This window comes from Erwinia sp. HR93 (assembly GCF_034555055.1).
Lineage (GTDB): Bacteria > Pseudomonadota > Gammaproteobacteria > Enterobacterales > Enterobacteriaceae > Apirhabdus > Apirhabdus apintestini.
In genome coordinates this window covers 571,949-625,752 of sequence record NZ_JAXUDP010000001.1, presented here as the reverse complement: position 1 = coordinate 625,752, position 53,804 = coordinate 571,949, and the positions used below count along the sequence as shown (strand labels likewise).

The following is a 53,804-nucleotide window of genomic DNA, read 5'->3' as shown; positions in this document are numbered from 1 at the left end:
TTTCTGGAGCCATGCGATCTATTTTAGATTATTAGCTTTTGATTATCTTAGTAACATTTTAGGGAAAGTATTATATGTAGATGCTGATATCGTCTGTAAGGGGAGCCTTTCATCTCTGTTAAAAATCTCTCTGGAAGAAAAATTCTCGGCGGTAGTACCCGATCTGGAAAAGACCAGAGAAAATAGCGCCAAGCGATTGGGAGTTGAAGAATTCAATGAAACATATTTTAATTCAGGATTAATTTACGCTAATTTAAATAAATGGGAAGAAAATAATTTATCAGAGTATATATTTTTATTATTAAAAGGTAATACTAAATTTGGTAATTTAAAGTATTTTGATCAAGATGCTTTAAATATTGCCTTTGGTAATAATAATATTTATCTCTCTCGAGATTTTAATTGTATATATTCAATTAAAAATGAACTTAAGGCAAGAAATAACTCCGATTATAAAAATACAATAAAAGAATCAACTGTTTTTATTCATTATACTGGTGTCACAAAACCATGGCACAAATGGGCCAGTTATGAGTCAACATCATTTTTTCATCAGGCACTTCTGCGCTCTCCCTGGAAGGACAGCCCTTTAAAAGATGCAAGTACCAGAAGTGAATATCAGAAGCGTTATAAGCATGAATTAAGGCAAAGGAAATATATTTATGCATTAATGCATCTAATTAATTATAAATTAAAACATTGAAGCGGCTTGAATATGATAACGTATAGAAAGATTTTAGGTTATAAAGTCTACTTGAAAGATGATAATCATAAATATATTGATATCTTTCTGAATGCAATAAAGTATAAGGTTGAATGTGTAAAGGTCCTAAGAAATATTGATGACACCAAAGTTTCTCTAATCAGAACCGAGCATGGTCTCTATATTTTTAAAGTTTTTGCACCTAAATCTAAAAAGCTAGAACGTTTTTTGAAGTCCTTTGTAAAAGGAGATTATTATAAAAACCTTATCATTCAGACAGATAGGGTTAGGGAGAAGGGTAACGAATTCCCGAATGATTTTTATCTTCTTGCTGAAAGGAAAATACTTAATTACGCCAGTGTATTTATTATGCTAATTGAGTATATAAATGGCATTGAATTGGATGATATGGAATGTATTAGTGAAGAGATAAAAACTGAAATAAAACAGAAGATGGATAAACTTCATTCAGATAAAATGTTATCAGGTGATCCGCATCGTGGGAATTTTATTGTTGAAAAGAGCGGTGTTAGGATAATAGATCTCTCGGGTAAGTATTGTAATTCCCAACGAATGGCAAAAGATAGGCTAGCAATGGAACGCCATTTAGGCATAAAGAATGATAAAAAAGATGTTGGTTATTATCTGGTCGTTTATAAATTAAAGTTACGTAATTTTCTTAAAAAAATAAAAGGAAAGAAATGAGTGGCTTTATCTCTGGGAGATGGTAAATGTTAAAAATAATGAAAGATAGCATACAAAAAACCTATATGTTTGGTACCGATCTAGCTAATACGGACTCAGTATTAAACATTGCCTATGGCGTCGACAAGAATTTTATGTTCGGTGCTGCAATTTCAATGCAATCAATATGTGATTATAATAGTACTTTGAACTTAAAATTTCACATATTTACCGACTATATAGATGATGAATATTTAGCTCGTGCTGAGTTATTTTCTAAAAAGAGTAATGTTCATCTTTCTATTTATGTTGTATCCCAAGATTTTGTAAAAATATTTCCAAGCGTTAAACAATGGTCTCATGCCACTTTTTTTCGATTTCTTGCTTTTGAAAAGCTTAGTTATATTTGTGATAGAGTTTTGTATATAGATGCTGATGTGATTTGTAAAGACGATATATTATCGCTTAATGAATTAAATTTTGATTCAGAAAAATACGTTGCAGTTGTTAAAGACAATGCCTATATGCAAGGTAAACCGGCAGAAAGGCTCAATGTTCCTGGCTTGGCAGGTAACTATTTCAATGCGGGTGTAATATACCTTAATCTCTCTGAATGGAAACGAAGAGGGTTTATACATAAAGCCATTAGTATGCTAAATGATGATCCTAACCATATGAAATATAAATGTCTTGATCAAGATATACTTAACATTCTTTTCTTTGGAGGATGTATTTACCTTAATAATGCATTTAATCAACTTTATGGAATAGATTATGAGCTACGTAATAAAAGTGGTTCCGAATACCTGAAAAGTATAAAAAGTGATACAAAGTTGATCCATTATGTTGGCATCACTAAACCATGGCATACATGGGCTACTTACCCTAGCGGGAAATTCTTTCGTGATGCTTATAATCATTCTGCATGGTTTGATATTCCCTTATTGGATGCTAGTGGTGAAAAGCAATATAAAGTGAGATTCCGACATTCCTTTAAAAAAAGCCTTATTTCTCAATCAATTATCTATTATATAAAATATCAAACTGTAAAGGTTTTGAATAAATTAGGTTCTAAGTAATAACGGAAAATTTGGAGCGTATGATGGCGGTTCCTATTTATGTCGTTTCTTTATTAAAAGATAAAGAACGTCGAAAAAAAATCTCAGATGATTTCAAGAAAATAGATATCGATTTTTCCTTTTACGATGCCATTGATGCTAAATGTTCTGAAAATAAAACTCTTATAGAAGAAGTTCGTTTGAGCGGTGGGGATGCAGCTGAAATGAGTGATGGCGAGATTGCTTGTGCATTAAGTCATCGTAGCGTTTACCATGATTTTCTAATTAAAAATCATAATTGGGCTATTATACTTGAAGATGATGTCATTATTGATGATCAGCTAGGTTATTTCTTCGATTTGTTGAATTCAGAAAAAATAAATAAACTGAATAATGACGATCTTTATATTCTTGGTGGGCAGAAAGGATTGCATGACTATCCCGTAATTGCCACGAGTTTATTCACTTTTGTTGATTTTGGGAAGATAAAATTAAGAAGAGTGACCTATAATCAACATAAAATTAGACGAACTTGCAGTTATCTAATTAGTCAAGAAATGTGTGGGAAAATACTAAACTTAGCGAAGAAAGATGGTATATTTCGTGCCGATGACTGGAAGAGAATGAAGAGAAATGGAGTTATAAATAACTTTTTCCTGTCTGAAATAATAGAACATCCAATTGTATGTGAATTAAATAGTCACCTTGAGGCAGAACGTAATTTAAGAACAATCAATAAAAAGTCTCCAAGAAGTAAAGTTAATTTGTTTCTGAAAAAATCTAGAGCTTGGCTTCGGACTTTCTTTTTCTCTTTTTCAGCCTAATATGTTTATTATATCCCGAGAAAACTAATATGATTGAACTCCTTCTAAGAAGGTATATCCCAATAATAATTTTTATTTTTCTTTCGCTTGGATTTATTTCACTTTCAATTGATCCGCATATCGCAAATAAAGCAATTACTATCGCTGGCTTACTGTCGTTAGCTCTTGTTTCTTTTAATGTAAGATATTATCTACTGCTGTCAAAGGGAATGAAGTGTTTTTTCTTGTCATTATTATTCCTTGGGTGTCTTAACCTGCTTTGGTATGGCTACTTCAAAACACCTGAAGCAATATATAAGAATGCATATCGTGGGTATCTTGAAGCGGGAAAAATGTTATTTTTTAGCGCATTTATACTTCTGGTAATAACCAAAAGAGAGATATTCTCTAGCTATAACTATTTTCTGATACCTGCTTTAACAGGGCATATTATTTTGTTAATAAGGGCATTCTATCAAGGCGCCTACTTGAATATTGATCGCATCCCTCTGTCTGCAATGGATGCTGTCCCTGGAACTATGGGGGCCGCTACTATTGCTGCATATATGATCACTTTCTCATCACTTTATGCGTTACTGACTTTACTTAAATCTAATTTAAAATATAGATTACCTCTTTTTTTCATTATTTTTATACTGAGTTTTTCTGCAGTGACGATGACTGGAACAAGATCTGCAATTTTTACTTTACCGTTAATAACTGCTATTGCGCTTATATTTTCTTATAAAGATAAGCGAAAGGTAATTAAGATTATCCCTGTATTTGTTATATTGGTTTTGGCATGCGGATTATTGTTTAATAAAGCAATCACTTCCAGAGTAAATTTAGCCTATAAAGATGTTGAGCTTTATAAAAAAGGTAAAGCATCTACATCTATAGGTGCACGTTTTGCGATGCTAGAAGGTGGGTTTTTAGTTACTGAGAAAGACTTAACGTGGCAATCATTGGAAGATAGGGGAAGAAAAATCAAACAATTATCTCAGGAAAATAAAATATTCAATAGTGTTTCTGCTTATTTGGACGTACACATGCATAATGAGTGGATTGAAGCTTTATCGACAAAAGGAATTATTGGAATAATCATCCTCGTATTTTTCTATATATCACTAGCATATTACTCTTTTTCAGAGAAAGAGCCGTTAATTTTAACATTTCTTATAGCAATGCTACTATTTGGTATAAGTGATGTAATTATGCATGCTAAGCCTATTCCTTCATCATGGTTGACTACGTTGCTATTATTTTGCTCCCTTATATCGGAAAGAAGAAATAGAACTATTTAGCCTCTGAGGCCAACACATTAATGTTGGCCTTATTGTTAATATAATTGGATATTTATAATAATCTCAAGAGAGAAAGTTTTTTATTGCTTGACTAAGTAAAGTTACTGATAGTTTTTTAAGCTCCCCGCCTTGCGCACGACATGCGATTTGATGCTTTCCATACCCACCAATTAGCCCAGGATCTGTAGGGCCATATAAAGTGATATTTGGGCAATCCAGCGCGGCGGCCAGATGGCTTAACCCCGTATCTACAGAAACAACGAATTTTGCGCCTGCAAGTATTCTCGCGATGGATTCGAGATCCAGCTTGGGCAACACTTCAGCATATTTGAACCCTTCCGCTAAACGCCTGGCGCGTTCTTCCTCATGCGGTGCACCCCAGGGGAGTTTAATCTTTAACCCCGTTGGCCCCATCAGCGCGATAAGTTCCCGCCAGTGCTCTTCTGGCCAGTGTTTATCCTCTCGAGTAGTTGCATGTAAGAAAACGGCGTATTTTTTTTCGTCCGTTAAATTTAAACCCGCAAAATGGCTTGAAATGGCGTAATCACCCTGTTCTGCGGGTTTTTGATAGCCCAGGCTTTTGGCGAAGAGCTCCCGGGTACGCTCAACGGCATGTTGGTTTTTCGGTACTGAGTGGCGGCGCTGATAGAACAGTGTCGCTAATGGCTCTCGGGCACTGCGCCAGTCAAAACCGTGGCGAACGCCTTTTGCATGATGAGTGACCAGAGCCGCGCTTTTTACTAACCCCTGCGCATCAATGACGGCATCATAGCGTTCTGAGCGGAGCCTGCGACGAAATGCGGCACGCTCAGCGCGAACTGCTGATGAAAACCAGGATTTACGCCAGCGGCGTATAGCTACGGGGATAACATTGCTAACCGCCGGATGCCAGCCCGGTATTTGCGCGAAATTTTCTTCAACCACCCAGTCAAAATGAATTCCGGGAATTGCCTTTGCAGCATCGGTTAGGGCTGGAAGAGTGTGCAGAACATCGCCCATAGACGATGTTTTTACGATCAACACGCGCATAAACTACACCTCTTTGTTATTTAATAGACCGTGCAGTTCATTTAAAACACGCTTAGGGGAAATATCTATCAGGCTTTGGTGATAGCCTTCATCCGCAGCTCCTTTGCGAATTTTATGATAGCCACTGATTAGGCGGATTACCCGCGCCTTGTTTGATAGCGGTGGCGTGAAGTCCGGGCTGCTAGGGCCATATACCGCTACCAGTGGGCGGCCTAGCGCGGCCGCAACATGCATCAAGCCTGAATCATTAGTGACTATAGCCTGGCAGGCGGCAATTAACCCCACGGCTTGATCCAGCTCGGTTTCGCCAGCCAGATTTCGGCACCATGGCTGCTGCTCGGCGGGAAGGGCCGCGATAATCTGTTCACCGGCGGTTTTATCCTTTGCGGAGCCAAATAGCGTAATTTGGTAGCCATCCTCTATGAGGGACTGAGCCAGAGATGCATAATGGTAATGTGGCCAGCGTTTGGCTGGCCCGAACTCAGCGCCCGGACAAAATCCGATTAATGGGCGAGCGTCGTCGATAGAGAACTGAGCGCAGACTTTACCTTTTTCCCCTTCGCTAACCTGTAATTGTGGCCAGAGCAGAGGGTGAGGCAGTTCTTTTGCCGATTGCATTGTCCCTTTGTCGTAGGCCAGTGCGATATAGCGCTCAACCATAAGCGGCCATGCTGATTTATCCAGCTTGCGAACATCATTTAACAGACCGTAGCGCATTTCTCCCCGCCAGCCGGTCCGAATTGGGATGTGAGCAAAAAAAGGAATTAACGCTGATTTAAATGAGTTAGGTAGTACAAAAGCGCGATCGTAGCGTTTTTCTCTCAGAGCTAAACCCAGACGGCGGCGTTCACTCAGTGCAAAAGCCCCATGCCCCAGAGGCATGGAAATGGCTTCGTTCACTTCCGGCATGCGGGCGAGTAAAGGACGGCACCATGCAGGTGCCATTACATCGATAATTGCCTGAGGATAGCGGGCTCGAAGCGTGCGATAAAGACTTTGCGACATCATCATGTCGCCTACCCACGAAGGGCCAATCACCAATATTTTCATGAGCAAGGCAACCGTTATACGCTGCGATTCAGCCAGGCCATATATTCCGCAACGCCTTCTGCCACTGTTTTAAACGGCTGGCTGTATCCTGCGGCGCGCAGATTTGTCAGATCGGCCTGAGTATAAGCCTGATAGCGGCCTTTCAGCTTTTCCGGGAAGGGAATGTATTCAATGCTGCCTTTCTGATGATACGCGAGCGCAGCGTCGGCGACGGCCTGGAAAGATTCGGCGCGACCGGTGCCGCAGTTAAATATGCCGGATTTACCGTGTTGCCAGAACCACAGGTTAACAGCAGCGACATCGCCCACATAGATAAAATCTCGCTTAAAGCCGTCGCTTCCTTCGAATAATTTGGGGTTCTCCCCGTTGTTAAGCTGAGTATTTAAATGGAAAGCAACGCTTGCCATACTGCCTTTATGGCCTTCACGCGGACCATACACATTAAAATAGCGGAAACCGACAATTTGAGATGATGCTTGTGGAAGTATTTGGCGCACGTATTCATCGAATAAAAATTTGGAATAGCCGTAAACGTTGAGCGGCTGTTCGTATTCGCGGGATTCAATAAAATCGCTGCTGCGGCCGCCATAAGTGGCGGCAGAAGAGGCATACAGGAAAGGAATTTCATGTTCAAGGCAATAATGAAGCAGCTCTTTTGAGTACTGATAGTTGTTATCCATCATGTACTTACCATCCCACTCCGTAGTGGATGAGCAGGCGCCCTCATGAAAGATGGCGTCAATGTCACCGAGATCTTCACCGGCCATGATTTGAATCAGGAAGTCTTCTTTATCCATGTAATCGGCGATATTCAGATCCACCAGATTAATAAACTTGGTACCGTCTTTCAGGTTATCCACAACCAGAATATCGTTACGTCCAATTTCGTTCAAAGCTTTGATAATGTTGCTGCCGATGAAGCCAGCGCCGCCGGTGACAATAATCATAAGTGTTAACCTTTAAACAGTGGAGCCGGGCGACAGGCGCCCGGGCGCTTAATGCCTTTTATCATACCATCTCATTGATGACCGGGCAGCCCGGGAGCAATATCGATCCTGAAACTTTTACCGGTGGTCGTGATTTATGCTGCAAAATGGGTAATCCCTGAAGCGTCATCTCGTATCAGACCGTACCTTTAGGTAATATGGGCCAAATTTCGTCATGCCTGGAGAATTGCAATGCGAAGAGATTTTTATCAACAGTTAACGGCCAGTCTGGATGCGGCACGCGCTGAAGGGCTGTTCAAGGAGGAACGCATTATTACCTCCGCGCAGCAGGCGGATATTACGGTCGCGGGCGGCGGCAGTGTCATTAATTTCTGCGCTAATAACTATTTAGGATTGGCCAATCACCCGGCGCTGATTGCGGCGGCGAAACAGGGAATGGACAGTCACGGTTTTGGTATGGCGTCGGTACGCTTCATCTGCGGTACTCAGGATAGCCACAAACAGCTTGAGCAAAAGCTCGCAGATTTCCTGGGGATGGAAGATGCGATTTTGTACTCATCGTGTTATGACGCTAACGGTGGGTTATTTGAAACGCTGCTGGGGCCGGAAGATGCGATTATCTCTGATGCGCTAAACCATGCGTCGATTATCGACGGCGTGCGTCTGTGTAAAGCGAAGCGCTACCGCTATGCCAACAATAATATGGAAGAGCTGGACCAGCGCCTGAGAGAAGCACGCGAGGCTGGTGCGCGTCATATCATGATAGCGACCGATGGCGTGTTCTCAATGGATGGCGTTATTGCAAATCTGCAGGGCGTCTGCGATCTGGCGGATAAATATGATGCGCTGGTAATGGTAGATGATTCCCATGCTGTCGGATTCGTGGGCGAAAATGGGCGTGGAACGCATGAATATTGCGGTGTGATGGACCGCGTTGACATTATTACCGGCACACTGGGTAAGGCGCTGGGCGGCGCATCCGGTGGTTATACTGCAGCCCGAAAAGAGGTGGTGGAGTGGCTGCGTCAACGTTCCAGGCCCTATTTATTCTCTAACTCTCTGGCTCCGGCGATTGTTTCCGCGTCAATTCAGGTGCTGGAGATGCTGGCCAGCGGCAGTGAGCTGCGTGAGCGACTGTGGGCCAATGCTCGTTTGTTCAGGGAACGGATGAGTGCTGCCGGCTTTACGCTGGCTGGAGCCGACCATGCGATTATCCCAGTCATGCTGGGCGATGCCGTCGTGGCTCAGAATTTTGCCCGTGAGCTGCAGCAGGAAGGCATTTACGTTACCGGATTTTTCTATCCTGTGGTACCAAAAGGCCAGGCGCGCATTCGTACGCAGATGTCCGCGGCGCACTCCACCGAGCAAATTGAGCGTGCCATTGACGCGTTTACGCGCATTGGCCGGAAGCTGAACGTTATTGCCTGAGGACACGTTATGAAAGCGTTAGCGAAACTGAAAGCCGAAGAAGGTATCTGGATGACCGATGTCCCTCAACCTGAGGTGGGGCATAACGATTTACTGATTAAGATTCGTAAAACCGCTATTTGCGGCACAGACGTACATATTTACAACTGGGATGAGTGGTCGCAAAAAACGATTCCGGTGCCGATGGTCGTAGGCCATGAATATGTTGGAGAAGTCGTTGGAATGGGGCAGGAGGTGCGCGGTTTTCGCATCGGCGATCGCGTATCTGGCGAAGGCCATATTACCTGCGGGCACTGCCGTAATTGTCGGGCGGGGCGCACGCACCTGTGTCGCAACACCATTGGCGTTGGCGTCAACCGGCCCGGCTGTTTTGCGCAATATCTGGTTATCCCGGCCTTTAACGCCTTCAAAATCCCGGACAATATTTCTGACGATTTGGCCTCTATTTTCGATCCATTTGGTAATGAGGTACATACCGCGCTGTCGTTTGATTTGGTCGGCGAGGATGTCCTGGTTTCCGGCGCCGGACCTATCGGCATTATGGCTGCCGCAGTGGCAAAGCACGTGGGAGCCCGGAATGTTGTGATAACCGATGTAAATGAATATCGCCTGGGGCTGGCGCGCAAAATGGGTGTAACCAGGGCGGTAAATGTGGCGCAGGAAAATTTGCCCGACGTCATGCATGAGCTAGGTATGAGCGAGGGGTTTGACGTTGGTCTGGAAATGTCCGGTGCGCCACCCGCGTTTCGAACTATGCTGGATACCATGAATCACGGTGGGCGTATTGCGATGCTAGGCATTCCTCCATCAGATATGGCCGTTGACTGGACGAAAGTCATATTTAAGGGGCTGTTCATTAAGGGGATCTATGGCCGCGAAATGTTCGAGACCTGGTACAAAATGGCGGCCCTCATTCAGTCTGGCCTTGATTTAGAACCCATCATTACACATCGTTTTTCTATTGATGATTTTCAGAAAGGCTTCGACGCTATGCGCTCCGGCCAGTCTGGAAAAGTTATTTTAGACTGGGGTGCCTAAACGCGCTTATTCACCCGGAAGAAGGGCCGCTAAAAGCGGCCCTTCTCTTAGTAAAAATGCGAGTGGATCCTCACAAAGGCATTCGCAATACGCCTTTTCAGCACGCAATCAACGTCGCTTTCTATGCGAAGAGTTTTACGGAAAGTCTACCTGGTTTTCGTATTAGCTGCGCGGCTGGTTCCAGCCTTGCCACTGAAGTTGAAGATATTTAACCAGCGTACTTTGCGCCATGCTCTCTTGTAAGACGCTAAAGAAGCGATCTGCATTCACCGGCGCTGGTCGCCGCCTCAGCTTACAAATATGCAGGTTTTGCGCCGTGGGTGAAAGAGGCTTATGCGCGGGCGGTGCGGCGTCAGCGTAGCCCGGCGTAGAGGCTGCCGCATGCTGTGGTTCATTCAACAGGCTCGATGGGCGTACCAGTGTGATATCTGAGGGTAGTCTGCGTAACTCTTGCTGAAGCACTCGCACCGTAGTGGGGTGCGGATGGCCGATAGCAATCGCCGAGCCATTACGTCGCGCCAACGCTATCGCACGGTCATATTGCTGGCGAACAGCGGCTTCATTCTGGTTATCATCCAGAAAAACCTTACGTTTAATTACTTTAACGCCAGTGCCTGCGGCGGCGCGCGTTGCCTGGCTATTACCGATGGTGACACTATCAAGGAAATAAAGGCGATAATTCTTGAGCGCCTGCATGACCTTTTGCATACCGAACAGGCTGGAGGTCATGGCGCTACCCATGTGATTATTCAAACCCGTAGCGTGCGGGACTTTCTGCACGGCGTCGTGGATAATTCGCTCGATTTCAGCGCTGCTCATTTCTGGGCGCAGGGTGTCTTTTTCCAGCGGCTGTTTACTTAACGGGGCCATCGGTAAGTGAATAAGCACTTCGTGCCCGGCACCCCACGCTTTATTGGCCATGTCCCGGGCATGCGGTGCGTTAGGCAGTACGGCGATAGAAATGGGGGCTGGAAAAGCGATAACCTGATTTTCCTGATGCGGACGATAGCCAAAATCATCAATCACAATCGCCAGCTTTCCCGCAACCGCGTTAGCATTTAGCATCAGCGATACGGTTACCGCAAAAATTGTACTTCGGAATCGCAGCAAAACTTATTTTCCCAACCACGGTAGTGGATTGACGGCCTGCCCCTGGCGACGAATCTCAAAATAGAGCGATGGCCGCCCCTGGCCCCCGCTGTTGCCAACCAGCGCAACGGGTTGTCCTGCTCTAACCTGCGCGCCGACATTTACCAGCGCACTTTGATTATAACCATAAAGACTCATATCGCCTTTTCCGTGCTCGATGACCACCACCAGTCCGTATCCCTGAAGCCAGTCGGCCAGAATTACGCGCCCATCGGCAATGGCTTTTACTTCGGCCCCTTCGGATGCGCCAACCACAATGCCTTTCCATCGTAGTTCGCCCTGCAGCGCTTCGCCAAAGCGATGTAACAGCGGCCCTCGGGCAGGCCAAAGCGCCTGGCCGCGCGGAGAGCCAAGGCCGCCGGTTCGCGCCATGAGCGAACGCTCACTCTCCGTTGGCCTGTAGGTGGTGCCTTTACGTGACGCTTCCTTTTGGCGATCGCGTACACGCTGCGCTTCTTTGGCTTCACGCTCGGCGCGTGCTTTTGCCGCCGCGGTGGCTTGGGCGATGCGATCGCGCAGGCGCGACTCGTTCTGCCGCATCTCATTCAACTGCTGCTGGTTTTCATGAATAGAGACTTCAAGGCGACTAAGCGTATTTTTACGCTCGCGACGAGCCGCTTCCAGTTTTCCTTGCTCAGCGCGCTGGTTATAGAGCAATGTTTGCTGTTGTGATTGTTTTTCTTCCAGCTCTGCTTTTTGCTGCGATACCACCGCCCGCGTTTTTTGCAAATCGTGAATAGTGTTTCTACGCGCCTGATTCAGATAGCCAAAATAAGCCTGCAGACGCTGCCCGCGCTGGCCTTCCTCACCGCTTAAAATCAGCTGTAGACCCGTGTGAGGCCCCTGACGGAATGCTGCGTCGAGCTGGGCCGCAAGCGCGCGCGTTTGGGCTATACGCTGTTTTTCAAGGCGGCTGATAGAGGCGTTTAAAGTAGTGATTTGTTGGTTGAGGGTGGTGAGAACGTTTTGTGTTTCGCGCAGCTTACGGGCGGCGGTGGCTATCGCTTTTTCCTGGGCCTGTAACGTATTGAGGAGCGCAGTGCGCTGCTGCTGCTTTTGCCGGACGGCCTGCTCTTTGGCGGCGATGTCCTGTTGAATAGATTTAAGGCGTGCCTTATCGTCGGCCTGAGCGGATGTCAGGCATAACAATACGCCAGCGCTGAACGCGCTGGCGTAAACGAAAGGCTTTAACGGGAATCGTCCCGATATATTGCCCCATGTTCTCGCAAAAATCGTCTTTCCCCACATGGGGAAAGATTATTCCACGATGAACAGCGGCTTACCAGTCATCTCTTGCGGGATTTCTATTCCCATGAGAGTCAGCATGGTTGGCGCTATATCTGAGAGCCGGCCACCGTCGATTGCTTTCACTGATTTTTCACCCACATAAATCAGCGGGACCGGCAGGTTGGTATGCGCCGTATGCGCCTGGCCGGTGGCCGGATCGCGCATTTGCTCTGCATTGCCGTGATCGGCGGTAATCAGCAGTTGGCCGCCAGCAGTTTCCACTGCCTGCGTTACTTTATCGATGCAGGCATCCAGCGTTTCTACGGCTTTAACCGCGGCTTCAAAAACGCCGGTATGCCCAACCATATCGCCGTTCGGATAGTTACAAATAATCGCGTCGTATTTGCCGCTCTGTATGGCGCCAACCAGCTTCTCTGTAAGTTCTTCAGAACTCATCTCAGGCTGTAAATCGTAGGTTGCCACCTGCGGAGAGTTAATCAGGATGCGATCTTCGCCTTCAAATGGCGTCTCGACGCCACCGTTAAAGAAGAAGGTAACGTGTGCATATTTTTCAGTTTCGGAAATGCGCAATTGGGTTTTATCCTGCTTCGCCATCCACTCACCAAAAGTATTTAGTAACGAGGCCGGCGGGTAGGCGCAGGTTGTATTAATATCAGCAGCATATTCTGTCAGCATGACAAAATCGCTGAAGTTAACCACTTTTTTGCGCGCGAAGCCGGTAAAGTCTGGATTTACGAATGCGCGGGTGATTTGGCGGGCGCGATCGGCTCGGAAATTCATAAAGATGAGCGCATCGCCATCTTCCATCGCGGCATCCGGTTCACCGTTTGCGCGAATTACCGTTGGTTTTACAAACTCATCATTTTCATCGCGCGCATAAGCCGCCTGCAGCCCTGCTACAGCGCTATCAGTCAGGTATTCTCCTGAAGCCTGCGTCAATAAATCATAGGCTAGCTCAACGCGATCCCAGCGATTATCGCGATCCATTGCGTAGTAACGGCCAATGAGAGAAGCCACGCGGCCTTTACCTAGCGCGTTAAACTTTTCACTGAAGCGGCGGAGGGATGGCTCTGCGCTACGCGGCGGCGTATCGCGTCCATCCAGAAATGCGTGCAGATAAATCTTCTGTGCACCGCGCTCTGCGGCTAGTTCAATCATTGCCATTATATGGTCTTCATGGCTGTGAACGCCGCCCGCGGAGAGCAGGCCCATAATATGTACAGCTTTGTCGGCGGAGACTGCTTTATCGACAGCGGCGGATAGCGCAGGATTTTTGAAGAATGAGCGCTCTTTGATTTCAACGTCCAGCCTGGTGAGGTCCTGATAAACGACGCGCCCCGCGCCTAGGTTTACGTGTCCAACTTCTGAGTTACCCATTTGGCGATCGGGAAGGCCAACTTCTAGCCCTGATGCATCAATTAGCGTATGAGGGCGCTTTGCCCATAGGGCGTCCATTACCGGCGTTTTTGCGCGAGTAATAGCATTATCCTGCTGATCTTCGCGATAACCGTAGCCATCCAGGATGACCAGAACCATTGGTTTTTTAGATACTGACATTGCAAACAACCTCGTGCATCAAAGTCAAAGTTGAATCGATTCTACTACAGGCGTGCGGGATTTATAGCCTCGAAAGATCAAAGAATCTGAGCCTGCCGCTGGGTAAGTAGATGAAGCACAGGCGCGATAATTTTTTCGTAATAGAGCGCAAAACGTGATTCCATTATTTTAACCGGCTGTATTTGCCACGGCGCGCAGGTATACTCCTGTCTTGGTTTTTTTATCTTTATTTAGTCGGGAGCTGTACCCCCCATGCAAGAGATTATGCAATTCGTTGGCCGTCACCCCATACTCAGTATTGCGTGGCTGGCGTTACTGGCAGCCGTGCTCTATACCACATTCAAGGGCCTGACCTCTAAAGTTAAGGTCGTGACGCGCGGTGAGGCTACAAGTCTAATTAATAAAGAAGATGCGCTGGTGGTTGATTTACGTCAGCGGGATGAATTCCGCAAAGGCCATATTTCAGGCGCTGTAAATGTGCAGGCTGGCGACATTAAACGCGGTAATTTAGCGGAAATCGAAAAACATAAAGGCAGGCCTGTCATTGTTGTAGATGCTAATGGCATGACGGCACAGGAGTCGGGCGAGCGATTGATGAAAGCCGGTTTTGAACGTGTCGTTGTACTTAAAGACGGTGTGGCTGGCTGGAGCGGCGAAAACCTTCCGCTAGTGAGTGGGAAATCATAAAGCCGGGAGGCAAATGTTATGGCAAAGATCGATATTTATACTAAAGCTACCTGCCCATACTGCCATCGCGCAAAAGCCTTGCTGGAAGGTAAAGGCGTGGCGTTCAACGAATTGCCAATTGATGGCGATGCGCAAAAGCGTGAAGAGATGATTACGCGCAGTGGGCGCACTACGGTGCCACAGATTTTTATTGATGAGCGGCATATTGGTGGTTGCGACGATTTGATGGCATTGGAAGCGCAGGGCGGATTAGATCCGCTGCTGTAATTGCACACATTGAGTTAATTAGATGAGTTTACCGGCCATTGAGGCAGGGTTGGGCTCTGTTAAGAGCCGATGGCTGCCGCAGTGCCGTAGGCGAATAGTTTTCTGCGCAATGTGTCAGGAAATATCGCTAGCCGGGCGGTAATCGATTATCGCGCGTAATATTAAGGATAGGACTTTACAAAGGGTTTATTTATGTCAGAACAAAATACCACCGAAATGGTTTTTCAGATTCAGCGCATCTACACCAAAGACATCTCTTTTGAGGCGCCAAATGCGCCGCAGATTTTTCAAAAAGAGTGGCAGCCCGAAGTTAAGCTGGACCTGGATACCGCTTCCAGTCAGCTTGCGGATGACATATATGAAGTGGTTCTGCGCGTGACGGTCACTGCGACACTGAATGATGAGACGGCTTTTCTGTGTGAAGTACAGCAGGCTGGTATCTTTAGCGTTGGCGGTATTGAAGGCACGCAGTTGGCACACTGCCTGGGTGCGTATTGCCCGAACATCCTGTTCCCGTACGCGCGCGAAAGTATCACAAGCCTGGTTTCTCGCGGTACCTTCCCGCAGCTCAACCTTGCCCCGGTCAATTTTGATGCGCTGTTTATGAACTATTTACAGCAGCAGGCTGGTGAAGGCGAGCAAGAACATCAGGATGCCTGATGAAGACTCAGCGTGCGTCTATGACTGTGATCGGTGCCGGCTCGTACGGCACCGCTCTTGCGATTACATTAGCGCGAAATGGGCATCCCGTTGTTTTGTGGGGGCATAACCCGCAAAATATCGCGCAATTACAGCGTGAGCGTTGTAACACGGCCTTTCTTCCTGATGTTCCGTTTCCGGATACACTCTATCTTGAGTCTTCCTTAAGTGATGCGCTAGCCGCCAGCCGTGATATTTTGATTGTGGTACCAAGCCATGTATTTGGTGAAGTGCTAACCCAAATTAAGCCACTTCTACGACCAGATGCTCGTTTAGTATGGGCGACTAAAGGGCTGGAAGCTGAAACCGGGCGTTTGTTGCAGGACGTCGCGCGGGAGATTCTGGGAGACAACATTCCTTTAGCCGTAATCTCAGGCCCGACGTTTGCTAAAGAGCTGGCGGCAGGTTTACCAACCGCGATAGCCGTTGCGGCGACTGATGATGATTTTGCCCAGGATCTGCAGCAACTTTTGCATTGTGGCAAAAGCTTCCGGGTCTATCGCAATCATGATTTTATTGGCGTACAGCTTGGCGGGGCGGTGAAAAACGTCATTGCTATTGGCGCTGGAATGTCAGATGGCATTGGGTTTGGTGCGAATGCACGAACTGCGCTAATTACCCGCGGACTGGCAGAAATGTCCCGGCTGGGAAGCGCCTTAGGTGCGGATCCTGCTACGTTTATGGGGATGGCGGGGTTAGGTGATTTAGTATTGACCTGTACGGATAACCAATCGCGTAATCGCCGCTTTGGAATGATGCTAGGGCAAGGGCTGGATGTAGATAGCGCGCAGCATCAAATCGGCCAGGTTGTTGAGGGCTATCGTAATACCCGCGAGGTGCGCGAATTGGCTGCCGGTGTTGGCGTGGAAATGCCGATAACCGAGGAAATTTACCAGGTCTTGTATTGCCATAAAAATGCGCGCGAAGCGGCGTTAACCTTATTAGGACGCTCGCAAAAAAACGAGCATTGATAAGCGTTATAAATAGAGCTAACGTCGTTCGGTGGCGTTATCCACCTAGTTTTAGCGATCGGCTCTATTTCAGGAGAGAGAGATGTTGTGTGAAGAGGTTGGACTAGTCTGGAATAATATTAAGGCAGAAGCTCGCGCATTAGCGGACTGTGAGCCAATGCTAGCCAGCTTCTATCATGCGACACTGCTAAAACACGATAGCCTGGGCAATGCGCTGAGTTACATGCTGGCTAACAAGCTGGCGTCGCCCATTATGCCAGCGATCGCAATTCGCGAAATGGTTGAAGAGGCCTATGCAGCCAATCCCCAAATGATAGCCTCCGCGGCGTGTGATATTCAGGCCGTGCGAACCCGCGATCCGGCCGTTGATAAGTACTCGACCCCTTTGCTTTATCTGAAGGGTTTTCATGCGCTTCAGGCCTACCGTATCGGCCACTGGCTATGGAATGAAGGACGTCGTGCTCTGGCTATTTTTTTACAAAATCAGGTCTCGGTGACGTTTCAGGTTGATATTCATCCCGCTGCACATATTGGGCGCGGAATCATGTTAGACCATGCAACCGGTATTGTGGTCGGGGAAACAGCGATTGTGGAAAATGACGTTTCTATTCTGCAATCGGTGACGCTAGGAGGCACCGGGAAAACCAGCGGCGATCGCCATCCCAAAATTCGTGAAGGTGTGATGATAGGCGCCGGGGCAAAAATTTTGGGAAATATTGAAGTAGGGCGAGGCGCGAAAATCGGAGCGGGGTCCGTTGTACTGCAGGCTGTGCCGGCTCATACGACCGTGGCCGGTGTGCCGGCGCGTATTGTAGGTAAGCCTGGCACTGAAAAACCCGCTATGGATATGGATCAACACTTCAATGGAACTGTGCCCGGTTTTGAATTTGGTGATGGCATTTAAATTAATAAAGGGTTGATGCAATGTTTTTATTGGCTATTAGATGAGAAGTTAGTTATGGGTTTTTTCTTATAACGGAATTATTCAGCAGAACTCTTTTTCATTATTACCAGGATAATATTTAAAGGCTATTAAGCGATAACAAAAATTTGTTTTTGTTATCCAAGTGGTTAGTTTATTTTTCTCAGAACTACCTATTTATAAATTTTTTGTTTGTACTATTCTGTTTGCCTGTTAATAAATAAAAGAAGGCTTAATATGATTTGCCGTAAAGCTAAAATGCACTAATGAAAATTTTTTATTACTATGAGCTTATAATCTTTATATGCAAGCATTCTTATAAGGAAAATACCTCACAAGAAATTGAAAATCCTGGCATCAGCTTTAGTTAGATATATTTAAATAATCATGTTTTTTACTGAGGGTGTCTTCATTATCCCTTCAGTAGCGCGCCGGCGTAACCCAATTGCCGCCAGGCCTCGTAAACTACAACGGACACTGCATTCGAAAGATTCATGCTCCGGCTATCTGGCGTCATGGGAATACGGATTTTTTGTTGCTCTGGCAGAGCGTGTAAAATTTCAGCGGGAAGGCCGCGCGTTTCTGGTCCAAACATCAGATAATCCCCGGCAATATAGTGAACGGCGCTATGGGCAGGAGTCCCTTTTGTGGTGAGGGCAAATAAGCGCTGGGGCGCTTCTTGTTCCAGAAAGGCAGTATAATTTTTATGGCGTATGACTGCAGCAAATTCATGATAATCAAGCCCAGCCCTGCGCAACCGTTTGTCATCCCATGTGAATCCCATAGGTTCGATAATATGCAAGCGGAAGCCAGTATTAGCACACAGGCGAATGATGTTACCGGTGTTTGGGGGAATTTCTGGTTCAAATAGTACAATATTGAGCATTGTTAATTCCTTATAGGCGGATGCAGCATAGCAAATTTTTATTATGCCTGGATCATCTCTCCGCAGAGAGATGATCTGCCTTAGGAGCGCTGATAGAGTGGAAGCCAGAGGGTTAAGCGCAACCCGCCTAACGGGCTGTCGTCCGCTCTTACCCAACCTCGATGTTGTTGAATGGCGGTCTCAACAATGGCGAGCCCTAAACCGGTGCCGCCGGACTCCCTATCGCGAGCTTCATCCGTGCGGAAAAAAGGACGGAAAATCTGTTCCCGATCTTCTGCGCTGACGCCTGGGCCATCGTCATCTACTGTAACCATAATCCCTTGATTATCAACAGAAAAATTCACCGAAATCTGTGAGTGAGAATAGCGTAATGCGTTGCGCACGATATTTTCCAGCGCACTTTCCAGTGCGCTACGATTTCCGTATAGAAGCCAGGGGCCTGGGGGATAGGTAATTTCCAGCTTTTTCCCACGCTGTTCGGCTTCAAACGCAGCGTTATCCAGCATTTCACTCCATAACTGATTGGCTTTAAGCGTTTCACTCACCAGCGCATTCTTTTGCTGATTGCGTGACATAACCAGTAAGTCATTGATCATGCTGTCAAGGCGCTGGGCTTCCGTTTCAATACGCGCAAGCTCTTTGCTTTCGCCACTGCGGCGGCGCAGTAATGCTGTTCCAAGCTGTAACCGCGTCAAAGGCGTTCTTAACTCATGAGAGATATCGGATAGCAGACGCTGCTGGCTGGTCATCATTCGTTCTAGGGCGGTTACCATTTGGTTAAAACTTGCTCCTGCAGCCAGGAATTCCTGAGGGCCGGCTTCCAGCTCGGGATGCTGTCGCAGGTTGCCTTGGGCCACTTCATCGGCGGCATTTTTAAGCTTACGCGCAGGTTTTGCCAGGCTCCATGCCAGCCACAGCAGTAGCGGAGCGCTAACTAACATGGTGACAATAAGTAACAATAATGGCCTATCAAACAAAAGATTAATAAAATCCGATTGAGAATTGCTGGCTGGACGAATCAAATAGAGTTGATAATTATCTTCGCCATCGCGCACAGAGAACGGGCCAACAAGTTCGACGCGGCCATATTTCTTCTTTTGAGGCTGGTCTGCGTTATCTGACTGGCCGATAAAGTTACGGATTATTTGCATTTCGTTGCGCTGAGCACCGATAACGCGCCCTTCGCTGGTGACGAGTAACAACCGTTGTCCTGGAGGGGCCCATTTATCTATAGCGCGGAACAGGCGTCGCCACCACATTAAATCATTGGGAGGGTCGTTACTCAGCTCCACTTCGACATGCTGTTCAATCATAATTCCCTGGCGCTGCTCGCTTTCCATTAGACGGGTCATCTGGCGCGAATCAAGCTTTGGGAGCATTAATACCAGCATCAATACCAGCGCCAGTGTAAGCCAAAAAATAGCGAAAATGCGCGCGGTAAGACTGCCTATCATGAAGCCGACACCATTAGATAACCGCGACCACGGAGGGTTTTAAACCACGGATGCCCGTCTTTACGGTCCGGTAGTTTCCGGCGTAGATTGGATATGTGCATATCAATTGCGCGATCAAAAGGTGTTAGCCGCTTACCTAAAACCTCTTGGCTAAGATGTTCTCGCGAGACCACCTGGCCAAGATGCTGAGCCAGCAAGTACAGCAGGGTAAACTCTGTACCTGTTAACTCAAGCGCAGTCCCCTCAAAGCTTGCTTCCTGGCGTCCTGGATTAAGTTTGAGTGCATCAACTTCAAGAGTTGGGGACGTATTTTCGCTGGTTTGTTGCTGTTCACTCCAGTTAGAGCGGCGTAAAATTGCCCTAATCCGAGCCACGAGTTCGCGATCGTTAAATGGTTTAGGTAAGTAATCGTCAGCGCCTAGCTCTAGTCCTAAAACACGATCCAGTTCGCTGCCACGCGCCGTAAGCATAATGACGGGCGTTTGGTATGTTTGACGTATTTCTTTTAGCGTATCGATACCGTTCTTCTTCGGCATCATGACATCCAGCAATAGCAGATCGATGCTATCATCAAGAAGCCCCAAAGCCGGCTCGCCATCATTAGCGACGATGACATTAAAACCTTCCATATCAAGAAGTTCTTTTAACAGCGATGTTAACTCTCGGTCATCGTCGACCAATAAAATTTTATTCATTTTTAATTCCTCCGGGGCAGAAATTACGACATCCGAAACTGCTAATCCATGACTTTACGTTGTTTTACACCCCCTGACGCTAGTTTGCAGCGAGAATCGTAGACTGGCTCTCGTTGAATCGCACCACATAAGATTTCGGGAGCAAGTGATGCGCAATGTGATCGTCGCCGTCATGATTTCAATCCTGGCGTTGGCAGCAGTACAGGCGAGCCAGGCTGCAGAGGATGACATCACTTCCGGTGATAACTGGCCTCATTCCCAAAGTGCTATTCAGCGAAGCAATAGTTTGCAAAATCGGATGTTCGAAGGAATTAATCTTACCGAACACCAGCGTCAGCAAATGCGCGATCTTATGCAGTTGGTTAGGTATGATAATCCTTCCGTTCGTATTAGCGAGCTGGAGTCCATGCATAATTTGATTACCGCTGAAAAATTTGATGAAAAAGCCGTGCGTGCTCAGGCAGAAAAAATGGCACAGGAACAGATTACGCGCCAGGTAGAAATGGCTAAAGTGCGCAATCAAATGTTCCGGTTGTTAACGCCCGAGCAGCAGGCGGTTTTAAATGACAAGCATCGTCAACGCATGCAGGAACTGCGTGAGCTGACAGCAACTCAATCTAATACTGAATTGCAGTTGAGTAGTAGCCGTAAGTAGTAACCAGTAACAACCCTGTTTTCCTTGCCATAGACACCATCCCTGTCTTCCCCCACATGATGTGGGGGTCTTTTTTTTCAACGACTTACAAACTTTTCAGGCCAGTTTTTCCGTCCACACTGTCCACACTTCCGTTTCAGGCGGTTTCAGGCAGTCCCGAAACGGAAAAATGCGTCCACATGTGGACGGAATCATCAGACTCCCAGCCCCCCTTTCAGCGGATTCAGTGCGATCGCGTTCTGGAGATAATCCGGTGCCAGATGTGCATACGCCATCGTCTGCTGAATGCTGGCATGGCCAAGTATCTGCTGAAGCGCAATGATATTTCCGCCGTTCATCATAAAGTGGCTGGCGAACGTGTGGCGCAGAATATGGGTGGCCTGACCGCGCGGCAGGTCTGGTTTGACCTTCCGTAGCTTCCGGCAGAAGTTTTCATAGTCCACCCGGAACAGCCCCGCGCTGGCGTTGGCCATGACTTCGTCTTCCAGTTCGGCAGAGATGGGAACCACGCGCTTTTTGCCGTTCTTCGTTTCCAGGAAGACGACACGGCCGTGCATAATCTGCGCTTCCGTCAGCGTGCTGACTTCTCCCCAGCGTCCGCCTGTGCTGAGGCACAGCAGCGCAATCAACCGGTAATCGCCTGTCAGTGCGTCCAGCAGGCGGCTTATTTCCGGTTTTGTGAGGAAGGTCATGCCGGGATTTTTCTCTTTCAGGGGAGGCAGGCCACGCAGCGGGTTTTCCCCCTCAAACTCATCCAGCTTAATCAGGGCGCTGAACATGCCGGACAGCCGGTAAATATCGCGGTTGATCGTGGATGCGCTTATCCCCTGTGCCAGCCTGCGGCTGCGGTGGACTATCAGCATTCGTTTGTTTACCTCGCCTACCTGCGGATTATCCAGCGCGGTGATGGTTTTGATGAGATGCCTGTTTTCAATCTCGCCATTCTTCTGCGTCTGGCCGTGATAGAGCCACCACAGTTCCCTGATATCGTCCAGCGTGCGCCTGTCAATTTGTGCGCTCGGATCCCATTCCTTACGCTGAAACTTACCCAGCATGTAGCGTTCATACGCAACAGCATCAGCCCGTCTGTTGAATATTTTGCGGACTCGCTTACTGGTGCGTCCGCCCGTTCTTGTGTCCAGTTCATAACGTCCATCATCGAGCTTCTTAATCGCCATAGCGAAGCCCTCCGATGTAGCTTCCGGCCTGCGACCACAGGCAGTCAGCAAATTCAAAATACAGGTCTAACCAATTTTCAGCTTTTAACGGTGTGATTTTGCTGCATTGGGGGTTAAGTCCGGAACATCCTCCTGTTGCTCTGACCCATCAAGAGAGAGAGCCGGGGATATTTGACCTACCTCCGGCATGGTTTCGTCCGTTGAAAGCCAGTAAGCGTATTTTTTAAACCTGGGGTTTTTGGTTATTTTCATTAGCGCACCTTCTGTTACCTGAAAGCCCTTCGTTTCGTAGTTAGTTAGCGTTCCGTAAGGTAGACCCACCGCATCTGCAAATTCTTGCCGTGTCATTCCCTCAGCCTTACGAATCAAACGAAACTTCTCACCCATACTTGACATATGTGCCATGTAAGGAATATCCTCCATTTGTAATGTGTCACATGTGGAACGTTCTCAAATGTTCTGGAACGGTCTGCAAAGGTTTGCAAAACGGAGGATAACACATGAACCTTGATGATTTGCTTATCAAGTACCCGCTCGAAGGGGTGACAACTGAGAAGTTCGCGGAGTTGTTGGGTAAGTCTAAAAACGCCGTGGACATGATGGTTAAAGCAGACAAAATTCCTTTTATTGAGATTCAGGATCCAGAGAAGCCTGGGGCGCGTACGGAAAAACTGATTTGCATTGAAGAGTTCAATAAAGGAATTCGTCTTGCATTTTCTAAAAAACCAAAAGCACAGCGTGATGCGTGGTTAATGTGGTTAGGGCTTTAATTATGAAAACTAAATACGCCACGCTGATTCGTAGCCTGCTGCAAAATTATCATGCTCAGGCAAACGCTATTGAAAAAGAAACATTCTCTGTCCATAGCGATGGTTTGCAGTTAATGGAATTAAATATCCAGCTGGCAAAATGTCTTGAGGGAATAACCTCTACTGCTCGTTTTAATAACGATAGCGATGATTTTGAAGAGCTGCATAAAATCACGCTTATGGTATTTGGTGGGAATATACCAACTGAAAATAATATATCTGGTCTTATGTCGCTGGCTACTACCGCATTAAAAAGCAATAACTCTCATCTTAAACCTGTTGCAGCTTCCCAACGTTGAGGAACCGATATGAAACATTTAATGATTGACCTTGAAACAATGGATAATAAACCAACTTCTGCGATTGCTTCTATTGGTGCTGTATTCTTTAACCCTGAAACTGGCGAAATGGGTGAGCAGTTTTATCAACGCGTCAGCCTGGGTAGCTGTGCGGGCCACGGTCTCACTATGGGGTCAGAAACCGTATTATGGTGGATGCGTCAGGATGCAGAAGTGCGTAGTGAGTTGCTTAATGATGATTGCCTGGACTTGCCTCTTGCTTTAGCGAATCTGGAAGCCTTTATTACTGAGCATTCTGACCCATCTAAAGTGCAGGTATGGGGGAATGGTGCGGCGTTCGACAATGTTATTTTACGTAATGCATCAGATAAATGCGGGTTTGCCGATCCACTTTGGTACTACTGGAATGACCGTGATGTAAGAACGGTTGTTGAATTGTCTAAAACACTTGGGCTGAATGTTCGTAATATTATCCAGTTTGAAGGTGTTAAACATCACGCCTTATATGACGCCATTCATCAGTCAAAAATTGTTTCTTACGTCTGGATGTATCTCATTAAAATAGCCAGTGTGAAATAACGATGCTGACAGTGACCTCTCATACAAGTGAAAGTGTCATATGTAAGGCCTTTTCTGTGCTGACGGAATATTACAGCGGCAAAAAAGTATATCAGGTTATAAAACCGCATCATTATTTTTCTGTGCATGTCTCTTATCGCTGGCGGTTACTGAGTAAAGATAAGGGCAGGCATTGGGAATTAATGACGCATGAGCGATATAACAAACAATACCGAATATAGTTTTTTGCCTTTCACACCTTTCTACATCTGGATTAATTATGAATGCCACAATACAGCAGGACGTTGTGCGCCGGCTCGTTCAGGATTTTGAATTCAAGGAACGGGATAAATATTTGCAGCAGGGCGTTTGCCCTAAATGCCATAAACGCGAATTATTCACCAGCATAGATAAGCCCTGGATCCTGAAGTGTGGCCGCGAAAACAACTGCGGTCATCAGGTCGTTGTCAAAGAGCAGTACCCTGAAATCTTTGAGGACTGGTCTAAGCGATACCAGGACACCCCTGAAACCCCACACGCTGCCGCTGAAGCGTATCTGCGTGAGGCGCGGGGGCTGGATACCGAACCGCTGAAAGGTTGCTTTACCCAGGGCGCGTTCGCCAAAGATGGCATGGGATCGGCAACCGTCAGATTTAAGCTGGCCTGTGGTGCGACGTGGGAGCGCATCATTGACCAGCCGCAGCGTTTCGGTAAACAGAAAGCGAACATCAAAGGAAGCTACGTTGGTCACTGGTGGGTTCCGCCGTCCGTGAACCTGCTGGAAGTGAATGATATCTGGATCACTGAGGGCATCTTCAATGCGCTGAGCCTGTGCCAGGCGGGTTTACCCGCGGTGGCCACGCTGAGCAGCAACAATTACCCACTGGCGGCGCTGGATACCCTGGCTAAAGAGCTGGGCGAGAAACCCCGCCCACGCCTGATATGGGCGTTTGATGGCGACAAAGCCGGCACAAAGCATACGCTGGCCTTTGCTGCACGTAGCGAGGAAGCCGGCTGGAAGGTTCGCGCGGCGCAGCCGGTGAAAACATCCTCCAGCCTGGACTGGAATGACCTGCTGTTACGTGGCCGGCTTGGTAAATCGGACATCAAAAATTATCGCTACTATGGCGATATCCTGCTGGCGAAAAGCCCGACTGAAAAAGCGCTGCTCATGCATCAGCATAACGAGTGGCACTCGTTCTATTTTGAGCATAACTCCCGCATGTACTGGTTTGAGTTGGATCTGGACAGGTACATGCGAGCCTATGAGCGCATCGCCAATACTGGATCCGAAGTGGTGATGGAGTGGGAAGCCAAAGAACGGGCGGTTAAAGAGTCTGGCGGCGTGACCGAAATCGCCAACTGCTGGCTGACGCCGCTCTATTTCCAGCGGTCTGAACCCACAGACGAATCCTGGTATTACGTGAAGGTCAACATGCCGAACCGGCCAGCGGTGAAAGATACCTTCACGGCTAACCAGCTCACCAGCTCCGCCGAATTTAAAAAGCGGCTGCTGCACATCGCCAAAGGGGCGGTGTACACCGGCAGCACTAAACAGCTGGATAAGTTCATCCAGATGCGCCTGCCTGAAATCAAAGAGGTCAAGACACAGAATTTCATCGGCTATAACAAGGATTATGCCGCCTGGCTGTATAACCGTGTGGCTGTTTGCGATGGCCGGTTGTACGAAATGAACGATGAAGACTACTTCGAAATCAACAGTGCCAGCGTTAAGAGCCTGAGCCTCACGCCGTCGCTGGATCTGAATCCGAAGCTGAACGAATTTACCACGGGCTGGGTGGACGATATCTGGACGGCTTTTGGTGAAAAAGGGTATGTGGCGCTGGCGTTCTGGCTGGGGTCGCTGTTTGCTGAGCAAATCCGCGAGCGTGACAAGTCTTTCCCGTTCCTTGAAATCGTGGGGGAGCCGGGAACGGGTAAATCGACGCTGATTGAATTTCTGTGGAAGCTCGCTGGCCGTGAAGAGTATGAAGGTTTTGACCCTTCGAAATCTACCGCTGCCGCGCGTGGCCGCAACTTTGCCCAGGTCGGTAACTTGCCGGTGGTCTTAATCGAAGGCGATCGCACCACCGATAACGCCAAACAACGCGCTTTTGACTGGGACGAGCTGAAATCACTGTACAACGGCCGCGCATCCCGCGCCGTGGGTATCAAATCGAACAATAACGAGACTTACGAGCCGCCATTCAGGGGCAGCATAGTGATAGCGCAGAACGCCGACACAGACGGCAGCAAGGCGTTTCTGGAGCGTATCATCCACATCTATACCGACAAGCGCGGCCAGTCCATTCAGACCCGCTACGCCGCCGAACGCCTTGAACAAATTCCGGTCAGTCAGGTATCCGGGTTCACACTGCTGGCCACCATGCGCGAAAAAGAAATTATGAAGGTGTTCGGCCAGGGCTACGAACGCGCCCGTAGTGAGCTGGAATCCAATACTAACATTCGCCATATTCGTATCGCCAAAAACCACGCGCAGCTTGTCGGATTGCTGGAAGCGCTGGCGCTGGTTGTGCCGGTACCGGTGGAGCGCATTGAGAAGACCCGCGAGGCCATCACCGCGCTGGCCGTAGAACGTTGCCAGGCGCTTAAAAAGGATCACCCTCTGGTGCAGGAGTTTTGGGAACTGTTTGATTATCTCGACGAGCTGGCACCGTACGGCATCAACCATTCATCGGATGAAGGGGAAATTGCGGTCAACTTTAACCATCTGGAAGAAGTCGCCGCCGCCCACCGGCAGCGCATTCCGTTCACGTTAACCGAGATTAAAAAGCTGCTTAAAAACGGCAACGAGCGCCGTTTTATCGACACAAAAACCACGCGTAGCGCGGTAAGCGAACGCCACAACCGTGGCAAAGGTGAAATGCAAAGAATGCCGGATACCTTCCGGTGCTGGATATTCCGACGAGAAAAGTAAGGTGGAAAGATGAAACAGGATTATTCTTCGTATGAAGAATTGCTGATGGGGATATTTAATATCAGCGATGAACTGTATGAAACGACTGATTTTGATGAACTGACAATGGAGCATTTTGATATCAGTTTTGAACAATTTGCTAACGTTGTCGATATTTTGCTGCCATTTACTGCTGTGGTTCATTCTGCTTTAAGTGGAAAAAACTATCACGCATTCCTTAAAGATGGCATTGCCTTTGTTAAGACTGAGGCCTGCACGTAAAAAGTAAGGCACCGGTTGGTGCCTTTTTCTATGCAGCCAGTCCGGCTTTCAATAAATCCAGCGTCATTTGCTTCTGTTCAGGCGAGAAAGAATTGAGGATCGTCTGCACCATCAAGTCCCCGGTCTTGGCGCTGGGGCTTAGAGTGTGGGAGAACGTCAGGTTTAGCACGAAGGTATGGCCGCACTCCACGTCTGAACAGGCGCAGTAAATATCTGAAATATGGCGGTGCTTGGGGTTGGTCTTTCTGATGATCGCCTTTGCCCCGCATTCCGGACATTTTACTTTTAGTACCCGCATATTCCGCGCTCCATGAACCTGAAAACGCCTATATTTTAGCCTTTTTGCTGGCATTAATCACCTTCCAGCTCGCTGTCTTTCATGTAATTCAGGTACAAATGTTGTGGAATATCGGGCTGATTTGCCACCGCAGCCGCAAACATGCGCTGGATAGGCAGAATTTCGGCTTTGCGGTAGGTTTTAGCCGCTTTCTCAATATCTCCCATTACTGCGCCGTTCGTCGGGATAATCCCCGCCAGCCCGGCCGGGAAGCGATGCGCGGTCAGTACGTCCTGGGCGCTGATGCTCTTGATGTTCTGAAACTCATCTTTGGCGCTGATATCGCCAATCGGGATAAATTTGATGCCATCCGGATCGCCTTTTGGGATGTTCACGAACATGGTGCTGAAGTTTCCGATCCCCTTCGATTGTTCCAGCTTGCTGATAATCTCTTCTTCCACTTCGTCGGTCATGTTCGGGTCATTGGAATAGATAATGCCCCCGGTGTGAGCGCCATTGTGGTAGTAGCGGCGGCGGAAGATTGTCGCCTCACCGTTCAGCAGTGCGGAGTGAATGCCGCTGATGTAGTCCGGCAGGCCGTAAACCGCCTGTTGTGGGTCGTACTGCTTCAGGAAAATGATATCCTCAGGCGGGTAAATCATCGGTTCAGCCTGTTGCAGTACGACAAATTCGCCCGTTTTTCGCTGGCGGGTATACAGTGCCGGCAGCGGATACAGCGCCACCACATCCCCCCAGCCGTTACGCACCTTCAGAATGGCCACATCACCAAACGTCAGCCAGTCGAATACCGCCGCGCCCAGCTGTTCATGCGTCAGCCCGCCATTTTCGTAGTTTGCCGTCACCATGTTGCGGCGGGCATACAGCACACCGCCGTGCTGTGCATTGAGGTTAACCAGCTGCGCCAACGCCAGCCGGTCAATCGGCAGCGTCCAGTGCTCTGCCTCGTTGTCGTACCACACATCTGTATAGTTGGTGCCGGTGGTCAGAATGGGTTCAGGCTTACCCAGGCTGATAAGGCTCATATGACGTGGTTTTGGGGCGCTGCGGCGTTCCCTGAATTTGCGTTTCTTCATGCTGCTTTCCCTAAGTTACCCCAGCGGGATTTGCGCTGGTTTCCGTAATTGAGTGGTTCATTGTCGATAGCGTGAGCGATAGCCCAGAAACTGTCTGCGTGTCCTGTTTCTGCGGTGCGATCGGCTACAAATGTCATGGCGTTGCCGCTGGCCGTGGAGGTGCGGCGGATAGTCATAAAGCTGGCGGCGATTTCGGTTTTCTCCTTATCCCACTGCACGCGGCCGTCTTCGATAACGTCGATCATCTTCATGACCAGGCGGTTTTTCGTCTCGACGCCGTAGCGGATCGCGACAGCCTGGCGCATGGCAAAGTGCTGAACATCTTCAAAGACACCGCTTCCCAGCCCGGTGATATCAATGCCGATGTAGGTCATGTTGTACTGGCCAAACAGCTTCTTGATTTGTGCGGCCTGCCACTTCCAGTTCATTCCCTGCCAGTGGAAAACGCGCAGCACGCGAAATTTTTCGACGACCAGTATCGGCGGCGCGATAATCACAAAGGTGGACGTATCGCCGCTACGGGCCGGGTCGTAGCCGGCCCACACCTCGCGGTTGCCGAACGGCCGGGGCAGGTTTTCGTCATGGTCTTCCCATGCGGTAGGATCCACACAGCAGCGTTCCACATGAGAGAACGAAAATACGCTGTCCTTGCTGTCCACGAATACGCACATATAGAGCATGTTGAACGTGTCGCGGTTGTAGCGGTTGCGTAGCTTCTCGATGCTGGCCAGGTTGTAGCCACCCGCGATAGCGTCTTCCATCGTGATGATGTAACGCCACTGGCCGTCAGGGCAAAGCCGCCCGCCGTCGCGCAGCTCTTTATCGGTCGGGAATACGGTTCGTGCGCGCTTTTTGTCGCCGCGCTTCCATTCCTCGCCCGTCCAGAACGGGTACGCCTGGTGGGTCTTGCTGCTGGGCGTGGAAAAGTAGGTGGTGCGCCATTTATCAATCGTGGCCATTGCGCTGGCCACTTCATTCAGTTTGGCGAAGTTCGGAACCCAGAAATATTCATCGCAGTACAGATGGCCGTTGTAGGACTGGGCGGTGTTTTTGTTGGTGGACAGGAAGCGCAGCTCCGCGCCGTTGGACAGGCGGATGGGGTTGCCGGTGAGTTCCACGCCGAAATACTGCTCTGCGATGTTGACGATGTAGCTGCGGAAGACTTCAGCCTGGGCCTTGGATGCCGAGAGAAAAATTTGCGGATCGCCGGTCATCACGGCACTTTCAAAGGCTTCTATCGAAAAGTACCAGGTTGCGCCAATCTGGCGGCTTTTGAGTATATTTCTGACCTGCTGGCCAAGATTGGCTCGCAGATGCTTTTGATAGCCGAAGAAATGCTCTGCGGCGAACGCGTCAAAATCCTCCTGAGTGAGTTTGCTGATATCGTTCTTTTTGTATTTTCCTCGTTTACCCGATTTCTCCCTGTCATCAGACTGGCGCGGTGCAGCTGCATCTTCGCCGCCACGGTGATTAATTTCAGCCAGCTTTTCCTGATGCTTGTTGTGCTGCGCCCGTAGCTTCACCAGATGGGCTACCAGACTGTCTATTTCGCGCAGCTCCAGCTCTGATTTTCCATCGCGTAGTGTCAATGTCTGCACGCGGCGGTTCAGCGCGTCTTCTGTGGATTCGTGGCTGAGTAGTTCGCTCCAGTGATATTTCTCCGCCCAGTAATAGACGATACGCCGGTTGGGTAAATTAAGTTCACTGGCTATTTCCTGCGGGGTATAGCGCTTCAGGTAAAGCGCCCGTGCTACCCCTTTTAATTCTTCGCTGTATTTCGCCATTGGCTTCCGTGCCTTTATGTCTGTTTTATTTAACAAGCGAATTATTCAGCAATTTGGCCGTGATTTTTGAAAATAAAATCTGACGTATTCGGTAATGAATTTATAACCGAATTTATCCGGGATAATTGAAGTGCGCGGATGATATTTATTGGTGATACTGAAACTCGCAGAATGAACGGAGGCAATATGTCAGGTTCACAACTGGCAACAAACTGGATTTGTATCGCCACTGCGGGTGAAACGGTGGACAAGCGCACCATTGAAGAACAATGGTTACTTGATGCCGCTGAATTATATGACCCCAATTTATATACCGCGCTGTTATGGCCGGAACATACCCGTAATTTCGGGAATATGGGGGAGGTGCTGGAAGTAAAAGCCGAGCGTGATGATGAAGATATTCTTCGTTTATATGCTCGCCTTTGCCCTGCGATTTCATTGCTACAGGCAAACGCGAAAGGGCAGCTTTTATTTTTATCACCGGAGTTTACACCGGACGGTAATTTCAGAAATACCGGGAAAACCTATCTTGAAGGCCTAGCTATTACTGACAGTCCGGCCGGGGTAAGCACCACACGGCTACGTTTCAGCCGCACAAAGGGAAAGCGCATCGGCCCATATAAGCCGCTCGCGTTTGATGAAGTCAGGGAATTTAAAAAGGAAAAGGGAATGTCAAAAACAGCGAAAAAAGGCTGGCGTCATTTTTTCAGCATTGAAGAGCCGGAAGAAACGCCACCAGAGGAAACCGTACCGTCTGATGCCATGCAGGCGCTGGCCGATGCGCTGGCCTCGCTGGAAGACCGTGTGAGCGCGATTGAATCCGCTATGACCGATGTGCAGGACGATGTGGATACCGTGAAAGAGGTGGTGGATACCGAAGATTTCGCGCGTCTGGTTGGCAACCTGCCGGAGCTGGTGAAGGGCTTCAGCAAGCTGAACGAGAAGGTCACTAAGCTGCCGAACAAGCAGTTCAGTAAGGGCAAAAAAGGCTTCAACTTCCTGTAAGGAATGATGCTGATTTTCTTTAAGGAAAATGAATATGCAATTGAATGCAAAAGCCCGTCAGTTTCTGCGCCAGTACCACACCGGGCTGCGTGAATCCTACGGTGCCAGCGAAGATGATCGCTGGTTTGCGCTGACCGACCCGAAAGAAACCCAGCTGCGCAATGCGCTGATGGAGCAGTCTGATTTTCTGAATCTGATCACCGTTGCTGATGTTGACCAGTTACAGGGGCAGGTGGTGCCGGTCGGGAGTTCTGGCCTGTATACCGGGCGTGTGCTGGATGGCCGCTTCCGTAAGAAAGTGGGCGTGACCGGCAATGACTACAAGCTGGTCGAAACAGACTCCTGCGCCGCACTGACCTGGCAACTGCTTTCTGTCTGGGCGAACGCCGGCGACGAAGGTGAGTTTTTCCAGCGCGTGCAGGAATTTACTAACGAGTCATTTGCGCTGGATATGCTGCGCATTGGCTTTAACGGTAAGTCTGTCGCGGAAACCACAAATGCCGAGGAAAACCCGAACGGCGAAGATGTGAACAAGGGCTGGCATCAAATCGTCAAAGAGTGGAAGGATGGCCAGCAGATCATCACTGATGCGGTTGTGCTCGATGGCGACGGTAAAGGCGATTATGTGTCACTCGATGCTATGGCATCCGACCTTATCAATACCAAAATTCCGGCGCAGTTCCGTAATGACCCGCGTCTGGTGGTGTTGGTTGGCGCCGACCTTGTGGCGGCTGAATCTTTCCGCCTGTACCAGAAAGCGGATAAGCCGACCGAGAAGATCGCCGCGCAGCTGCTGTCTGACAGTATCGCTGGCCGCACTGCTTACGTCCCGCCGTTTATGCCGGGTAAACGCATGATTGTCACCACGCTGCCGAACCTGCACATCTACACCCAGCGCGGCACCCGCCAGCGTAAGGCTGAATTTGTGGAAGACCGTAAGCAGTACGAGAACAAATACCTGCGTAACGAAGGTTATGCGGTTGAGTATCCGGAGCTGTACGCCGCGTTTGATGAAAGTGCGGTAACTATCGGGGCACCTGTCGTGCCACCGGATGGGGAATAAGGGGGATTGATGCAACTGTCACCAGCACAGCGTCACAGCGCACGTATTGAAGCAGAGCGGTTACTGCGACAGCAGCAGTCTCTGGATACGGAAACCAGCCTGCATATTCAGATCGTCGCGCTGGAAAAGGATGTGGCAGCGGCCGCAGCGATTGAGAGCCGCGCAGAGCGCATGGAGTTTAAGCGTGATGTGCTGTTACCGCGCTGGATGCCTACCGCTCAGACCTGGCTGGAAGGTGACAGTGTGCAGCAAAATCCTGTTTTTGCCTGGTGCGTCGTCTGGCTGTTTGATACAGGCCAGTTTGACCAGGCGCTGGACTGGGCGGATGTGGCAATCACACGGGGGCAGGAAACCCCGGCCGCGTTCGGCAGTACGTTCCCGGTGTTTGTGGCGGATACGGTGTTGTCCTGGGCGGAAGTGGAAGCCGTGCAGGGGAACGATTTAGAGCCGTATTTCAGCCGCACGCTGGAAAACGTGATGCAGCACTGGAATGTGTATGAGGTCATTAAGGCCAAATACCTGAAGTTCGCCGGTCTGCACCTGCTACGCGATGAAAACGGAGAGCCACGCGCAGCGGCAACGGAAGACAGGGAAGTATTGCTCCGGGCTAAGGAACTGCTGGAGCAGGCGAAGGGATTCGACCCTAAATGTGGTGTCGGCACGATGTTGCAGCGTATCGCTGCACGTCTGCGGGTACTGGATAAATAAAAGGCTACCGACCCGAAAGCGGGCGCGGTGGAGGGGATCGCATAAGCGTATCGCCCGTGGAAACCGGCCAGCCCGCTTTTTTCCGGAGAAACAGGATGTTCAGCGGAACCTCTATTGATTTTGATGATGCCACTCTGACGAATGATGGCTTCTGGCCAGACCTGAACGTGAAGGATTTTCAGTCCCAGCGCACTATTCCGGCCGATATCGACGCGGCCACCATTCGCCAGGCGCTGCTGACCGCAGCGGGCGAAATCAATGATGATCTCGTTAAGGTAGCCGCGAAATATCAGGGCGATGGCCACACCAGCGCGGAGTCTGTGCCGGGGGTGGAAATCGACGGCGAAAACCTGCTGTGCGCCCGCTACCGCAAGGCGGTGTATGCCCGTGCCAAAGCTGACCTGATGGGGGAGTTTGCGTCCATTGGGCGGCGTGAGAGCCATCCGGGGCAGGAGAGCGACGAAACCCGCTCCAGCCTGATTGCCGAATCCACGTTGACGGTACGGCGTATCAAGGGGCTTAAACGTATTACGGTGGCCATGATATGAGCCAGCTGAAGCAACTGACCGATTTCCTCATTGCGAACATGCCGAAGCGGGCAATGCAGGGTTTTGACAGCCAGATGGATGAAATCACGTTCATTCCGGCGCAGCGGGATAACGGGCTGGGGCAGTATCGTCTTGCCATCATCCGCTATAACGCCGTCCTGACGTGGGAGCGTTACCCCTACCGTGAGTACGATCCCAAAATCCTGATGGCGCTGTTTATGTCCTGGCTAACGCTGGATGAGCGGGGGCTGCTGGAGGAAACCGGCATTGACAGCGAGCTGCCGGAATTCGATATCGAAACCATCGACCAGGAGACGGCCATCATGGTGGTGACGCTGCCGATGGCGGAAGAACTGAATATGGTTCCCGATCCCAAAGGTGAAATCCCCTTTGATGGCCAGCGCTGGCGACTGGATGAGCCGGATATCTGGACGGCGGAGGAAGTGACCATTATCCCGCTTACTGAGGGGCAGCAATGATTCAGGGAGAGCTGAATCAGGAGCAGTTCCGCCAGCTTCAGGCGGCGCTGACCAGCCTTGAATTGCCCCCGGCCAAACGTCGCCGTCTGTTGTGGCGTATGGCCAAATATGGGGTGGAGGCGGCGTCTAAGCGTAATGTGCGTAACCAGCAGGCACCGGACGGAGCGAAATGGCAGGGCAGGCAGACGCGGCGTAAGGGCAAGATGCTGCGCAACATGCCAAAACTGATTCGCATCCGGGAGATGCCGGAAACCGAGTCCGTCAGGCTGTATCTTGCCGGTGGTCATTACCGCAACGCAAAGGGGAAACTCTCTGCCGGCGTCGTGGGATATGTCCAGCAAAACGGGATGAGTGTCACCGTCAACCGTAAGCAGGTGGCAGGCCGTGAACAGGGGGATAAACCTGCCTCACTGCGACAGGCGAAGCGCCTGCGCAAAGCCGGGTACAAAGTCAGGCGTGGCAAGCGCTGGCGTAAACCCGGCTATAAGGAAATACAGGAAAAAATGACCGCCCGCCAGGCTGGTTTGCTTATCCGGATACTGGAAGATAAGCCGGTCAAAACGTCCTGGCAGATTGATTTGCCCGCTAGGGCGTTTCTGGGGATTGGTCAGGAAGATTTTAACAAAGCGCTGGCGCGACAGCTTCAGGCTGTCGGGTTCGGTCTGGATGTTAACGCGCAGGATATCAGGGGGAGAGCATGACCTGGCCAAACGTAACCGTGAATCAGGTGAACCAGCTGCTGGGCGAAACCAATGAGGTGGAGCGCACGCTGCTGTTTATCGGTACCGGTTCAACCAATGTAGGAAAGACGCTGGCCGTCAACGCACAGAGCGATTTTGACGCGCTGCTGGGTGACGGTGACAGCCCGTTAAAAAATGATGTTCTGGCCGCGCAGGCAAACGCCGGCCAGAACTGGTGGGGATTTGTCCATGTGCTGGCCGCAGACAGCGAAGCAGATGCGTGGGTGGAGGCGGTCAAGGCTGCGCAGGTAGTCTGTTCGGTGGAAGGCGTGGTGCTGTCGGATGATGTGTCCGCTAAAGCCATTGTTAACCAGGCGGCAACGCTGCGATCGGAACTGACGGCGAAGTATGGCCGCTGGGTCTGGTTCATTCTGGCGGTGCAGGGGATGCAGGCAGAGGAAGCGCAGGCCGATTATCTTACCCGCCTGTCCACGCTTCAGGATGGTATTGCCGAGAAAGCTGTACAGCTGGTTCCCCGCCTCTGGGGGAATGAACCGGGTGTGCTTGCCGGCCGTCTGTGTAACCGCGCTGTCACCATCGCTGACAGCCCCGCGCGTGTGAAAACCGGGGCGCTGCTGAGCATGGGGAGCGATGAGCTACCAAAGGACGGCACCGGTGCGGTGCTGGAACTGGCCACGCTTCAGGCGCTGGAAGCGCAGCGTTTTAGCGTACCGATGTGGTATCCGGACTATGACGGTTACTACTGGTCTGATGGCCGTACGCTGGACGTTGAAGGGGGCGATTATCAGTCCATCGAAACCTTGCGTATCGTGGATAAAGCCGCGCGTCGTGTACGTTTGCTGGCTATCGGCAAAATTGCCGATCGTTCGCTTAACAGCACACCGGGCAGCATTGCGGCACACCAGACGCTGTTTGCCCGTCCGCTGCGTGAAATGTCCACAGCGGCGAACATTAACGGCGTGTCCTTCCCCGGCGAGGTGAAGCCGCCACAGGATGGCGATATCACGATCGTCTGGAAGAACAAAAAGGCTGTGGATATTTACATGGACGCTGAGCTGGTACATGCTGAGAAAATTTCACTCGATATCACTGATAACACCGCCGCTGCACAGACGCGCGGCGTGCCGGATGGCTGGGTGGATGGCGACGTTTCCGCCGAAGGTGAGCTGGAGCTGTCTACCAAAGCGCTGAAGGTCATTAAGGCCCGTGCGCAGTCTGCCGGTTCATGGCGCGGCATTCCTGAGCTGGATTTTCTCTTCTATGCCAAAGCCGGCAACGAAGAAACCAAAGTGGAGGCGTTCGGCTGCAAGCTGGTGCTGAACAACCTTCTGGATCTCGATCCCAAAGGCGGGTCGCTGTCCACGCGGAAAATCAAGTTTCTCGTGACCAGCCCCAAATTTATCAACATTGACGGCGTTCCGTATCTGGAAGCGGAAGCCACGGAAAACCTGATTGGATAAGAAGGCAGGAATGCAGGAGTACGAAAAGGGATTTATCGCGCTGGCCATCATGGGGGCGGTGATTGCACTGGGAAAGATGCTGAACAGCGGTGAGCCGATTACTGCCCGTTTACTGGCTGGTCGTCTGATTGTTGGCAGTGCGCTGTCACTGCTGGCCGGGGTGGCGCTGTATGTGGTACCGGATATTCATCCGCTGGCGCTGGTCGGCATTGGTTCGGGGCTGGGGATTCTGGGGCTGAATGGCGTGGAAGCCTGGCTGCGTAAAAAAGGGATCGGCGGTTTTCTGAGTAAAGGGGCAGGGAAATGACTCTGAGCGAAAAACAACAACGGTTTACTTCGATGATTGCGTTGTTAATTCAGTATGCCAATGCAAATGGTATGCAGCTGACGTTTGGTGAAGCGTACCGCACGCCGGAGCAGGCCGCACTGAACGCGAAAAAAGGCAGTGGTATCACCAACAGTCTGCATACCCAGCGTCTGGCCGTGGACTTCAATCTGTTCATTAAGGGGCAGTACCAGACCGACAGCGGGGCATACCTGCCGCTGGGCGAATACTGGGAGACGCTTGGCGGCTCGTGGGGCGGGCGCTTCAAATCCCGTCCGGACGGTAATCATTTCAGCCTAGAGCATAACGGGATTCGCTGATGAGCCGTATCACGGTGATTATCGTTCCGCTGGCGCTGTCTTTTCTGTTGGGCTGGAAAGTGGCGCTCTGGCATCGGGACAGCATTGACCTGGCCATCCAGAATACCGCAGCCGCCACGGGTAAAGAGCTGGCAGGTATCGCCAGCTCATCCGGTCGCCAGCTGGAAGAGAAACTGGAGGCGCTGAAGGAGGCACAACCGCGTGAAATTCGTACCGAAGTGGTTAAGCCGGTGTTTACCAATGTGTGTATGTCTGATGATTTTGTCCGCATGTACAACGAAGCCGCAGCCGGCACCGAACGTGCGTTATCAGGAAAATCTGCTGACTAAGTGCGCTGTGCAGCTGCCGCGCCTGAAAGGTACCCAGGGTAAAGACGCGGCGGATATATTAACCATTTACCCTGAACTGTATGGGCAGTGTGCCGCACGGCATAACCAGCTTGTTGATGAAATTAAATTAAGAGAGCGTGTTACTCATGGAAAAAATTAACCTTACTGTTTGTGGTCAGGATATTACCTTTGAACCTAACCAGACGGCTTATAATAAGTTTATTAATGAAATGGCGATGGATAATAAAGTTGTGCCTGCGCACAATTATCTGACGCGCATTGTGGCAGCAGAAAGTAAAGAAGCACTGACGGATATTTTAAAACGTCCGGGCGCTGCACTTCAGCTTGCGGGTAAGGTTAATGAGCTTTACGCGCCGGAACTGGAAATTGAAGTAAAAAACTAACCAGCCGGGTTCAGACTATTGAACAGAATGGACTCGCACAATATTTAATATTACGTCGTCATTACCTTCCGCACGGGGAAGATACCGTGGATGATATTTCCGCTGCCATATGGCTGGATAATCGTCACTGGGAATATATGCGCGTCGCAGTGGCTAACGGAATTAGCACGGCATTTAAAGGCACGGAATGAAACAATTAGATTTAACATTAAGCCTGATTGATAAACTGACCCGCCCGTTAAAACAGGCGCAGGCCAGCGTATCCGGCTTCGCGGAAAAATCAAAAAGTGCCTTTAAGCAGATTGGGGCCGGCTCGCTGGCCATGTGGGGCGTTGCTCAGGCCATTCAGGGGGCATTGTCACCGGCTATCGAGATGTATGACGCGCTGAACGATGCGGCCGCTAAAGGGATTGATGATACCTCGCTGAAGACCGTACAGCGTGATGCGCTGCGCTTCAGCATGACATACGGTGCCAGCGCGGTGGAGTTCGTGAAGTCAACGGAAGACATTAACGCCTCTATCGCCAGCCTGAGCAATACCGAGCTGCCGAAGGTGACGAAAGTTGCCAATACGCTGGCGTTTGCCATGAAATCCACCGCCGCTGAAACCACGGAGTTTATGGGGCAGATGTTCGGTAACTTTTCCGCTGAGGCGGCGAGGCTGGGGAAAGTCCCGTTTGCCGAACAGCTGGCGGGCAAGATGGTGTACATGCGCAAAACCTTCGGTACCGAGATGGGAACCATCAAAGACCTGATGGAAGGTGCGCGCGGCGTCGGGACGAACTACGGCGTTGGAATGGATGAACAGCTGGCGGTACTGGGGCAGCTCCAGCGTACGCTGGGAACGGAGGCCAGCAGCGCCTACGAAGGCTTTATGACCGGCGCGATTGATGGCGCTAAAAAGCTGGGGCTGTCGTTTACAGACGTAAACGGCAAAATGCTGTCCATGCCGGATATGCTGACCAAACTCCAGAACAAGTACGGTAAAAGCCTGGATGGCAACCTGAAGGCGCAGGCGGAGCTGGATAAAGCCTTTGGTGACAGTTCCGCCGTGGTCAAGCAGCTGTATGGCAATGTTGCCTTACTGCAACGCAATATCACCGAGCTGGGCGGTGCTGACGGGCTGAAGCGCACGCAGGAAATGGCAGCGAAAATGGTGAAGCCGTGGGATCGCTTTGTGCAAATCCTGAAAGCCATTCAGACGGTGATTGGCCTGACGTTAATCCCCGTTCTGTATCCGCTGCTAAACCGCCTGGCCGATATGGGGCAGACCTTTGCCCGCTGGATGCAGATGTTCCCCAATATCGCGCGTGTTATCGGTTATGCCTCAATGTCGCTGCTGGGGTTTGCGGCCGTAGGGGCTGCGGCCAATATTGTGATAGGCGTCTCTAAGTTCATCATGATGGGTTGGACGGGGATCTGGAAGGTGCTGACTTCCGTCACCAAAATTTACAGTGCGGCTGTCTGGTTGGCACAGAAAGCGGTTCTGGCCTGGAATATCGTGCTGAAAACCCTGCGTGGTGTTCTGCTGGCGGTACGTATGGCGGCGATGCTGGCCGGTATCAGTATTAACCTGATGAGCTGGCCGGTGCTGCTGGTCATAGCGGCTATTGCGGCGCTGGTCGTGGGCTGCTACCTGCTGGTTAAACACTGGGACGCCATTAAAGCCGCCGTCATGGACAGCGCCGCCTTTAAAGCTGCTGCGGAGGTCGTGAAGTGGCTGGCTGGCGTGTTCAGCTCCGCCTGGGATTCGATTGTCGCCGGCTGGAACAGCTTCATTGCACTGCTCACCGGTTTTTCTCCATCAAAGGCGTTAAGCGGTATGGCCAGCGGCATTGTGACGATGTTTGATAACGTCTGGCAGACCATCAAAGGCGGGTTCCTGAAGTCCTGGAACTGGATCGTTGAAAAGCTCAATAAGATACCCGGCGTCAGTATTTCAATGGCGAACGAAAGCCAGCCGGCGCTGACAACCAATACCCTCTCAACGGGCGGTGAGTTAAAAGGCATTGACCGGGGCGGTATCAGCAGCACTATCAGCAAAAATTCAAAGTCTGTAACGGACAACAGCAAAAAGATTGGTGAAGTGCATTTCCATACCAAAGAAGCACTTTCACCGGCTCAGCTAATGGAATGGCAGGAGCTTAATTAATGAGTGATTTGCTTTATATCGACCTGCTTATTGAGGGGCGAAACTTTGTACTTAACACAGGCAGCGAGCCTGAGTTGTGCAATAACCGAAAGAGTATCGGCCAGGATGTCGTCCATTCAATTATCGAAAGCGGGCTGGCCACGCAATTAATTGCCGAGCGCAGCCCGACTTTACGCGCGGATATTTTCACCCAGCTGGAACTGCTGGTTGAAAGTGACGATCGCATTGTGCCGGGTACGGTGGAAATCAGTGAGGAAAGCGCTAAACGTCTGTGGGTGACAGCCGGTACGTATGACTTTGGCAGCATTACTTATCAGGTGAACCTATGACGGAAAAGCCACAGGTCGATTTTGAAGAAGTGGTGAAGGCCAGCGGGATGCCGACCACGGAAGATGAGGTGCGCACCCGTTTTAATGCCGTTGTGGCCGATGAAGGGCTGATTACCAATACGTCCCGTATGTCGCCATTCTGGCGGCTGATTACGGCGATTGTGACCGCGCCGGTGATGTGGCTCAAGGATGCGCTGGTTGCAGTGGTGATGCCGGGTATGTTTGTGGCCACTGCCACCGGCAAAATGCTGCGCCTGCTTGCCTGGGCGGTGAACGTCACGCCGAAACCGGCCAGCGCGGCCGAAGGTGTGATCCGTTTCTTTAAGGACGATGTAAAGCAGGCGGTGACGGTCAAGGCCGGCACGGTGATACAGACTGAGCGTATCAACGGCAAGGTGTACGCCGTGTCCACCGTTGCGAATGTGACGCTCCCTTCTGGTACCGCCAGCGCTTTACTGGCAGTAAAAGCAACGGGAACGGGCGGTGCGTACAACCTTGCTCCGGGATACTACCGAATTTTGCCGGTGGCGGTGGACGGTATCAGCCACGTCGCCAGTGAAGAAAACTGGCTGACGGTGCCGGGAGCTGACGAGGAAAGCGACGATGAACTGCGCGAACGCTGCCGCAATCAGTTTAACCTGGTGGGGAATTACCATACCGACGCGGTTTATCGTTCGATGATTGCCGGCGTGGCTGGTTTGAGTATCGACAGGATTTTCTTTGAACATGACGCGCCGCGCGGGCCGGGTACCGCTAATGCGTATTTACTGCTGGACAGCGGGGTTGCGTCCGAGCCGTTTATTGATGCCGTCAATGATTACATCAATACCCAGGGCCATCATGGCCACGGCGATGATATGCAGTGTTTCGCCATGCCGGAAACCCGTCACGATCTGGTTGCCACGGTCTGGGTCAAAAACCTGGGTAACCTGGAACAGGAGCAGCGCGACAGCCTGAAAAATGGCGTGGAAAACCTTATCCGCTGCGCCTTTCGGGAAAACGCCGACTATGACGTGAAGAAGACGTGGCCATACTCGCGCTTTTCCTTCTCGCAGCTGGGCCGGGAGATCCATAAGACGTTCCCGGACACGGATTCGCTGGAATTTTCACTGAAAGATATCACCAGCGAACTTAGCGTACCGCGCCTTAACACGCTGACGGTGGATTTACAGGATGAATGATTTTCTTAAAAAGCTGGCCGGCATGGTGCTGCCCTCCTGGATGGATAAGGGGGAGCCGCAAAAGCTCCTCAAAGCAGTGCAGACCTTCTGGGCGGAGGTTTACGACTGGATTACGTGGCCGCTGCGCCAGTTTGATCCGCTGACCTGCAACGAGACGATACTGGGCCTTATCGCCTGGGACAGGGATATCAGCCGCTTTAACGGTGAACCGCTGAAGCTGTTTCGCCGGCGCGTTGCTTATGCCTTTGTGAATGCGGCTGATGCCGGCTCCGTTGCGGGCTTTATCAATATCTTTGACCGGCTGGGGATCGGCTATGTGGAACTGCTGGAGCGCCAGCCGGGGATAGACTGGGACGTGATACTGGTTCGCGTCACCGACAGCCAAATCTCCGACAATACGCAGCTGATGATCCAGATTATCCGCCAGTATGGCCGTACGTGCCGGCGCTATCAGTTTGAGGTTATCACTTCCGAAAGTCTGGCCATCCGGGCCGGATGGGATCAGGGTGAATATGTTGTTTATCCGGCGAGGATTGCCGGTACGGAAACCAGTAGCGCGACATTCAGCGCGAGCATACAGGGAGAGTAGTTTTTATGTCACAGACCGCTATCACGCTGGCATTTGAGCAGTGGAAGGCGCAGCAGGCTGCAACGGGTGAGCCTGTCCTGCTCGATGAGTTTGTTTTCGCACTGGTACCGGGGCTTGATCCGGATTTGCCTGTTGATCGCAGTGAAACGCTGCCACCGGCCGCGCAGATTGTTTACCGCGCCCCCGTCGCCCGTAAAGGGGTCGTGAATGACAATGCTGTGGTGCATTCGGCGGTATTAGGCGCGGATGTAGGCGATTTCTCCTTTAACTGGATCGGGCTGACAAATAAGGCCACCGGTACGCTGGCGATGATTGTTCATGCGCCTGAGCAGCAGAAGCTGAAAACGAAAGAGGGCCAGCAGGGCAACGTGCTTACCCGCTCGTTCCTGATGGAATACAACGGCGCACAGGCTGAAACCGGCATTAATACGCCCGCTGAAACCTGGCAGATTGATTTCACTGCCCGTATGGCGGGTATGGACGAGCGCCAGCGCCTGGAAAATATCGACCTTTACGGTGCTGCGGCGTTCTTTGATGATGGCTGGCTGGTTGATAAAACCGGTAATCAGTATTTTGTGACCAAAGGCGCGGGATATGTTGCCGGGCTGCGGGCGGTGCTGGCTGCGAACCAGAACATTACTGTAACGACTAAGCCGGTCAAAGTCTGGCTGGATGTATGCTGGGCGGGAGCGCTGACCAGTATCTGGGCGGCACAGAGCAAAGTGACGGTGGCCGCTAACCAGGCGGACTATGAGCAGAACGGCGTGAAACATTACGTTTTTGCGCTTGCCAGCATTGACGCCAACGGGAATATCACGGATTTGCGCCCTCAAGGTTCGCTGAATGAACAGGCGGCAAATGATGCACTGAAGAAGCACGAGCAATCACGTAATCATCCTGATGCGACAACCAGTGCTAAAGGGTTTACCCAACTGAGCAGCGCAACAAATAGTGAAAGTGAATTGCTGGCAGCAACACCTAAAGCTGTAAAGGCTGCAAATGATAATGCAAATGGCAGAGTACCATCCGGCAGAAAAGTAAATGGTCAGGCGCTTACTGCCGATATCAACATAACAGCACAGGATATTTTTAACGGTCAGGCAGTAGGTATTGGCAATGCGCTCGATCTGAACAGTTTCACAACGCCGGGTTTATATTATCAGCCAATGAATGCACAGGCGCAAACTGGCAAAAATTACCCCGAAGCGCAGGCTGGTTCTCTGGAAGTCTATAAACACGCTGGTATTACGCAGATTTATCGTATTTACAACAACTCACGCAGTTATATAAGGACATTATATGGTGGCATCTGGTCTGCGTGGGCTAAGCAATATGATACGGCAAATAAACCCGTGGCAGCAGAAGTGGATGCTGTAAGTGCCACAACAGGAGGATTATTCAGGGGGGGTATAGGTGTCAGTAAAGCCTATCCCGGTATTACGCTGAGTGATACTTCAGCGAGTGATAGTGTCATCGGCAAAAATATTCTCCTCGAACAGAGCAAAGGCACTCTATATATTGCCTTCAGAAGAGGAGACACAACTGAAGGCCAGCGGGTTCTTTCTTTTCCCTCTGTCGCGGGAACACTTTATTCAACAGGAAATAAGCCGTCAGCCAGTGATGTCGGTGCTTACTCAAAGAGCGAAAGTGATAGCCGATATCAGTTAAAGAATACGGCGTCTAAAGCAACCAATGGCTGGCATAAGGATGCGTCAACGGGAATTATCAGGCAGTGGGGAATAGTTAATGTCACAGACAATAATGTTGTTACTGCAAACTTCCCTATTCCATTTCCTGGCTCCTGCGCTTCACTGAGTTTAACGGCCATTTCTCAGGCTGGAAACGCGGCAGACCAGGTATTATCTGCATACGGTAAAACTATCAGTAATTCACAGATGAGAGTTTCAGCTTGTGCAAACTGGGACAACCACGGAATAAGTGGTGTTTATTTTGAGGCTACGGGATATTAATTATATGGAACAGTATTACTACAGTGCATCTCAAAGTAAGTTGTTTCCCAAATCGCTTTTTGAAGATTATCGCTCAACTGGCTTATGGCCTGACGACGCTGAGCCGGTTAGTGACGATATATACCAGGAATTTGGAGCGAATCCGGCACCAGTTGGAAAAATTATGGTAACTGGTGAAGACGGCCTGCCAGCCTGGGGCGATCTACCCGCGCCATCACTGGAAGAATTGATAGCTATAGCAGAAGCAAAGAAATCATCCCTGCTGGCAGCAGCAAGTGCTGCAATTGCTCCTCTACAGGATGCCGTTGACATTGAGATAGCCACTGATGAAGAAATTGCGCAACTGCTGGTATGGAAGAAATATCGTGTTTTGCTTAATCGTGTTGATACCAGTACAGCACCGGATATTGCCTGGCCGGAGGCACCTGAAAATGTGGCGTGAAGCAAAACTGGCCTTCACCGACAGTGTAGCGGCCGTCAAATGTACTGTCGTGCCGGCGCATCCGTGGGTATACGGGCTGGGTCAGCAAACCGAGAATGGCGCGTATCTTAGCCCGGTTAATGCTATCTCTTATCTGGCTGAAAAACTGGCTGGAACAGGCGGTACCGCTGATGTAGTCATTATGATGGTTGCTGGCCAGACGCATGACAGCTTTATGAACAGCCTTAATCAGCTGGTAGATGTTTTCCCGTCGCCGGCGTTCTCCCAGGTAAAGCGCCTGGCACAGTCTGCCGCAGAGCTTGCCCTGGAAAAGATGCAAATCCCCGCGAAATATGCCGCAGGTCTGACGGATGCACTTCCGTTATCAATCCCAACCAGCAGAACAGCGCTGGCAGCAGCGGCAGTCAAAAAAGCGCAGGAAGAAGCCGCCGCCGTAGTGGATATTGGAGCGCTGAAGCAGCAGCTGGACGACTTTAACCAGCTGCGCGATAGCGTGCTGGGTGATATCGCCGGTGGTCTGGAAGAGTTGCAGGGCAAAAGCGCCAGAGCCTGGGTATTTACTGCCAGCGGTGATTTGGCTACCACGCTGCTGGATTTGGTTAAAGGCATCCCGCTGCAATCGGCGGTTTACTCTGCGGCGATGATGCTGATTGGTGACAATCTCGACGGTATAAAAGGAATGATACATGACCCCGAACCCAACGCTGGCGCTTAACGGAGAAGCGATCCAGCTGAAAAACATGCGTGTGACGATAACGCAGCAGTTCCAGGATAAAGACCAGTCCGGCCAGACCAGTTCTACGACTAAATCCGAGCAGGGGGCAAAGGGTAAGGAGCTGCGCGTGTCCGGTGAGGTTCCCTTCAAAAATAAGGAGATTTTGCGCCGTATCTTTGAGCTGGCCAGCGCTACCGATGCCAGCGGAAAGCGCCAGAAATACCGCGTTGCGCATGAGCAGGCGCGGGCAGTTAATTTTCGTGAAGCCACCTTTACCGGCACGCTGGATGCCCCACAGCAGGACGGGAAAATGTCCTGGCTGGTGACATTTACGCTGACCGAGCATATCAGCGTCCAGGAGAAGAAAGAGGCAAGGGCGAGCAGTAAAACGACGGCGACAAAGCAGGGGGGCGCAGCCGGTGGCCAGTCCGCCGACGAGGGTGATGAAAAAATGACGTGGTTTGAGCGTAAAGTCCTGAAGCCCGTTAATGATGCGCTGGGGTAAGGATGAAGCCGATAAAACGCCTGTACCTGTCAACGGATGAGGTACATCTCGCTGATGCCAGCCTGGTGCTGGAGCTGAACAGCTGCGGTCGGGGATTTATTACGGCCCAAACAGACCAGGACTACACCGGCAAGCTGGTGCGTCTTAATGTCGGATATACCGACCTTCTTTTGCGGTGGTTTACGGGGTATGTGGAACGGTCGCAGCCGGCTGATAACGGCTTCCAGCGGCTTTTTGTTCGTGAGCTGGTTGGTGTGTTTGAACGCCTGTGGCCATGCTCACTTCAGCACCCGACATTGCGCAGCGTGGCCGGCTGGCTGGAAGAGAACAGCGGCATTACGGTGATGGTACCCGATGCCGATTACGCTGATAAACCGATCCCCCACTTTACACACAGTGGCAGCGGGTATCAGCTGCTGAATAATCTGGGTAAAGCCTTTGGTGTAACGGATTACATCTGGTACCAGTTGCCGGATGGCGGGCTGTATGTGGGAGGTGCGGAAAAGTCCCTCTTTGCCGGTAAGCCGGTGGATATCCCGGCCGGGTTCAGTCAGGGGGCTGCTGGCGGCAATACCATGACGTTGCCAGTTGTCCAGAGCCTGCGGCCGGGGGTTGAAATGAACGGCGAGCGCGTCACAAAGGTACACCTGACTAACGATACGATGGCTGTTACCTGGACGCCGCGTAATCGGGCAACAGGCCAGCCATTGCAGAAATCGCCGGTACAGAGGCAGATTGAAAGCCATTACCCGGAGCTGGCGTCCGGGCTACACCTGCCGAAGTTTGCCAGGGTCATTGCACCGACAGAAGTCGTTAAGAGCGGCAACTTTTCGGATCCGTTCCGTCCGCGCTATGCCGTGGACGTGCAGCTGCTTGACGCAGACGGAAAGCCTGACGCACAGACGCCGACCTATTCCGCTGTGCCGCTACCGGTACCGATGGCCGGCAATGATTCCGGCATGTACCAGTTTCCACCTGAAGGGACGCTGGTAGAAGTTGCGTTTACTGATGGCCGGCCGGATAAGCCTTTCATCCGCCAGACTGTGCCGGATGGTACCAGCCTGCCTGATATCAAACCCGGTGAGCAGCTCCAGCAGCAGCGGGCGGAAGTCTCCCAGCGCGTGACGCAGGCCGGGGACTGGGTGCGACAGACTGACCAGACGATCAGCGAAACCTCTATGGCCAGAACCGTTAAGGCTGATACGGAAAGCCGGGAACTGGTAAGCCGCGAAACGACCATCAAGGCCACGGATAAAACCAGCGTTATCGGTACGTCCACGTTGCTGGCCGGAGCCATTCAGCAGGTCAGCACCGGCAAGTTTAGCCAGGCGATTCAGGGGAGCCGGCTGGCCACTGTCGGCGGTAGCGACGAAACCGATATAGCCGGCAGCAGTACGTTGATGATTGGCGAAAGCCTGACGGAGCAGATTGGCCAGATTCGAAAAAGCGTTGCGGCCGTACAGCAGCAGATTATCGCGCCGGTGGTGTGGATCGGTTCCGGCAGTATTAACGTGGCGCAGCTGATGCTTGATACGCTTGATGTGGTCAAGCAGCTGGCAGAACTGACGGCCGGCCATTCGCACAGCAATACAGGCACACCGACGAACGCCGGCGACATTCGCAGCACCGGCACGCAAGCCGACAAGCTGAACGGTAAATACTCCCCCGTAATCGGTAAGTAAAACACCCTTCCCACCCGCTCAATGTAGCGGGTTTTTTGTACCTCTCTCAAACGTCGCAGAACGCTCTCAGAGCCTCGCTTTAACACGCCTGAGCAAATACCATGCCCTCATTCAGCGCAGCGGCGCACGCTTGCGCCTGCGCATCCTGACGGCGGCGAAATAACGGCGGAAGTGACGAAAACGGCGCTACACCGCACCCGCCTGCGGTTTTCGTGTTGAGAATGATTTCAGTTTTTCCGGGGGTACAAAACATATCGCCAGACCGCGCCAGCACTGGGGCTTTGACACCAGATCTCAAACTGAAATGTGTGAAACAGATTTCAAAGATTTCAGTTTTTGTGCGATGGCCGGCAGGGCGTCACAGGAGGTAACGCCTTGAGCCATGCGGGATGAGTTGTGATTACGTGATTTTTTACGTAACGGCTGGCGCGGGTTCTCGTGAGAGTTAAAAAACAGAAAGCCTCATCTGGCGCGGGTTTGCGGGGTAATGCGTGAGTGGGCGCAACTGAAATACTTCGCACAGCTCTGACCGTCCTCATCCCTGCACACACATGCCGCCACCAGTGACCAAATCAGTAACAGAGAGAGATACAAACTCACCGACAAATCAGGGCGATTTCTGACCAGTCTGAGCTTTTTCAAAAATTGATGGGGGGCATCGGAAAACCATCACAAACGTCACAAGCTTTAAAAATATCTTCTATCTAAATGATATTTAATAATAAATAAGCCTATCTAAAACCATCACAAAAGCATCACGGAAGCATCACAGTGTGACGGTCTTAAATCATCACAACTCTGTTTTATAACTTATTGAATTTGTTAGGTGTGACGGTTTGTGTTACGTTTTGTGATGGTTTTACCGTCACAAGATTTATTCAGCTAAATCATATTGATAAGGCGTGTTTTTGTGGGGTGTGATGGTTGTGATGGTTTTCCGATGGCCGACTTAAATATGAAGGGAATGGCCCCTTACCTTTGTTAACATTTGAGGTGTTAGGAAACGAAAGGTAAAAAGAAACCAGCTCATAGGCTGGCTTCTGTTTAGTGCTTAGGTGAAAGTGCGGGGATTACATGCTGCGGATCGCGCTCTATGGCCCTCAACAGCGCTTTAGCTGGCCCGGTTGGCTCGCGTCGTCCTTGTTCCCAGTTCTTCAGTGTATCGACGTTTACTGAAATCAGTTTAGCGAAGCCGCTTTGTGAAAGGCCGGTAGCGGTTCTGATAGCCTTAACCTTAACCGCAGTAACCGTATTTTCACGGGAAGGCTCGCGGGAACCTTCCACGATTTCATTCATCTGCGTCATGCTTTCTTTCAGACGCTCAAACAGTTTTTTGTCCATTACCAGCCCTCATTCAACGCCCTTAACTGGCGTTTTTCATCCTCGGATAAATCATCCTGGACGCCTTTTTTGTAGATCAGCAGCAGCCTGATTTGTGATTCAGACACCTTGTGGTAGTAAATCACCCTGACGCCGCCACGCTTACCTTTGCCTTTGGCCGCCCAACGAACTTTGCGCAGGCCACCAGTGTTCTGGATTACATCACCCCAGTCGGGGTTATCTGCCATGAACTGCTGAAACTCACGATATTCATCATCGTTCAGTAGTTCCTTTACATCTTCGGTGAAGATATGGGTTTCAATAAATAACATATCTGTACGTCATTGGCGTATGGTGTGAGTAAGATTATCATGTTGGTGGTGTAAGTCAATGGCGTATAGTAAAGCCCCGCAACTAACTGCTGCGGGGTTTCTGGTCGATGTGGACGTTTTGTGGACGGAAATTACAGTAAATAACTAATTTTATCAGTGGGTTATGAGTTAAAAAACAACACCATCCCTGTCTTCCCCGCCATGATGGCGGGTTTTTTTTATCAGGTACTTAGAAAAAATCCCTTTTAAATCAAACAACCGTGTAACCGCCAGAAGCGGCTACAACGGGTTGTAGTGTTTGGTGGCGTAGTCAACGTGTAGTCAAATTGCCAACCCTCCACCCAGCGGGTTTAACGTTACTGCGTGCTTCAGATAATCGGGCGCGAGGTGAGCATAAACCATCGTCTGCTGTATGCTGGCGTGCCCCAGGATCTGCTGTAACGCAATAATGTTACCTCCATTCATCATGAACCAGCTTGCGAACGTGTGCCGGAGCACATGCGTGGCCTGCCCGCGCGGTAAATCTGGCTTAACCTTTTTGAGCCGTTCGCAGAAGTTTTCATAGTCAACTTTGAACAGTGGCCCCGTGTCGCTGGTCTTGATCTCTTCTTCCAATTCTTCCGATATCGGAACCGTTCGTTTTTTCCCGTTTTTGGTTTTGAGGAACGTTACGCGCCCGTGGTTAACTTGTTCACCTCGCAGCGTGCTGCCCTCTCCCCATCGCGCGCCAGTGCTGAGACATACCAGAGCTACGCGCCGATCGTCCCCGGTCAAAGTTTCCAGCAGCCTGCCGATCTCTGACTTTGTTAGATAGGTCATGGCGGGCGGTGTTTCTTTCAACGGTTCCAGACCCTTGCAGGGGTTTTCCTTACTGAACTCTTCCATCTTGATCAACGCGCTGAACATGCCGGAAAGCCGGTAGATATCACGATTAATCGTGGCCGCGCTGATCCCATCTTCCAGCCTTTGGCTTCGGTGCTGCGCTATCGTGCGTTTGCTCAACCGGTTAACGGCTGGATCACCCAGCGCCCTGATCGTTTTGTTCAGGTGTCGTTTCTCAATTTCGCCATTTTCCAGCGTCTGCCCGTACAGCAACCACCAGGCTTCTAGCAACTCGCTTAAGGTGCGGCGATCTACGCTCGCGCCAAGCCATTCTTTTTTGTCGGCGTTGACCAATACATAACGCTCAAAAAGTACGGCTTCTTGTTTCTTGTCGAACCGCCTACGGATGCGTTTTCCATTACGCCCGCGCGGGTAAACGTCTACTTCGTATTGACCACCTTCGAGCTTCTTAATCGACATAGCGAAGCCCTCCAGTGCAATTGTCATTTTGCGCTGATTGTTCTAGCGCAAAGAAAAACCAGATTTTTAGCCAGCCTTCGGCCTTGATTGGCGTGATGTTGTTCTTTCTTGCCCATCAGGGGAGAGAGTCGGGGCTATTTGCCCGGCCTGTGGTGCGGTGGTGCCAGTCATTAACCAAAGCGTGTATTTCTGAAATCGGGGGTGTTCGGTGATCTTGCTAAGAACATTCCAGCCAGGGTCTTGATACCCGGCTTCGATCTTCTTGAGGGTACTTAGCGGGATGCCTGAAATATCAGATAGCTGTGATTGATTCAGCCCCTCAGCGCTGCGAATCAGCTTTAGTTTCTCTTCAAAGTTCATTGACACGGTTCCATTTTCGAACTAGATTTCACACACAGGAAGTTCGTATATGGAACTTCCTAACCAAATGAACAGCCGCCAGAAGCGGCTACAGCCAGCTAGAGGCGGCTGAACATTGAAGAGGATTATTGCACATGAAAGACAAATACCCAGAGGGCTACATCGAATTACGCCACCCGGTGGACGCAGTACCAACCCCGAAATTTGCTGAAATGATCGGTAAATCCGCCAACGCAGTGGGCGATATGGTGCGTGACGGTAAGTTGCCAGTGGTGCAGATGAAGAACCCGGAAGCCCTTACAGGCCGTTCAGAAAACTGGATCTACATTCCTGAATTTAACCGCGCTATGCGTGACGCCTACTTTAACCGTCCGAAAGAGCAGCGCGACGCCTGGTTACTGTGGATCGGTCTTTGAGGTTATCGCGATGAGCCAGAAAACAGCCAACCACGAAAACCGAGTGCGTGAATGCGACGACATTCTGGACACCCATTTAAAAGATATGCACACGGGCTTCATGATTCGCACCAATAGCGGCGAGTTCATGATCAGGGATAAAAAGCTGATTAAGAAAATAACCAAAGACGTGGCCCGCCATGTTGATGGTGAATTGCTTAAGCTGGGAATGTGAGGGCGATATGTTTAATCCACTGAATAAAAGCTATACGGCAGTTATCAACCCTTTTTCTGATAACAATACCTATGATGTGCCGACATATATAAAACCGGGCACTAAAGTAACGGTTGCCATTGATTCGCGTGAGCAGGAAATATCTATTCTTGCTGCTTACGATTACGGCATTGAAGCACTGAACGAAGAAGGGCGCGAGCAATTAAACCGTTTAATTGCTGATCTTAAAGTGGCTATCACAGGAAGATGATATGAGCCAGTTAGTGCAATTAAGCCGCCACTCTTATTTATATCGTGGCTTCACGATTCAAAAGTGCCCGCGTAATCCATTTACGTTTAAGCACTCTTATCGTATTTCCAGCAATGGCGATTATTACGGGCGTGACTTTGCTTTAGCGGAAGCCATGCGCACGGTTGATCAGATGTATAAGCAAGGGGGCAGTAATGCACGATGAGGGCCCATCACTGGCAAGCCTGCTTAAGCACGGGTGCCAGGTCACACACTTTAAGAACTCACGCGGCTGGCTGGAAACGCCGGACGGAAGATTTTTTAAGCCCGAACCGGCGAAGGTTCAATTTATCAAAGGTAAAAATAAACCGTTTATTTATACCCAAAGAATAAATAGAGGCTTCCTGCTTACACTGTCTGAATTATTTAAAAAGATAATTAAGTAATTCGGTTTTAAAAAATCAACTCTGTTTTCTCCGCCTCTTTATTAAGTGGCGGCGGTTCAACTCATTCTTTTTTTGAGGAAGAGATTATGACCAGACGTGATCAATATAGCTTCATTTTGCATGTTCTTTTACCTGCTATCGAAAATGAAGGCTTAACCATTAAAACCCGCCGTGATGGTGAGTTAACCCTTTCAGCCAGTGGGTCAGTAACCACCAATTTTATAAGCAATCTGCGCCAGCACTGCATTGAAGAGTTGCAGCGCCCTTCTATTCCCGCTTCCCCATACGGAGTTTAACGCGATGAAACATGTAATGATTGATATTGAAGCTTTGGATAAAAAGCCAACTGCGGCGATCGTCTCTCTTGCTGCGGCTGTATTTGATCCCATGACTGGCTGTGTTGATGCGTCAATGTATCGCACCGTCAACATTGAAAGCAGTCAGGCAGCAGGCGGAACCATCGGCGCAGATACTGTGAAATGGTGGTTTAAGAAGTCCCGCGAGGTTCAGGCCGCTGTATTAAGCGATCAGGCTGTGCAGTTAGGCGTTGCCCTCGCTGACCTGAACTTGTTTATTCTTGCGTATTGCGATGCTGACTCAGCAAGGGTTTGGGCGCGTGGCACTGACTACGATATGCCGATCATCAGCCACGCGATGCAGTCTCTTGGTATCCGGCCAGTATGGAATTTCTGGAACGTTCGGGATGTTCGCACGGTTGAAGAAATCTCTTTAATGGTTTGCGGGTACGCCTCCCGCCGTTTAGTTGATGAGAATAAGCACAATGCTGCCGTTGACGTCTGGAACCAGATTGCGCAGCTTTCTGACAATCTGAAAGCTATTGCAGCCGCTGGGAATGATAAATCGGCGGAGGCGGTATTATGATCCGCCCGTTCATCAAATGGGCAGGGGGGAAAACCCGTGTCCTTCCTGACTTGCTGCCGCACCTTCCTAAAGCCGACTGTCTGATCGAACCGTTCGTAGGCGGCGCATCGGTATTTCTGGCGACTGAATACCGCCGCTATGTGCTGGCTGATATCAACCCGGATCTTATTAACCTGTATCGGGAAGTGACCCGTTACCCAGACTTAGTGATCGATGCGGCCCGCGAACTGTTCAACGGTAAGAACAGCCCGCAGGGATACAACGAAGTCCGCGCCGCGTTCAATAAGCAAGTGGGTACGGTAAAAAGCGGTGGGTTGCGTTATGGCGCAGAAATGGCGTGCATCATGCGCGCTGCTCAATTCCTGTATCTGAATCGCCACGGTTTTAACGGCTTATGCCGTTACAGCCGTAAGACCGGCTTTAACGTGCCATTTGGCAAATATAAAAGCGTCTTCTTTCCTGAAAATGAAATCCGCCTGTTTGCTGAAAAAGCCAACGACACAAAAGCGATATTTCTTTGCGCACCGTTCCAGCGTTCTCTACAGGTCGTCACGGGCGGCGATGTTGTCGTTTACTGTGATCCGCCGTACCTGCCGACGAGTAAGACGGCGGATTTTACCCAATATTACGGCGAATCATTTTTAGCAGATAACCACCGCCAGTTAGTCCAGGCGCTGCTGGAAGTTAATCGTAAGCATGGCGCGAAGGTCGTTATTTCCAACAGCGATACCGAAGCCACCCGCGAGATTTACCACCCCTTCAATCTGCACGAAATCACCGTGCAACGTTCCGTCAGCACTGACAAAGACAACCGCCAGAAGGCCAAAGAAGTGATCGGCGTTCTCCGCATGTCTCACAACCGTAAAGAGGTGGCGTGATGGTCATTAACGCCATGCTGTGTCGACTGCATAGAGACGAAGATGAAGGTTTTCCGCGCCTGAATATGCTTTTCGCAAAGATGGAT

68 protein-coding genes (2 of these 68 running past the window's edge) are annotated in these 53,804 nt (G+C 50.1%); 50 read left to right on the top strand and 18 right to left on the bottom strand.

Annotated features, from left to right (window positions below):
• The 5 genes in view from SFA31_RS03050 to SFA31_RS03030 are tightly spaced (at most 29 nt apart) and all read left to right on the top strand, a layout consistent with a single transcriptional unit that may run on beyond the window.
• On the top strand, positions 1–703 hold the 3' portion of the coding sequence (locus SFA31_RS03050) for a glycosyltransferase family 8 protein (protein WP_322836646.1). It extends 293 nt beyond the left edge of the window; the window shows 703 of its 996 coding nt (coding positions 294–996); its start codon lies off the left edge, out of view; the stop codon is at positions 701–703.
• A 12-nt stretch (positions 704–715) separates the two neighbouring features.
• Positions 716–1,408 carry a lipopolysaccharide core heptose(II) kinase RfaY gene (gene rfaY / locus SFA31_RS03045; protein WP_322836645.1) on the top strand — a complete coding sequence of 231 codons (693 nt, stop codon included), beginning with the start codon at positions 716–718 and terminating at the stop codon, positions 1,406–1,408.
• A 26-nt stretch (positions 1,409–1,434) separates the two neighbouring features.
• Positions 1,435–2,466 (top strand): glycosyltransferase family 8 protein, encoded by a 1,032-nt coding sequence (locus SFA31_RS03040; RefSeq protein ID WP_322836644.1) that lies wholly within the window; start codon positions 1,435–1,437, stop codon positions 2,464–2,466.
• Positions 2,467–2,486: 20 nt separating this feature from the next.
• A complete protein-coding gene (locus SFA31_RS03035) occupies positions 2,487–3,269 on the top strand; it encodes a glycosyltransferase family 25 protein (protein ID WP_322836643.1) in 783 nt (260 codons plus the stop codon).
• A 29-nt stretch (positions 3,270–3,298) separates the two neighbouring features.
• On the top strand, positions 3,299–4,552 hold the full coding sequence (locus tag SFA31_RS03030; protein ID WP_322836642.1) for an O-antigen ligase family protein: 1,254 nt from the start codon (positions 3,299–3,301) through the stop codon (positions 4,550–4,552).
• A 63-nt stretch (positions 4,553–4,615) separates the two neighbouring features.
• Here the strand turns inward: SFA31_RS03030 and rfaC are convergent, their stop codons facing one another.
• From rfaC to rfaD, 3 genes are read right to left on the bottom strand one after another with little or no spacing between them, the layout of a single operon-like run.
• Positions 4,616–5,581 (bottom strand): lipopolysaccharide heptosyltransferase RfaC, encoded by a 966-nt coding sequence (gene rfaC, locus SFA31_RS03025; protein WP_322836641.1) that lies wholly within the window; start codon positions 5,579–5,581, stop codon positions 4,616–4,618.
• 3 nt (positions 5,582–5,584) lie between these two features.
• A complete protein-coding gene (rfaF, locus tag SFA31_RS03020) occupies positions 5,585–6,631 on the bottom strand; it encodes an ADP-heptose--LPS heptosyltransferase RfaF (RefSeq protein WP_322836640.1) in 1,047 nt (348 codons plus the stop codon).
• A gap of 14 nt (positions 6,632–6,645) precedes the next feature.
• Positions 6,646–7,578 (bottom strand): ADP-glyceromanno-heptose 6-epimerase, encoded by a 933-nt coding sequence (gene rfaD / locus SFA31_RS03015; protein ID WP_322836639.1) that lies wholly within the window; start codon positions 7,576–7,578, stop codon positions 6,646–6,648.
• Between the two features lie 2 nt (positions 7,579–7,580).
• Between rfaD and SFA31_RS03010 the strand changes: the two genes are divergently transcribed.
• From SFA31_RS03010 to tdh, 3 genes are all read left to right on the top strand, one after another.
• Positions 7,581–7,739, top strand: a complete 159-nt coding sequence (locus SFA31_RS03010) for a hypothetical protein (RefSeq protein ID WP_322836638.1) — start codon at positions 7,581–7,583, stop codon at positions 7,737–7,739.
• Between the two features lie 70 nt (positions 7,740–7,809).
• On the top strand, positions 7,810–9,006 hold the full coding sequence (gene kbl / locus SFA31_RS03005; protein ID WP_322836637.1) for a glycine C-acetyltransferase: 1,197 nt from the start codon (positions 7,810–7,812) through the stop codon (positions 9,004–9,006).
• 9 nt (positions 9,007–9,015) lie between these two features.
• Complete coding sequence (tdh, locus tag SFA31_RS03000; RefSeq protein ID WP_322836636.1) at positions 9,016–10,044, top strand: L-threonine 3-dehydrogenase; 1,029 nt, start codon at positions 9,016–9,018, stop codon at positions 10,042–10,044.
• Between the two features lie 162 nt (positions 10,045–10,206).
• Here the strand turns inward: tdh and SFA31_RS02995 are convergent, their stop codons facing one another.
• From SFA31_RS02995 to gpmM, 3 genes are read right to left on the bottom strand one after another with little or no spacing between them, the layout of a single operon-like run.
• Positions 10,207–11,154 carry a divergent polysaccharide deacetylase family protein gene (locus tag SFA31_RS02995; RefSeq protein WP_322836635.1) on the bottom strand — a complete coding sequence of 316 codons (948 nt, stop codon included), beginning with the start codon at positions 11,152–11,154 and terminating at the stop codon, positions 10,207–10,209.
• 3 nt (positions 11,155–11,157) lie between these two features.
• Positions 11,158–12,441, bottom strand: a complete 1,284-nt coding sequence (gene envC, locus SFA31_RS02990; protein ID WP_322836634.1) for a murein hydrolase activator EnvC — start codon at positions 12,439–12,441, stop codon at positions 11,158–11,160.
• A gap of 9 nt (positions 12,442–12,450) precedes the next feature.
• Positions 12,451–13,998, bottom strand: a complete 1,548-nt coding sequence (gpmM, locus tag SFA31_RS02985; RefSeq protein ID WP_322836633.1) for a 2,3-bisphosphoglycerate-independent phosphoglycerate mutase — start codon at positions 13,996–13,998, stop codon at positions 12,451–12,453.
• Between the two features lie 252 nt (positions 13,999–14,250).
• Between gpmM and SFA31_RS02980 the strand changes: the two genes are divergently transcribed.
• The 5 genes from SFA31_RS02980 (at position 14,251) to cysE (ending at position 17,526) form a co-directional block, all read left to right on the top strand.
• The gene (locus SFA31_RS02980) at positions 14,251–14,685 is read left to right on the top strand and encodes a rhodanese-like domain-containing protein (protein WP_322836632.1); all 435 of its coding nucleotides are present in this window, start codon (positions 14,251–14,253) and stop codon (positions 14,683–14,685) included.
• 18 nt (positions 14,686–14,703) lie between these two features.
• A complete protein-coding gene (gene grxC / locus SFA31_RS02975; protein WP_322836631.1) occupies positions 14,704–14,952 on the top strand; it encodes a glutaredoxin 3 in 249 nt (82 codons plus the stop codon).
• 192 nt (positions 14,953–15,144) lie between these two features.
• Positions 15,145–15,612, top strand: a complete 468-nt coding sequence (gene secB, locus SFA31_RS02970; RefSeq protein WP_322836630.1) for a protein-export chaperone SecB — start codon at positions 15,145–15,147, stop codon at positions 15,610–15,612.
• A complete protein-coding gene (gene gpsA, locus SFA31_RS02965) occupies positions 15,612–16,622 on the top strand; it encodes an NAD(P)H-dependent glycerol-3-phosphate dehydrogenase (protein ID WP_322836629.1) in 1,011 nt (336 codons plus the stop codon). Before secB ends, gpsA begins: the two co-directional genes overlap by 1 nt.
• A gap of 82 nt (positions 16,623–16,704) precedes the next feature.
• Positions 16,705–17,526: a serine O-acetyltransferase gene (cysE, locus tag SFA31_RS02960; protein ID WP_322836628.1), complete on the top strand. Its 822-nt coding sequence runs from the start codon at positions 16,705–16,707 to the stop codon at positions 17,524–17,526.
• A gap of 430 nt (positions 17,527–17,956) precedes the next feature.
• Here cysE and trmL read toward each other — a convergent pair whose 3' ends face one another.
• From trmL to cpxR, 3 genes are all read right to left on the bottom strand, one after another.
• Entirely contained in the window at positions 17,957–18,430 is a 474-nt protein-coding gene (gene trmL / locus SFA31_RS02955) for a tRNA (uridine(34)/cytosine(34)/5-carboxymethylaminomethyluridine(34)-2'-O)-methyltransferase TrmL (RefSeq protein WP_322836627.1), read from the bottom strand.
• A gap of 80 nt (positions 18,431–18,510) precedes the next feature.
• Positions 18,511–19,884 carry an envelope stress sensor histidine kinase CpxA gene (cpxA, locus tag SFA31_RS02950; protein ID WP_322836626.1) on the bottom strand — a complete coding sequence of 458 codons (1,374 nt, stop codon included), beginning with the start codon at positions 19,882–19,884 and terminating at the stop codon, positions 18,511–18,513.
• Positions 19,881–20,579 (bottom strand): envelope stress response regulator transcription factor CpxR, encoded by a 699-nt coding sequence (gene cpxR, locus SFA31_RS02945; RefSeq protein WP_322836625.1) that lies wholly within the window; start codon positions 20,577–20,579, stop codon positions 19,881–19,883. The genes cpxA and cpxR overlap by 4 nt, the downstream gene beginning before the upstream one ends.
• Positions 20,580–20,727: 148 nt before the next feature.
• On the opposite strand from cpxR, the gene cpxP reads away from it, so the two are divergent.
• Positions 20,728–21,234 (top strand): cell-envelope stress modulator CpxP, encoded by a 507-nt coding sequence (gene cpxP, locus SFA31_RS02940; RefSeq protein WP_322836624.1) that lies wholly within the window; start codon positions 20,728–20,730, stop codon positions 21,232–21,234.
• Between the two features lie 194 nt (positions 21,235–21,428).
• Here cpxP and SFA31_RS02935 read toward each other — a convergent pair whose 3' ends face one another.
• Both SFA31_RS02935 and SFA31_RS02930 read right to left on the bottom strand, forming a co-directional pair.
• Entirely contained in the window at positions 21,429–22,412 is a 984-nt protein-coding gene (locus SFA31_RS02935; RefSeq protein ID WP_322836623.1) for a tyrosine-type recombinase/integrase, read from the bottom strand.
• A gap of 84 nt (positions 22,413–22,496) precedes the next feature.
• A complete protein-coding gene (locus tag SFA31_RS02930) occupies positions 22,497–22,835 on the bottom strand; it encodes a helix-turn-helix transcriptional regulator (protein ID WP_322836622.1) in 339 nt (112 codons plus the stop codon).
• A gap of 77 nt (positions 22,836–22,912) precedes the next feature.
• On the opposite strand from SFA31_RS02930, the gene SFA31_RS02925 reads away from it, so the two are divergent.
• The 5 genes from SFA31_RS02925 (at position 22,913) to SFA31_RS02905 (ending at position 27,277) form a co-directional block, all read left to right on the top strand.
• A complete protein-coding gene (locus SFA31_RS02925; RefSeq protein ID WP_322836621.1) occupies positions 22,913–23,182 on the top strand; it encodes a Cox family DNA-binding protein in 270 nt (89 codons plus the stop codon).
• Between the two features lie 2 nt (positions 23,183–23,184).
• Positions 23,185–23,520: a hypothetical protein gene (locus SFA31_RS02920; RefSeq protein WP_220755855.1), complete on the top strand. Its 336-nt coding sequence runs from the start codon at positions 23,185–23,187 to the stop codon at positions 23,518–23,520.
• Between the two features lie 9 nt (positions 23,521–23,529).
• The gene (locus tag SFA31_RS02915; protein WP_322836620.1) at positions 23,530–24,099 is read left to right on the top strand and encodes a 3'-5' exonuclease; all 570 of its coding nucleotides are present in this window, start codon (positions 23,530–23,532) and stop codon (positions 24,097–24,099) included.
• A 259-nt stretch (positions 24,100–24,358) separates the two neighbouring features.
• On the top strand, positions 24,359–27,016 hold the full coding sequence (locus tag SFA31_RS02910; RefSeq protein WP_322836619.1) for a toprim domain-containing protein: 2,658 nt from the start codon (positions 24,359–24,361) through the stop codon (positions 27,014–27,016).
• A gap of 9 nt (positions 27,017–27,025) precedes the next feature.
• Positions 27,026–27,277: a hypothetical protein gene (locus tag SFA31_RS02905; protein ID WP_322836618.1), complete on the top strand. Its 252-nt coding sequence runs from the start codon at positions 27,026–27,028 to the stop codon at positions 27,275–27,277.
• 28 nt (positions 27,278–27,305) lie between these two features.
• On the opposite strand, the gene SFA31_RS02900 is transcribed toward SFA31_RS02905, so the two are convergent.
• Genes SFA31_RS02900 through SFA31_RS02890 form a run of 3 tightly spaced genes read right to left on the bottom strand, consistent with a single transcriptional unit; the run spans position 27,306 to position 30,432 of the window.
• Positions 27,306–27,629, bottom strand: coding sequence for an ogr/Delta-like zinc finger family protein (locus SFA31_RS02900; RefSeq protein ID WP_416208314.1), 324 nt, complete (start codon positions 27,627–27,629; stop codon positions 27,306–27,308).
• Positions 27,629–28,648, bottom strand: coding sequence for a phage portal protein (locus SFA31_RS02895; protein ID WP_253898670.1), 1,020 nt, complete (start codon positions 28,646–28,648; stop codon positions 27,629–27,631). Before SFA31_RS02895 ends, SFA31_RS02900 begins: the two co-directional genes overlap by 1 nt.
• Positions 28,645–30,432, bottom strand: a complete 1,788-nt coding sequence (locus SFA31_RS02890) for a terminase large subunit domain-containing protein (protein WP_322836616.1) — start codon at positions 30,430–30,432, stop codon at positions 28,645–28,647. Before SFA31_RS02890 ends, SFA31_RS02895 begins: the two co-directional genes overlap by 4 nt.
• 186 nt (positions 30,433–30,618) lie before the next feature.
• Here SFA31_RS02890 and SFA31_RS02885 point away from each other — a divergent pair, with 186 nt between their 5' ends.
• The 22 genes from SFA31_RS02885 to SFA31_RS02785 all read left to right on the top strand — a co-directional run bounded on the left by SFA31_RS02885 (position 30,619) and on the right by SFA31_RS02785 (position 47,339).
• Positions 30,619–31,437: a GPO family capsid scaffolding protein gene (locus SFA31_RS02885; RefSeq protein ID WP_322836615.1), complete on the top strand. Its 819-nt coding sequence runs from the start codon at positions 30,619–30,621 to the stop codon at positions 31,435–31,437.
• Between the two features lie 34 nt (positions 31,438–31,471).
• Positions 31,472–32,500, top strand: a complete 1,029-nt coding sequence (locus tag SFA31_RS02880; protein ID WP_322836614.1) for a phage major capsid protein, P2 family — start codon at positions 31,472–31,474, stop codon at positions 32,498–32,500.
• 9 nt (positions 32,501–32,509) lie between these two features.
• The gene (gene gpM, locus SFA31_RS02875; protein ID WP_322836613.1) at positions 32,510–33,208 is read left to right on the top strand and encodes a phage terminase small subunit; all 699 of its coding nucleotides are present in this window, start codon (positions 32,510–32,512) and stop codon (positions 33,206–33,208) included.
• Between the two features lie 95 nt (positions 33,209–33,303).
• Positions 33,304–33,756: a head completion/stabilization protein gene (locus tag SFA31_RS02870; RefSeq protein WP_322836612.1), complete on the top strand. Its 453-nt coding sequence runs from the start codon at positions 33,304–33,306 to the stop codon at positions 33,754–33,756.
• Positions 33,753–34,235, top strand: coding sequence for a phage tail protein (locus SFA31_RS02865; protein ID WP_322836611.1), 483 nt, complete (start codon positions 33,753–33,755; stop codon positions 34,233–34,235). Before SFA31_RS02870 ends, SFA31_RS02865 begins: the two co-directional genes overlap by 4 nt.
• Positions 34,232–34,936 (top strand): phage virion morphogenesis protein, encoded by a 705-nt coding sequence (locus SFA31_RS02860; protein WP_322836610.1) that lies wholly within the window; start codon positions 34,232–34,234, stop codon positions 34,934–34,936. The genes SFA31_RS02865 and SFA31_RS02860 overlap by 4 nt, the downstream gene beginning before the upstream one ends.
• The gene (locus SFA31_RS02855; protein ID WP_322836609.1) at positions 34,933–36,396 is read left to right on the top strand and encodes a DUF2586 family protein; all 1,464 of its coding nucleotides are present in this window, start codon (positions 34,933–34,935) and stop codon (positions 36,394–36,396) included. The genes SFA31_RS02860 and SFA31_RS02855 overlap by 4 nt, the downstream gene beginning before the upstream one ends.
• Positions 36,397–36,406: 10 nt before the next feature.
• The gene (locus tag SFA31_RS02850; RefSeq protein WP_322836608.1) at positions 36,407–36,703 is read left to right on the top strand and encodes a holin; all 297 of its coding nucleotides are present in this window, start codon (positions 36,407–36,409) and stop codon (positions 36,701–36,703) included.
• Positions 36,700–37,041, top strand: coding sequence for a M15 family metallopeptidase (locus SFA31_RS02845; RefSeq protein ID WP_322836607.1), 342 nt, complete (start codon positions 36,700–36,702; stop codon positions 37,039–37,041). The genes SFA31_RS02850 and SFA31_RS02845 overlap by 4 nt, the downstream gene beginning before the upstream one ends.
• Entirely contained in the window at positions 37,041–37,370 is a 330-nt protein-coding gene (locus SFA31_RS02840; RefSeq protein ID WP_322836606.1) for a hypothetical protein, read from the top strand. Before SFA31_RS02845 ends, SFA31_RS02840 begins: the two co-directional genes overlap by 1 nt.
• Positions 37,342–37,530: a hypothetical protein gene (locus SFA31_RS02835; protein ID WP_322836605.1), complete on the top strand. Its 189-nt coding sequence runs from the start codon at positions 37,342–37,344 to the stop codon at positions 37,528–37,530. The genes SFA31_RS02840 and SFA31_RS02835 overlap by 29 nt, the downstream gene beginning before the upstream one ends.
• Positions 37,517–37,774 (top strand): putative phage tail assembly chaperone, encoded by a 258-nt coding sequence (locus tag SFA31_RS02830; protein ID WP_267591966.1) that lies wholly within the window; start codon positions 37,517–37,519, stop codon positions 37,772–37,774. Before SFA31_RS02835 ends, SFA31_RS02830 begins: the two co-directional genes overlap by 14 nt.
• Positions 37,775–37,791: 17 nt before the next feature.
• Positions 37,792–37,965, top strand: a complete 174-nt coding sequence (locus SFA31_RS19035; protein ID WP_416208345.1) for a DUF6890 family protein — start codon at positions 37,792–37,794, stop codon at positions 37,963–37,965.
• Positions 37,962–39,926, top strand: coding sequence for a phage tail tape measure protein (locus SFA31_RS02825; protein WP_322836604.1), 1,965 nt, complete (start codon positions 37,962–37,964; stop codon positions 39,924–39,926). The genes SFA31_RS19035 and SFA31_RS02825 overlap by 4 nt, the downstream gene beginning before the upstream one ends.
• Positions 39,926–40,255: a DUF2590 family protein gene (locus tag SFA31_RS02820; protein WP_114647432.1), complete on the top strand. Its 330-nt coding sequence runs from the start codon at positions 39,926–39,928 to the stop codon at positions 40,253–40,255. Before SFA31_RS02825 ends, SFA31_RS02820 begins: the two co-directional genes overlap by 1 nt.
• On the top strand, positions 40,252–41,436 hold the full coding sequence (locus SFA31_RS02815) for a baseplate J/gp47 family protein (protein WP_322836603.1): 1,185 nt from the start codon (positions 40,252–40,254) through the stop codon (positions 41,434–41,436). Before SFA31_RS02820 ends, SFA31_RS02815 begins: the two co-directional genes overlap by 4 nt.
• Entirely contained in the window at positions 41,429–42,025 is a 597-nt protein-coding gene (locus tag SFA31_RS02810; protein ID WP_322836602.1) for a phage tail protein, read from the top strand. Before SFA31_RS02815 ends, SFA31_RS02810 begins: the two co-directional genes overlap by 8 nt.
• Positions 42,026–42,030: 5 nt before the next feature.
• Positions 42,031–43,995 (top strand): phage tail protein, encoded by a 1,965-nt coding sequence (locus SFA31_RS02805; RefSeq protein ID WP_322836601.1) that lies wholly within the window; start codon positions 42,031–42,033, stop codon positions 43,993–43,995.
• Between the two features lie 4 nt (positions 43,996–43,999).
• Complete coding sequence (locus SFA31_RS02800; RefSeq protein WP_322836600.1) at positions 44,000–44,437, top strand: tail fiber assembly protein; 438 nt, start codon at positions 44,000–44,002, stop codon at positions 44,435–44,437.
• Positions 44,427–45,152 carry a hypothetical protein gene (locus tag SFA31_RS02795; protein WP_322836599.1) on the top strand — a complete coding sequence of 242 codons (726 nt, stop codon included), beginning with the start codon at positions 44,427–44,429 and terminating at the stop codon, positions 45,150–45,152. The genes SFA31_RS02800 and SFA31_RS02795 overlap by 11 nt, the downstream gene beginning before the upstream one ends.
• Entirely contained in the window at positions 45,124–45,657 is a 534-nt protein-coding gene (locus tag SFA31_RS02790; RefSeq protein ID WP_322836598.1) for a hypothetical protein, read from the top strand. The genes SFA31_RS02795 and SFA31_RS02790 overlap by 29 nt, the downstream gene beginning before the upstream one ends.
• Positions 45,658–45,659: 2 nt before the next feature.
• Positions 45,660–47,339: a hypothetical protein gene (locus SFA31_RS02785; protein WP_322836597.1), complete on the top strand. Its 1,680-nt coding sequence runs from the start codon at positions 45,660–45,662 to the stop codon at positions 47,337–47,339.
• Between the two features lie 1,044 nt (positions 47,340–48,383).
• Here SFA31_RS02785 and nadS read toward each other — a convergent pair.
• The 4 genes from nadS to SFA31_RS02765 form a co-directional block, all read right to left on the bottom strand.
• The gene (gene nadS / locus SFA31_RS02780) at positions 48,384–48,680 is read right to left on the bottom strand and encodes a NadS family protein (RefSeq protein WP_200029385.1); all 297 of its coding nucleotides are present in this window, start codon (positions 48,678–48,680) and stop codon (positions 48,384–48,386) included.
• Complete coding sequence (locus SFA31_RS02775; RefSeq protein WP_139567479.1) at positions 48,680–48,991, bottom strand: type II toxin-antitoxin system RelE/ParE family toxin; 312 nt, start codon at positions 48,989–48,991, stop codon at positions 48,680–48,682. The genes nadS and SFA31_RS02775 overlap by 1 nt, the downstream gene beginning before the upstream one ends.
• A gap of 321 nt (positions 48,992–49,312) precedes the next feature.
• A complete protein-coding gene (locus tag SFA31_RS02770; protein WP_322836596.1) occupies positions 49,313–50,293 on the bottom strand; it encodes a tyrosine-type recombinase/integrase in 981 nt (326 codons plus the stop codon).
• A 66-nt stretch (positions 50,294–50,359) separates the two neighbouring features.
• Positions 50,360–50,653: a helix-turn-helix domain-containing protein gene (locus SFA31_RS02765; protein WP_322836595.1), complete on the bottom strand. Its 294-nt coding sequence runs from the start codon at positions 50,651–50,653 to the stop codon at positions 50,360–50,362.
• A gap of 134 nt (positions 50,654–50,787) precedes the next feature.
• Between SFA31_RS02765 and SFA31_RS02760 the strand changes: the two genes are divergently transcribed.
• The 9 genes from SFA31_RS02760 to SFA31_RS02720 form a co-directional block, all read left to right on the top strand.
• Positions 50,788–51,069 (top strand): Cox family DNA-binding protein, encoded by a 282-nt coding sequence (locus SFA31_RS02760; RefSeq protein WP_063217255.1) that lies wholly within the window; start codon positions 50,788–50,790, stop codon positions 51,067–51,069.
• Positions 51,070–51,079: 10 nt separating this feature from the next.
• The gene (locus tag SFA31_RS02755; RefSeq protein WP_322836594.1) at positions 51,080–51,283 is read left to right on the top strand and encodes a hypothetical protein; all 204 of its coding nucleotides are present in this window, start codon (positions 51,080–51,082) and stop codon (positions 51,281–51,283) included.
• Between the two features lie 7 nt (positions 51,284–51,290).
• Positions 51,291–51,533 (top strand): hypothetical protein, encoded by a 243-nt coding sequence (locus tag SFA31_RS02750; protein WP_032654195.1) that lies wholly within the window; start codon positions 51,291–51,293, stop codon positions 51,531–51,533.
• A 1-nt stretch (position 51,534) separates the two neighbouring features.
• Complete coding sequence (locus SFA31_RS02745; RefSeq protein WP_032654192.1) at positions 51,535–51,738, top strand: DUF4761 family protein; 204 nt, start codon at positions 51,535–51,537, stop codon at positions 51,736–51,738.
• Positions 51,728–51,958: a phage filamentation protein Fil family protein gene (locus SFA31_RS02740; protein WP_322836593.1), complete on the top strand. Its 231-nt coding sequence runs from the start codon at positions 51,728–51,730 to the stop codon at positions 51,956–51,958. The genes SFA31_RS02745 and SFA31_RS02740 overlap by 11 nt, the downstream gene beginning before the upstream one ends.
• Before the next feature lie 86 nt (positions 51,959–52,044).
• Positions 52,045–52,254, top strand: coding sequence for a hypothetical protein (locus SFA31_RS02735; protein WP_322836592.1), 210 nt, complete (start codon positions 52,045–52,047; stop codon positions 52,252–52,254).
• A 4-nt stretch (positions 52,255–52,258) separates the two neighbouring features.
• On the top strand, positions 52,259–52,840 hold the full coding sequence (locus SFA31_RS02730; RefSeq protein WP_322836591.1) for a 3'-5' exonuclease: 582 nt from the start codon (positions 52,259–52,261) through the stop codon (positions 52,838–52,840).
• On the top strand, positions 52,837–53,718 hold the full coding sequence (locus SFA31_RS02725; RefSeq protein WP_322836590.1) for a Dam family site-specific DNA-(adenine-N6)-methyltransferase: 882 nt from the start codon (positions 52,837–52,839) through the stop codon (positions 53,716–53,718). The genes SFA31_RS02730 and SFA31_RS02725 overlap by 4 nt, the downstream gene beginning before the upstream one ends.
• Positions 53,715–53,804, top strand: the beginning of a protein-coding gene (locus tag SFA31_RS02720; RefSeq protein WP_322836589.1) for a hypothetical protein. It continues 111 nt past the right edge of the window; 90 of the gene's 201 nt are visible here — the first part of the coding sequence; its start codon is at positions 53,715–53,717; its stop codon lies off the right edge, out of view. The genes SFA31_RS02725 and SFA31_RS02720 overlap by 4 nt, the downstream gene beginning before the upstream one ends.

What these genes read in the sequence shown, in the direction of transcription:
- rfaY (WP_322836645.1), top strand. Translation starts at nt 716, where the DNA reads ATGATAACGTATAGAAAGATTTTAGGTTATAAAGTCTACTTGAAAGAT.
- SFA31_RS03040 (WP_322836644.1), top strand. Translation starts at nt 1,435, where the DNA reads ATGTTAAAAATAATGAAAGATAGCATACAAAAAACCTATATGTTTGGT.
- SFA31_RS03035 (WP_322836643.1), top strand. Translation starts at nt 2,487, where the DNA reads ATGATGGCGGTTCCTATTTATGTCGTTTCTTTATTAAAAGATAAAGAA.
- SFA31_RS03030 (WP_322836642.1), top strand. Translation starts at nt 3,299, where the DNA reads ATGATTGAACTCCTTCTAAGAAGGTATATCCCAATAATAATTTTTATT.
- rfaC (WP_322836641.1), bottom strand. Translation starts at nt 5,581, where the DNA reads ATGCGCGTGTTGATCGTAAAAACATCGTCTATGGGCGATGTTCTGCAC.
- rfaF (WP_322836640.1), bottom strand. Translation starts at nt 6,631, where the DNA reads ATGAAAATATTGGTGATTGGCCCTTCGTGGGTAGGCGACATGATGATG.
- rfaD (WP_322836639.1), bottom strand. Translation starts at nt 7,578, where the DNA reads ATGATTATTGTCACCGGCGGCGCTGGCTTCATCGGCAGCAACATTATC.
- kbl (WP_322836637.1), top strand. Translation starts at nt 7,810, where the DNA reads ATGCGAAGAGATTTTTATCAACAGTTAACGGCCAGTCTGGATGCGGCA.
- tdh (WP_322836636.1), top strand. Translation starts at nt 9,016, where the DNA reads ATGAAAGCGTTAGCGAAACTGAAAGCCGAAGAAGGTATCTGGATGACC.
- envC (WP_322836634.1), bottom strand. Translation starts at nt 12,441, where the DNA reads ATGTGGGGAAAGACGATTTTTGCGAGAACATGGGGCAATATATCGGGA.
- gpmM (WP_322836633.1), bottom strand. Translation starts at nt 13,998, where the DNA reads ATGTCAGTATCTAAAAAACCAATGGTTCTGGTCATCCTGGATGGCTAC.
- SFA31_RS02980 (WP_322836632.1), top strand. Translation starts at nt 14,251, where the DNA reads ATGCAAGAGATTATGCAATTCGTTGGCCGTCACCCCATACTCAGTATT.
- grxC (WP_322836631.1), top strand. Translation starts at nt 14,704, where the DNA reads ATGGCAAAGATCGATATTTATACTAAAGCTACCTGCCCATACTGCCAT.
- secB (WP_322836630.1), top strand. Translation starts at nt 15,145, where the DNA reads ATGTCAGAACAAAATACCACCGAAATGGTTTTTCAGATTCAGCGCATC.
- gpsA (WP_322836629.1), top strand. Translation starts at nt 15,612, where the DNA reads ATGAAGACTCAGCGTGCGTCTATGACTGTGATCGGTGCCGGCTCGTAC.
- cysE (WP_322836628.1), top strand. Translation starts at nt 16,705, where the DNA reads ATGTTGTGTGAAGAGGTTGGACTAGTCTGGAATAATATTAAGGCAGAA.
- trmL (WP_322836627.1), bottom strand. Translation starts at nt 18,430, where the DNA reads ATGCTCAATATTGTACTATTTGAACCAGAAATTCCCCCAAACACCGGT.
- cpxA (WP_322836626.1), bottom strand. Translation starts at nt 19,884, where the DNA reads ATGATAGGCAGTCTTACCGCGCGCATTTTCGCTATTTTTTGGCTTACA.
- cpxR (WP_322836625.1), bottom strand. Translation starts at nt 20,579, where the DNA reads ATGAATAAAATTTTATTGGTCGACGATGACCGAGAGTTAACATCGCTG.
- cpxP (WP_322836624.1), top strand. Translation starts at nt 20,728, where the DNA reads ATGCGCAATGTGATCGTCGCCGTCATGATTTCAATCCTGGCGTTGGCA.
- SFA31_RS02935 (WP_322836623.1), bottom strand. Translation starts at nt 22,412, where the DNA reads ATGGCGATTAAGAAGCTCGATGATGGACGTTATGAACTGGACACAAGA.
- SFA31_RS02930 (WP_322836622.1), bottom strand. Translation starts at nt 22,835, where the DNA reads ATGGAGGATATTCCTTACATGGCACATATGTCAAGTATGGGTGAGAAG.
- SFA31_RS02925 (WP_322836621.1), top strand. Translation starts at nt 22,913, where the DNA reads ATGAACCTTGATGATTTGCTTATCAAGTACCCGCTCGAAGGGGTGACA.
- SFA31_RS02920 (WP_220755855.1), top strand. Translation starts at nt 23,185, where the DNA reads ATGAAAACTAAATACGCCACGCTGATTCGTAGCCTGCTGCAAAATTAT.
- SFA31_RS02915 (WP_322836620.1), top strand. Translation starts at nt 23,530, where the DNA reads ATGAAACATTTAATGATTGACCTTGAAACAATGGATAATAAACCAACT.
- SFA31_RS02910 (WP_322836619.1), top strand. Translation starts at nt 24,359, where the DNA reads ATGAATGCCACAATACAGCAGGACGTTGTGCGCCGGCTCGTTCAGGAT.
- SFA31_RS02905 (WP_322836618.1), top strand. Translation starts at nt 27,026, where the DNA reads ATGAAACAGGATTATTCTTCGTATGAAGAATTGCTGATGGGGATATTT.
- SFA31_RS02900 (WP_416208314.1), bottom strand. Translation starts at nt 27,629, where the DNA reads ATGCCAGCAAAAAGGCTAAAATATAGGCGTTTTCAGGTTCATGGAGCG.
- SFA31_RS02895 (WP_253898670.1), bottom strand. Translation starts at nt 28,648, where the DNA reads ATGAAGAAACGCAAATTCAGGGAACGCCGCAGCGCCCCAAAACCACGT.
- SFA31_RS02890 (WP_322836616.1), bottom strand. Translation starts at nt 30,432, where the DNA reads ATGGCGAAATACAGCGAAGAATTAAAAGGGGTAGCACGGGCGCTTTAC.
- SFA31_RS02885 (WP_322836615.1), top strand. Translation starts at nt 30,619, where the DNA reads ATGTCAGGTTCACAACTGGCAACAAACTGGATTTGTATCGCCACTGCG.
- SFA31_RS02880 (WP_322836614.1), top strand. Translation starts at nt 31,472, where the DNA reads ATGCAATTGAATGCAAAAGCCCGTCAGTTTCTGCGCCAGTACCACACC.
- gpM (WP_322836613.1), top strand. Translation starts at nt 32,510, where the DNA reads ATGCAACTGTCACCAGCACAGCGTCACAGCGCACGTATTGAAGCAGAG.
- SFA31_RS02870 (WP_322836612.1), top strand. Translation starts at nt 33,304, where the DNA reads ATGTTCAGCGGAACCTCTATTGATTTTGATGATGCCACTCTGACGAAT.
- SFA31_RS02865 (WP_322836611.1), top strand. Translation starts at nt 33,753, where the DNA reads ATGAGCCAGCTGAAGCAACTGACCGATTTCCTCATTGCGAACATGCCG.
- SFA31_RS02860 (WP_322836610.1), top strand. Translation starts at nt 34,232, where the DNA reads ATGATTCAGGGAGAGCTGAATCAGGAGCAGTTCCGCCAGCTTCAGGCG.
- SFA31_RS02855 (WP_322836609.1), top strand. Translation starts at nt 34,933, where the DNA reads ATGACCTGGCCAAACGTAACCGTGAATCAGGTGAACCAGCTGCTGGGC.
- SFA31_RS02850 (WP_322836608.1), top strand. Translation starts at nt 36,407, where the DNA reads ATGCAGGAGTACGAAAAGGGATTTATCGCGCTGGCCATCATGGGGGCG.
- SFA31_RS02845 (WP_322836607.1), top strand. Translation starts at nt 36,700, where the DNA reads ATGACTCTGAGCGAAAAACAACAACGGTTTACTTCGATGATTGCGTTG.
- SFA31_RS02840 (WP_322836606.1), top strand. Translation starts at nt 37,041, where the DNA reads ATGAGCCGTATCACGGTGATTATCGTTCCGCTGGCGCTGTCTTTTCTG.
- SFA31_RS02830 (WP_267591966.1), top strand. Translation starts at nt 37,517, where the DNA reads ATGGAAAAAATTAACCTTACTGTTTGTGGTCAGGATATTACCTTTGAA.
- SFA31_RS02825 (WP_322836604.1), top strand. Translation starts at nt 37,962, where the DNA reads ATGAAACAATTAGATTTAACATTAAGCCTGATTGATAAACTGACCCGC.
- SFA31_RS02820 (WP_114647432.1), top strand. Translation starts at nt 39,926, where the DNA reads ATGAGTGATTTGCTTTATATCGACCTGCTTATTGAGGGGCGAAACTTT.
- SFA31_RS02815 (WP_322836603.1), top strand. Translation starts at nt 40,252, where the DNA reads ATGACGGAAAAGCCACAGGTCGATTTTGAAGAAGTGGTGAAGGCCAGC.
- SFA31_RS02810 (WP_322836602.1), top strand. Translation starts at nt 41,429, where the DNA reads ATGAATGATTTTCTTAAAAAGCTGGCCGGCATGGTGCTGCCCTCCTGG.
- SFA31_RS02805 (WP_322836601.1), top strand. Translation starts at nt 42,031, where the DNA reads ATGTCACAGACCGCTATCACGCTGGCATTTGAGCAGTGGAAGGCGCAG.
- SFA31_RS02800 (WP_322836600.1), top strand. Translation starts at nt 44,000, where the DNA reads ATGGAACAGTATTACTACAGTGCATCTCAAAGTAAGTTGTTTCCCAAA.
- SFA31_RS02795 (WP_322836599.1), top strand. Translation starts at nt 44,427, where the DNA reads ATGTGGCGTGAAGCAAAACTGGCCTTCACCGACAGTGTAGCGGCCGTC.
- SFA31_RS02790 (WP_322836598.1), top strand. Translation starts at nt 45,124, where the DNA reads ATGACCCCGAACCCAACGCTGGCGCTTAACGGAGAAGCGATCCAGCTG.
- SFA31_RS02785 (WP_322836597.1), top strand. Translation starts at nt 45,660, where the DNA reads ATGAAGCCGATAAAACGCCTGTACCTGTCAACGGATGAGGTACATCTC.
- nadS (WP_200029385.1), bottom strand. Translation starts at nt 48,680, where the DNA reads ATGGACAAAAAACTGTTTGAGCGTCTGAAAGAAAGCATGACGCAGATG.
- SFA31_RS02775 (WP_139567479.1), bottom strand. Translation starts at nt 48,991, where the DNA reads ATGTTATTTATTGAAACCCATATCTTCACCGAAGATGTAAAGGAACTA.
- SFA31_RS02770 (WP_322836596.1), bottom strand. Translation starts at nt 50,293, where the DNA reads ATGTCGATTAAGAAGCTCGAAGGTGGTCAATACGAAGTAGACGTTTAC.
- SFA31_RS02765 (WP_322836595.1), bottom strand. Translation starts at nt 50,653, where the DNA reads ATGAACTTTGAAGAGAAACTAAAGCTGATTCGCAGCGCTGAGGGGCTG.
- SFA31_RS02760 (WP_063217255.1), top strand. Translation starts at nt 50,788, where the DNA reads ATGAAAGACAAATACCCAGAGGGCTACATCGAATTACGCCACCCGGTG.
- SFA31_RS02755 (WP_322836594.1), top strand. Translation starts at nt 51,080, where the DNA reads ATGAGCCAGAAAACAGCCAACCACGAAAACCGAGTGCGTGAATGCGAC.
- SFA31_RS02750 (WP_032654195.1), top strand. Translation starts at nt 51,291, where the DNA reads ATGTTTAATCCACTGAATAAAAGCTATACGGCAGTTATCAACCCTTTT.
- SFA31_RS02745 (WP_032654192.1), top strand. Translation starts at nt 51,535, where the DNA reads ATGAGCCAGTTAGTGCAATTAAGCCGCCACTCTTATTTATATCGTGGC.
- SFA31_RS02740 (WP_322836593.1), top strand. Translation starts at nt 51,728, where the DNA reads ATGCACGATGAGGGCCCATCACTGGCAAGCCTGCTTAAGCACGGGTGC.
- SFA31_RS02735 (WP_322836592.1), top strand. Translation starts at nt 52,045, where the DNA reads ATGACCAGACGTGATCAATATAGCTTCATTTTGCATGTTCTTTTACCT.
- SFA31_RS02730 (WP_322836591.1), top strand. Translation starts at nt 52,259, where the DNA reads ATGAAACATGTAATGATTGATATTGAAGCTTTGGATAAAAAGCCAACT.
- SFA31_RS02725 (WP_322836590.1), top strand. Translation starts at nt 52,837, where the DNA reads ATGATCCGCCCGTTCATCAAATGGGCAGGGGGGAAAACCCGTGTCCTT.